Source organism: Nonomuraea sp. NPDC001831, assembly GCF_042892035.1.
Taxonomy (GTDB): Bacteria; Actinomycetota; Actinomycetes; order Streptosporangiales; family Streptosporangiaceae; genus Nonomuraea.
On the sequence record NZ_JBIATU010000002.1, the window covers coordinates 282477 to 340147 of the forward strand.

The 57671-nt window shown below is 70.9% G+C and carries 51 protein-coding genes (1 of these 51 only partly in view); 17 read left to right on the forward strand and 34 right to left on the reverse strand.

Going from position 1 to position 57671, the window contains the following annotated elements; translation table 11 throughout:
• Positions 1-670, reverse strand: the 5' portion of a protein-coding gene (locus ACFYYW_RS06895) for an ATP-binding cassette domain-containing protein (protein ID WP_352324279.1). The gene continues 227 nt to the left of window position 1, outside the view; only the first 670 of its 897 coding nucleotides appear in the window; the start codon lies at positions 668-670; its stop codon lies off the left edge, out of view.
• A gap of 127 nt (positions 671-797) precedes the next feature.
• On the opposite strand from ACFYYW_RS06895, the gene ACFYYW_RS06900 reads away from it, so the two are divergent.
• Entirely contained in the window at positions 798-1388 is a 591-nt protein-coding gene (locus tag ACFYYW_RS06900) for a cob(I)yrinic acid a,c-diamide adenosyltransferase (RefSeq protein ID WP_352324278.1), read from the forward strand.
• Here ACFYYW_RS06900 and ACFYYW_RS06905 read toward each other — a convergent pair.
• The 19 genes from ACFYYW_RS06905 to rpmE all read right to left on the reverse strand — a co-directional run bounded on the left by ACFYYW_RS06905 (position 1385) and on the right by rpmE (position 18384).
• Positions 1385-1765 (reverse strand): DUF2550 family protein, encoded by a 381-nt coding sequence (locus tag ACFYYW_RS06905; RefSeq protein ID WP_364389097.1) that lies wholly within the window; start codon positions 1763-1765, stop codon positions 1385-1387. The two genes, ACFYYW_RS06900 and ACFYYW_RS06905, sit on opposite strands and share 4 nt — an antisense overlap.
• 29 nt (positions 1766-1794) lie before the next feature.
• Positions 1795-2196, reverse strand: coding sequence for a F0F1 ATP synthase subunit epsilon (locus tag ACFYYW_RS06910; protein WP_080042501.1), 402 nt, complete (start codon positions 2194-2196; stop codon positions 1795-1797).
• A gap of 68 nt (positions 2197-2264) precedes the next feature.
• The gene (atpD, locus tag ACFYYW_RS06915) at positions 2265-3713 is read right to left on the reverse strand and encodes a F0F1 ATP synthase subunit beta (protein WP_352350006.1); all 1449 of its coding nucleotides are present in this window, start codon (positions 3711-3713) and stop codon (positions 2265-2267) included.
• Between the two features lies 1 nt (position 3714).
• A complete protein-coding gene (locus ACFYYW_RS06920; RefSeq protein WP_352320421.1) occupies positions 3715-4617 on the reverse strand; it encodes a F0F1 ATP synthase subunit gamma in 903 nt (300 codons plus the stop codon).
• Positions 4618-4620: 3 nt separating this feature from the next.
• Positions 4621-6270 carry a F0F1 ATP synthase subunit alpha gene (atpA, locus tag ACFYYW_RS06925; protein WP_352320419.1) on the reverse strand — a complete coding sequence of 550 codons (1650 nt, stop codon included), beginning with the start codon at positions 6268-6270 and terminating at the stop codon, positions 4621-4623.
• Positions 6271-6310: 40 nt separating this feature from the next.
• Entirely contained in the window at positions 6311-7120 is an 810-nt protein-coding gene (locus ACFYYW_RS06930) for a F0F1 ATP synthase subunit delta (RefSeq protein ID WP_352320417.1), read from the reverse strand.
• Positions 7120-7671 (reverse strand): F0F1 ATP synthase subunit B, encoded by a 552-nt coding sequence (locus ACFYYW_RS06935; protein ID WP_352320415.1) that lies wholly within the window; start codon positions 7669-7671, stop codon positions 7120-7122. Before ACFYYW_RS06935 ends, ACFYYW_RS06930 begins: the two co-directional genes overlap by 1 nt.
• A 32-nt stretch (positions 7672-7703) precedes the next feature.
• Entirely contained in the window at positions 7704-7934 is a 231-nt protein-coding gene (gene atpE, locus ACFYYW_RS06940; protein ID WP_138666586.1) for an ATP synthase F0 subunit C, read from the reverse strand.
• A gap of 69 nt (positions 7935-8003) precedes the next feature.
• The gene (atpB, locus tag ACFYYW_RS06945) at positions 8004-8801 is read right to left on the reverse strand and encodes a F0F1 ATP synthase subunit A (RefSeq protein WP_387645983.1); all 798 of its coding nucleotides are present in this window, start codon (positions 8799-8801) and stop codon (positions 8004-8006) included.
• A 67-nt stretch (positions 8802-8868) separates the two neighbouring features.
• On the reverse strand, positions 8869-9084 hold the full coding sequence (locus ACFYYW_RS06950) for an AtpZ/AtpI family protein (RefSeq protein WP_229824207.1): 216 nt from the start codon (positions 9082-9084) through the stop codon (positions 8869-8871).
• 65 nt (positions 9085-9149) lie between these two features.
• Positions 9150-9572, reverse strand: coding sequence for a hypothetical protein (locus ACFYYW_RS06955; RefSeq protein ID WP_352320410.1), 423 nt, complete (start codon positions 9570-9572; stop codon positions 9150-9152).
• A 131-nt stretch (positions 9573-9703) separates the two neighbouring features.
• Complete coding sequence (locus ACFYYW_RS06960; RefSeq protein ID WP_352320408.1) at positions 9704-10993, reverse strand: MraY family glycosyltransferase; 1290 nt, start codon at positions 10991-10993, stop codon at positions 9704-9706.
• A gap of 57 nt (positions 10994-11050) precedes the next feature.
• Positions 11051-12316 (reverse strand): serine hydroxymethyltransferase, encoded by a 1266-nt coding sequence (gene glyA, locus ACFYYW_RS06965; protein ID WP_387645987.1) that lies wholly within the window; start codon positions 12314-12316, stop codon positions 11051-11053.
• A 325-nt stretch (positions 12317-12641) separates the two neighbouring features.
• Entirely contained in the window at positions 12642-13016 is a 375-nt protein-coding gene (locus tag ACFYYW_RS06970; RefSeq protein ID WP_352320405.1) for a hypothetical protein, read from the reverse strand.
• Positions 13016-15430 (reverse strand): hypothetical protein, encoded by a 2415-nt coding sequence (locus ACFYYW_RS06975; protein ID WP_387645990.1) that lies wholly within the window; start codon positions 15428-15430, stop codon positions 13016-13018. Before ACFYYW_RS06975 ends, ACFYYW_RS06970 begins: the two co-directional genes overlap by 1 nt.
• 88 nt (positions 15431-15518) lie before the next feature.
• Entirely contained in the window at positions 15519-16166 is a 648-nt protein-coding gene (locus ACFYYW_RS06980) for an L-threonylcarbamoyladenylate synthase (protein WP_364389101.1), read from the reverse strand.
• Positions 16167-16176: 10 nt separating this feature from the next.
• A complete protein-coding gene (gene prmC / locus ACFYYW_RS06985; protein ID WP_352320399.1) occupies positions 16177-17031 on the reverse strand; it encodes a peptide chain release factor N(5)-glutamine methyltransferase in 855 nt (284 codons plus the stop codon).
• Complete coding sequence (prfA, locus tag ACFYYW_RS06990) at positions 17028-18080, reverse strand: peptide chain release factor 1 (protein WP_352320398.1); 1053 nt, start codon at positions 18078-18080, stop codon at positions 17028-17030. Before prfA ends, prmC begins: the two co-directional genes overlap by 4 nt.
• Before the next feature lie 85 nt (positions 18081-18165).
• Entirely contained in the window at positions 18166-18384 is a 219-nt protein-coding gene (gene rpmE, locus ACFYYW_RS06995) for a 50S ribosomal protein L31 (RefSeq protein ID WP_352320396.1), read from the reverse strand.
• 221 nt (positions 18385-18605) lie between these two features.
• Between rpmE and ACFYYW_RS07000 the strand changes: the two genes are divergently transcribed.
• The gene (locus tag ACFYYW_RS07000) at positions 18606-19676 is read left to right on the forward strand and encodes a hypothetical protein (protein WP_387645995.1); all 1071 of its coding nucleotides are present in this window, start codon (positions 18606-18608) and stop codon (positions 19674-19676) included.
• 40 nt (positions 19677-19716) lie between these two features.
• Here ACFYYW_RS07000 and ACFYYW_RS07005 read toward each other — a convergent pair whose 3' ends face one another.
• From ACFYYW_RS07005 to thrC, 5 genes are all read right to left on the reverse strand, one after another.
• Positions 19717-20352: a response regulator transcription factor gene (locus ACFYYW_RS07005; protein WP_352320392.1), complete on the reverse strand. Its 636-nt coding sequence runs from the start codon at positions 20350-20352 to the stop codon at positions 19717-19719.
• 10 nt (positions 20353-20362) lie between these two features.
• Complete coding sequence (locus tag ACFYYW_RS07010) at positions 20363-21628, reverse strand: sensor histidine kinase (protein WP_387645998.1); 1266 nt, start codon at positions 21626-21628, stop codon at positions 20363-20365.
• A gap of 141 nt (positions 21629-21769) precedes the next feature.
• Positions 21770-23782 (reverse strand): transcription termination factor Rho, encoded by a 2013-nt coding sequence (gene rho, locus ACFYYW_RS07015; RefSeq protein WP_387646000.1) that lies wholly within the window; start codon positions 23780-23782, stop codon positions 21770-21772.
• Between the two features lie 454 nt (positions 23783-24236).
• Positions 24237-25142, reverse strand: a complete 906-nt coding sequence (gene thrB, locus ACFYYW_RS07020; RefSeq protein ID WP_352320388.1) for a homoserine kinase — start codon at positions 25140-25142, stop codon at positions 24237-24239.
• A gap of 44 nt (positions 25143-25186) precedes the next feature.
• Entirely contained in the window at positions 25187-26245 is a 1059-nt protein-coding gene (thrC, locus tag ACFYYW_RS07025) for a threonine synthase (RefSeq protein WP_352320386.1), read from the reverse strand.
• Between the two features lie 248 nt (positions 26246-26493).
• Between thrC and ACFYYW_RS07030 the strand changes: the two genes are divergently transcribed.
• Complete coding sequence (locus ACFYYW_RS07030) at positions 26494-27882, forward strand: glycosyltransferase (RefSeq protein ID WP_387646003.1); 1389 nt, start codon at positions 26494-26496, stop codon at positions 27880-27882.
• 16 nt (positions 27883-27898) lie between these two features.
• Here ACFYYW_RS07030 and ACFYYW_RS07035 read toward each other — a convergent pair whose 3' ends face one another.
• Together ACFYYW_RS07035 and ACFYYW_RS07040 are read right to left on the reverse strand one after the other, a co-directional pair.
• Entirely contained in the window at positions 27899-29557 is a 1659-nt protein-coding gene (locus tag ACFYYW_RS07035) for a glycosyltransferase (RefSeq protein ID WP_387646005.1), read from the reverse strand.
• On the reverse strand, positions 29554-30624 hold the full coding sequence (locus ACFYYW_RS07040; RefSeq protein ID WP_387646007.1) for a family 2 glycosyl transferase: 1071 nt from the start codon (positions 30622-30624) through the stop codon (positions 29554-29556). Before ACFYYW_RS07040 ends, ACFYYW_RS07035 begins: the two co-directional genes overlap by 4 nt.
• A 236-nt stretch (positions 30625-30860) precedes the next feature.
• On the opposite strand from ACFYYW_RS07040, the gene ACFYYW_RS07045 reads away from it, so the two are divergent.
• From ACFYYW_RS07045 to ACFYYW_RS07060, 4 genes are read left to right on the forward strand one after another with little or no spacing between them, the layout of a single operon-like run.
• The gene (locus ACFYYW_RS07045; protein ID WP_352320379.1) at positions 30861-31298 is read left to right on the forward strand and encodes a hypothetical protein; all 438 of its coding nucleotides are present in this window, start codon (positions 30861-30863) and stop codon (positions 31296-31298) included.
• Entirely contained in the window at positions 31295-32791 is a 1497-nt protein-coding gene (locus ACFYYW_RS07050; RefSeq protein ID WP_387646010.1) for a glycosyltransferase, read from the forward strand. Before ACFYYW_RS07045 ends, ACFYYW_RS07050 begins: the two co-directional genes overlap by 4 nt.
• The gene (locus ACFYYW_RS07055; protein WP_387646013.1) at positions 32788-34836 is read left to right on the forward strand and encodes a glycosyltransferase; all 2049 of its coding nucleotides are present in this window, start codon (positions 32788-32790) and stop codon (positions 34834-34836) included. Before ACFYYW_RS07050 ends, ACFYYW_RS07055 begins: the two co-directional genes overlap by 4 nt.
• Positions 34833-36545 (forward strand): glycosyltransferase, encoded by a 1713-nt coding sequence (locus ACFYYW_RS07060; protein WP_387646016.1) that lies wholly within the window; start codon positions 34833-34835, stop codon positions 36543-36545. The genes ACFYYW_RS07055 and ACFYYW_RS07060 overlap by 4 nt, the downstream gene beginning before the upstream one ends.
• A 16-nt stretch (positions 36546-36561) precedes the next feature.
• Here ACFYYW_RS07060 and ACFYYW_RS07065 read toward each other — a convergent pair whose 3' ends face one another.
• The 4 genes from ACFYYW_RS07065 to ACFYYW_RS07080 all read right to left on the reverse strand — a co-directional run bounded on the left by ACFYYW_RS07065 (position 36562) and on the right by ACFYYW_RS07080 (position 41845).
• Positions 36562-37851 (reverse strand): homoserine dehydrogenase, encoded by a 1290-nt coding sequence (locus ACFYYW_RS07065; protein WP_352320372.1) that lies wholly within the window; start codon positions 37849-37851, stop codon positions 36562-36564.
• On the reverse strand, positions 37848-39188 hold the full coding sequence (lysA, locus tag ACFYYW_RS07070; RefSeq protein ID WP_387647279.1) for a diaminopimelate decarboxylase: 1341 nt from the start codon (positions 39186-39188) through the stop codon (positions 37848-37850). Before lysA ends, ACFYYW_RS07065 begins: the two co-directional genes overlap by 4 nt.
• 163 nt (positions 39189-39351) lie before the next feature.
• Positions 39352-39984: an anticodon-binding protein gene (locus ACFYYW_RS07075; RefSeq protein ID WP_387646018.1), complete on the reverse strand. Its 633-nt coding sequence runs from the start codon at positions 39982-39984 to the stop codon at positions 39352-39354.
• A 16-nt stretch (positions 39985-40000) separates the two neighbouring features.
• Positions 40001-41845, reverse strand: a complete 1845-nt coding sequence (locus ACFYYW_RS07080; RefSeq protein WP_387646021.1) for a hypothetical protein — start codon at positions 41843-41845, stop codon at positions 40001-40003.
• An 83-nt stretch (positions 41846-41928) separates the two neighbouring features.
• On the opposite strand from ACFYYW_RS07080, the gene ACFYYW_RS07085 reads away from it, so the two are divergent.
• Positions 41929-43551, forward strand: a complete 1623-nt coding sequence (locus tag ACFYYW_RS07085) for an asparagine synthetase B family protein (protein ID WP_387646024.1) — start codon at positions 41929-41931, stop codon at positions 43549-43551.
• Between the two features lie 264 nt (positions 43552-43815).
• Entirely contained in the window at positions 43816-45510 is a 1695-nt protein-coding gene (treS, locus tag ACFYYW_RS07090) for a maltose alpha-D-glucosyltransferase (protein ID WP_352320365.1), read from the forward strand.
• 18 nt (positions 45511-45528) lie between these two features.
• Here treS and ACFYYW_RS07095 read toward each other — a convergent pair whose 3' ends face one another.
• The 3 genes from ACFYYW_RS07095 to ACFYYW_RS07105 are packed head-to-tail and all read right to left on the reverse strand — an operon-like array spanning position 45529 to position 49027.
• Complete coding sequence (locus tag ACFYYW_RS07095) at positions 45529-47799, reverse strand: FtsX-like permease family protein (RefSeq protein ID WP_387646026.1); 2271 nt, start codon at positions 47797-47799, stop codon at positions 45529-45531.
• Entirely contained in the window at positions 47796-48524 is a 729-nt protein-coding gene (locus tag ACFYYW_RS07100) for an ABC transporter ATP-binding protein (RefSeq protein ID WP_352349946.1), read from the reverse strand. The genes ACFYYW_RS07095 and ACFYYW_RS07100 overlap by 4 nt, the downstream gene beginning before the upstream one ends.
• On the reverse strand, positions 48521-49027 hold the full coding sequence (locus ACFYYW_RS07105; protein ID WP_352320361.1) for a PadR family transcriptional regulator: 507 nt from the start codon (positions 49025-49027) through the stop codon (positions 48521-48523). The genes ACFYYW_RS07100 and ACFYYW_RS07105 overlap by 4 nt, the downstream gene beginning before the upstream one ends.
• A gap of 130 nt (positions 49028-49157) precedes the next feature.
• Here ACFYYW_RS07105 and ACFYYW_RS07110 point away from each other — a divergent pair, with 130 nt between their 5' ends.
• From ACFYYW_RS07110 to ACFYYW_RS07145, 8 genes are all read left to right on the forward strand, one after another.
• Entirely contained in the window at positions 49158-50405 is a 1248-nt protein-coding gene (locus tag ACFYYW_RS07110) for an ABC transporter substrate-binding protein (protein ID WP_358283388.1), read from the forward strand.
• 8 nt (positions 50406-50413) lie between these two features.
• Positions 50414-51742, forward strand: coding sequence for an ABC transporter substrate-binding protein (locus ACFYYW_RS07115; RefSeq protein WP_352320357.1), 1329 nt, complete (start codon positions 50414-50416; stop codon positions 51740-51742).
• 12 nt (positions 51743-51754) lie between these two features.
• A complete protein-coding gene (locus ACFYYW_RS07120) occupies positions 51755-53128 on the forward strand; it encodes an ABC transporter permease subunit (RefSeq protein ID WP_387646031.1) in 1374 nt (457 codons plus the stop codon).
• Positions 53125-54024: a carbohydrate ABC transporter permease gene (locus ACFYYW_RS07125; RefSeq protein WP_352320353.1), complete on the forward strand. Its 900-nt coding sequence runs from the start codon at positions 53125-53127 to the stop codon at positions 54022-54024. The genes ACFYYW_RS07120 and ACFYYW_RS07125 overlap by 4 nt, the downstream gene beginning before the upstream one ends.
• Before the next feature lie 82 nt (positions 54025-54106).
• Positions 54107-55480, forward strand: coding sequence for a M1 family metallopeptidase (locus tag ACFYYW_RS07130; protein ID WP_387646034.1), 1374 nt, complete (start codon positions 54107-54109; stop codon positions 55478-55480).
• Between the two features lie 69 nt (positions 55481-55549).
• On the forward strand, positions 55550-56227 hold the full coding sequence (locus ACFYYW_RS07135; protein ID WP_352320349.1) for a uracil-DNA glycosylase: 678 nt from the start codon (positions 55550-55552) through the stop codon (positions 56225-56227).
• 10 nt (positions 56228-56237) lie between these two features.
• Positions 56238-56567, forward strand: a complete 330-nt coding sequence (locus ACFYYW_RS07140) for a hypothetical protein (RefSeq protein WP_352320347.1) — start codon at positions 56238-56240, stop codon at positions 56565-56567.
• A 126-nt stretch (positions 56568-56693) separates the two neighbouring features.
• On the forward strand, positions 56694-56984 hold the full coding sequence (locus tag ACFYYW_RS07145) for an MTH1187 family thiamine-binding protein (RefSeq protein WP_352320345.1): 291 nt from the start codon (positions 56694-56696) through the stop codon (positions 56982-56984).
• The last annotated feature ends 687 nt before the right edge of the window (positions 56985-57671 follow it).

A 57671-nucleotide genomic window follows, 5' to 3' on the forward strand; every position in this document is an offset into this window, starting at 1 on the left:
GCAGCTCGGCCACCGTGCCCGTCGCGACCATCCGGCCGCCGGAGACGATGCCCACCGAGTCGCACAGCCGCTCCACCAGGTCGAGCTGGTGGCTGGAGAAGATCACTGGCACGCCGCTCCTGCAGCGTTCCTGGAGCGCGCCGGCCAGGGCGTCCACGGCGAGAGGGTCGAGCCCCGAGAACGGCTCGTCCAGGACCAGCGCCTCGGGGTCGTGCACCAGCGCCACGGCGAGCTGCACGCGCTGCTGGTTGCCCAGCGACAACGTCTGCACCGCGTCGCCCCTGCGCTCGGTCAGCCCCAGCCGCTCGATGAGCTCGTCGGCGGCCTTCTTCGCGGCCGCGGGGGCGAGCCCGTGCAGCCGGCCGAAGTACTCGATCTGCTCGCTGACCCGCATCTTCTGGTACAGCCCGCGCTCCTCGGGCATGTAACCGAACCGCGTGCGGTCGTCGTAGCCCAGCGCGCGGTCCCGCCAGCGCACCGATCCGGAGTCGGCCTGGAGCACGCCCATGACGATGCGCATCGTCGTCGTCTTGCCCGCACCGTTCGCGCCCACGAAGCCGTACATCTCGCCCGGACGTACCGTGAAGCTGATCCCGTCCAGGGCGACCTTGCCGCCGGGGTTGTCGGGACCGCCCGCGAAGCGCTTGCGCAGCTCGCTGATCTCGAGCATCAGGTCCTCTCTCTCGTCATGGGTAGATTGTGGCTTTGGCGGCGTTCGCCCTGGTAGTCGTGGAAATCATGCGCGCGACATGGAAAGCGCGTCCCGTTCGGATGACATTTGTCATTACGCTGGGCTCATGACGCGTGCCGACAAGGACAAGCCCGTCGTCCTCTCCCGCATCTACACCCGTACGGGCGACGACGGCACCACGAACCTGAGCGACATGAGCCGCGCGGCCAAGACCGACACCCGGCTGGCCGCCTACGCCGACGTCGAGGAGGCCAACGCCTGCCTGGGCCTGGCCCTGTCCCACGGCACCCTGTCCGCCGACCTCGTGGCGCTCCTCGTGCGCATCCAGAACGAGCTGTTCGACGTGGGGGCCGACCTGGCCACACCGGTGGTGGACGAGCCGGAGTTCCCGCCGCTGCGCGTGGAGCAGTCCTACATCGACCGGCTGGAGGAGCAGTGCGACCGGCTCAACGCCGAGCTCCAGCCGCTGCGCAGCTTCATCCTGCCCGGCGGCGACCCGGCCACGGCCGCGCTGCACCTGGCCCGGGTGACCGTACGCAGGGCCGAGCGCACCACGTGGGCGGCGCTGGAGGCCCACGACGACGTCAACCCGCTGACCGCCAAATACCTCAACAGGCTGTCCGACCTGCTCTTCATCGCCTGCCGGGTCGCCCACGGCGGCAACGAGATCCTCTGGAAGCCCGGCGGCACCCGCTAGGCGACGTCGAGGTACGCGCTGGGCGGCGCCGACTCCAGCCAGGCGAGGAAGCCGGTGAGGGCGTCGGCGCTCATCGCCAGCGACAACCCGCGCGTCGTGCCGCCGCAGTCGACGGCGTAGAGACCGCCGTCGATCTCACGCCGGGCGGAAACGACGAGGCCGCGCCTCGCGATCGCGTGGCGCGGCCTCAGTCGGACGCCCATGAGCGGAATCCAGTGGAGCTCACCGTCGGCGTAGCGGGCCACCCCGCTCTGCCACCCTCGGCTGCCCACTTTCAGCCGACAGGGTACGCTGCCGCGCGAACGGGCGAGCGTGACCCCTCGCAGGACCACGAGGACGACCAGCAGCAACAACAAAACCGAAACCGTCGCCACCATGGCCGCCCCCCTGAATCCCGTTGTATGTATTAAACCTCTTCGCCCGCCGCGCGCAGCCGGGCCCTGGCCCGCTTGGCCTCGATCGCCGCGTCGGCGTCCTCCTGGTTGGCCTCGATCGAGGCCTGAGCCCGGTCGAGAGCGTCTCGGGCGGCCGCGACGTCGACCTCGGAACCGAGCTCGGCGACCTCGGCGAGCACCGACACCTCATCATCGGCCACGGAGATGAACCCCCCGTGAACGGCCGCGACGAGCTCGGGCTCACCTTCCCGCTTGACGCGCAGCACGCCGCCCTCGACGAGGACGCCGAGCACGGGTGCGTGTTGCGGCATAATACCGATCTCGCCGTCAACGGTCTTGGCAATCACCATGTCGGCCTCGCCCGACCAGATCTCACGCTCGGGTGAGACAACCCCTACGCGTAGCTTCGCCACTTCAGCAGGTTCCTTTCCGATCAGGTAGCGGCACGGGTTCTCCCACCCGTGCCACTACCGTAGGGCGATCAGCGACGCTCGAGTTCCTTGGCCTTGGCCACGGCCTGGTCGATGCCGCCGACCATGAAGAACGCCTGCTCGGGCAGGTGGTCGTACTCGCCGGCGCACAGGCCCTTGAAGGAGGCGATCGTCTCGTCCAGCGGGACGTTCTCGCCCGGCTGGCCGGTGAACGCCTCGGCGGCGTACATCGGGTGCGACAGGAACCGCTCGATGCGGCGGGCCCGCTGCACGGTGACCTTGTCCTCTTCGGACAGCTCGTCGATACCGAGGATCGCGATGATGTCCTGGAGCTCGCGGTACTTCTGCAGGATCCGCTTGGTCTCCTGGGCCACCCGGTAGTGCTCCTCGCCCACGACCTGCGGGTCGAGGATCCGGGAGGTGGAGTCGAGCGGGTCCACCGCGGGGTAGATGCCCTTCTCCGAGATCGGCCGGGACAGCACGGTCTGCGCGTCGAGGTGCGCGAACGCGTTGTGCGGGGCCGGGTCGGTGATGTCGTCGGCGGGCACGTAGATCGCCTGCATGGAGGTGATCGAGTGACCGCGCGTCGAGGTGATGCGCTCCTGGAGCACACCCATCTCGTCGGCCAGCGTCGGCTGGTAACCCACCGCGGACGGCATGCGGCCGAGGAGGGTGGAGACCTCCGAGCCCGCCTGCGTGAAGCGGAAGATGTTGTCGATGAACAGCAGCACGTCCTGCTTCTGCACGTCGCGGAAGTACTCCGCCATCGTCAGCGCGGACAGGGCCACCCGCAGACGGGTGCCCGGCGGCTCGTCCATCTGGCCGAAGACGAGCGCGGTGTCCTTGAGGACGTCCGCCTCCTCCATCTCCAGCCAGAGGTCGTTGCCCTCACGGGTGCGCTCGCCGACGCCGGCGAACACCGAGGTGCCACCGAAGTTGCGGGCGACACGGCGGATCATCTCCTGGATGAGAACCGTCTTGCCCACACCGGCGCCACCGAACAGGCCGATCTTGCCACCCTGCACGTACGGGGTGAGCAGGTCGATGACCTTGATACCCGTGACCAGCATCTCGGTACGGGACTCGAGCTGGTCGAAGGGCGGGGACGGCCGGTGGATGCCCCACTTCTCGGTGACCTGGAGCGAAGCGGTCGGCACGTCGAGCGACTCGCCGAGCGCGTTCCACACGTGACCCTTGACGACGTCGCCGACGGGCACCGAGATCGGGTGGCCGGAGTCGGTGACGGCCGTACCGCGGACCAGGCCGTCGGTGGGCTGCATGGAGATGGCGCGGACCAGGTTGTCACCCAGGTGCTGGGCGACCTCCATGGTCAGGGTCTTGGTCTCGCCGCCGAGGGTCACCTCGACGTTGAGCGCGTTGTAGATGTCGGGCATCGCCTCGACGGGGAACTCCACGTCGACGACGGGCCCCTTGACGCTGGCCACACGACCGGCACCGGCCGACGTGGGCTCAACAGTCTCAACAGCCTCTGCAGTCATTTCACTCTTTCCCCGCTGCGGCGTCAGCCAGCGCGTTGGCGCCACCGACGATCTCGCTGATTTCCTGGGTGATCTCGGCCTGGCGAGCCTGGTTCATCTGCATGGTGAACACGCGGATCAGCTCGTTGGCGTTGTCCGTGGCGGACTTCATGGCGCGGCGGCGCGCGGCCTCCTCCGAAGCAGCCGACTGCAGCAGCGCCGTGAAGATGCGGGACTCCACATAGCGCGGCAGCAGCGTCTCGAGCACGTCGCCCGCGGTGGGCTCGAACTCGAAGTACGGCGGGATCGTCTCGGTGGCCGTCGCCTCGGTCTCCTCGACCTCCAGCGGCAGCACGCGCTTGACCACGACGTTCTGGGTCAGCATCGAGACGAACTCGGTCGAGACGATGTGGATCTCGTCGATCCCCGCCTCTTCCTTGAAGGAGTCGATCAGCGTCTGCGCGATCTCCTTGGCGTCGGCGTAGGCCGGCTTCCTGGAGAAGCCGACCCACTGGCCGCCCATCGTGCGGTTGCGGAAGCTGTGCCAGGTGACACCCTTCCGGCCGGTGACGAACGGCACCACCGTCAGGCCGCGGCTCTCCAGCAGCCCGCGCAGGGCCTCGGCCTCGCGCAGGACGTTGGCGTTGAAGCCGCCACAGAACCCGCTGTCGCTGGTGACGATGAGGACGCCCGCCTTGGCGGGGTTCTCCTTCGCCACGGTCAACGGATGGTCGACGCTGGCCGCGTTGCTGACGACGCCGGTGACGGCGCGAGTGATCTCACGCTCGTACGGCAGCGCCGCCTGCATCCGCATCTGCGCCTTCACGATCCGCGAGGAGGCGATGAGCTCCTGGGCGCGCGTGATCTTGGCGGTCGACTTGACCGACCTGATCCGCCGCCGCAGCAGCCTTAGCTGGGCACCCATGAGCTACTTCTCCGTCGCCGGACGGACGACCTTCTTGATCTTCTCCTGGCCGACCTCGTCGGCCTCGAGCGGCGCCACCGGCTCGTCCTTGACCAGGAGCTCGCCCGAAGAGGTGGTGAAGCCCTTCTTGAACTCCGTGACGGCGTCCTTGAGGCTGGTCACCGCGTCGTCGGACAGCTCGTTGGTCTCGCGGATGCTGTCGAAGATGCCCTTGTGGCTGCTCTGCAGGTAGTCGAGGAACTCCTGCTCGAAGCGGCGGATGTCCTCGATCGGAACCTCGTCGAGCTCACCCGTCGTGCCCGCCCACACCGACACGACCTGACGCTCCACGGAGAACGGCGAGTACTGCGGCTGGATGAGCAGCTCGGTCAGGCGCTGACCGCGCTCCAGCTGGGCGCGGGAGGCCGCGTCCAGGTCGGAGGCGAAGGCCGCGAAGGCCTCCAGGTCGCGGTACTGCGACAGCGACAGACGCAGCGTGCCGGCCACCTTGCGCATCGCCTTGATCTGCGCCGAGCCACCGACTCGGGAGACCGAGATACCGACGTTGATGGCGGGACGGATACCGGCGTTGAAGTAGTCGGTCTCCAGGAAGATCTGGCCGTCGGTGATGGAGATGACGTTGGTCGGGATGAACGCCGACACGTCGTTGCCCTTGGTCTCGATGATCGGAAGACCGGTCATCGAACCGCCGCCCATGTCGGCGGAGAGCTTGGCGCAGCGCTCCAGCAGACGGGAGTGGAGGTAGAAGACGTCACCGGGGAACGCCTCGCGGCCCGGCGGGCGGCGAAGCAGCAGCGAGACGGCGCGGTAGGCGTCGGCCTGCTTGGTGAGGTCGTCGAAGATGATGAGGACGTGCTTGCCCTGGTACATCCAGTGCTGGCCGATGGCCGAACCGGTGTAGGGGGCGATGTACTTGTAACCGGCCGGGTCGGAGGCCGGGGCGGCGACGATCGTGGTGTACTCCAGGGCGCCGGCCTCTTCGAGACGGGAGCGCACCTGGGCGATCGTCGAACCCTTCTGGCCGACCGCGACGTAGACGCAGCGCACCTGCTTCTCGGGGTCGCCCGAGAGCCAGTTGTCGCGCTGGTTGAGGATGGTGTCGACGGCCACGGCGGTCTTGCCGGTGCCACGGTCACCGATGATCAGCTGGCGCTGGCCGCGGCCGATCGGCGTCATGGCGTCGATCGCCTTGATGCCGGTCTGCAGCGGCTGCTTCACCGGCTGCCGCTGGACGACCGAGGGGGCCTGCAGTTCGAGGGCGCGCAGGCCCTCGGACTCGATCGCGCCCTTGCCGTCGAGGGGGTTGCCGAGCGGGTCGACCACACGGCCGAGGAAGTTGTCGCCGACCGGCACGGACAGGACCTCGCCCGTCCGGCGGACCGTCTGGCCTTCCTCGATCTTGCTGAAGTCGCCCAGGACCACGACGCCGATCTCTCGGGGGTCGAGGTTCAGGGCCAGGCCGCGCGTGCCGTCCTCGAACTCGAGCAGCTCGTTCGCCATCGCCGAGGGAAGGCCGGAGACATGGGCAATGCCGTCGCCGGCGTCGACGACGGTCCCGATCTCCTCGCGCGCGGCGCCTTCCGGTTCGTACGCCTGGACGAAGCGCTCAAGCGCGTCCCGGATCTCGTCCGGCCGGATCGTAAGCTCCGCCATCTCTACTCTGTCTCCCTATTCATTCGGCGCTCACTGCGCCTCAGCCGGCCAACCGGCGGCGGACTTCTTCAATTCGTCCCACGATCGTGGTGTCGATGATCTCGTCGCCGATGCGGACCGAGAACCCACCGAGCACTCGCTTGTCCACCTCGACGTTCAGGTGCACGTCGCGACCGTAGGAGGTGCGCAGCCAGTCGGCCAGTCGCTGCTTCTGCGCGTCGGACAGCTCGACCGCGCTGCGCACGACCGCCACCAGGCGCCGGCGCTGCTGGGCCACGAGCTGGCCGAACTCCTCCAAGCCCGTCTCCAGGCTACGCCCTCGCGGGTGCACCGCCAGCTGCGTGATCAGGCGCTGGCTGGTGGGGGCGACCTTGCCGCCGAGCAGGTCGCCCAGCAGCTGCCGCTTGCCCTCCGCGGGCGCGGCCGCGTCGGCGAGCGCGCGTCGGAGGTCGGGGTTGGCGGCGACGATGCGGCCGAAGCGGAAGAGCTCGTCCTCCACGTCGTCGAGCCTGGACTGGCCCTCCGCCTCGGCGGCCGCGGCGACGACGCCGAGCCGTTCGAGCGAGTCGGCCAGGTCACCGGCGCGCGACCACCGGACCGAGACCGCGGCCTCGGTCGTGGCGATGGCCGCCTCGGAGACCTTGCCGCCGAGCAGGGCGCGGATGGTGCCCGCCTTCTGCTCGGCGGGCCTGGCCGGGTCGGACAGCGCCCGGCGCAGGCCGTGCTCGCGGTCGAGCAGATCCGCGACGGCGAACAACTCGTCGGAGAGCGCGCCGAGGTCGGCGCTGCCCGCGACCGCGTTGAAGCGCTCCTCGACCTCTGCCAACGAGGTCCTGCTCAGACCTCTCATTAGCGCACCGCCTGCGCGTTGCTGCTCTCGAGCTCGTCGAGGAACCTGTCCACGATCCGGCTCTGGCGGACCTCGTCCTCGAGGGACTCGCCGACGATGCGGCCGGCCAGCTCGGTGGACAGACGGCCGATCTCCGTGCGGAGCTGCGCGAACGCGGCGGCGCGGTCGGCCTCGATCTGGGCGTGCGCGGCCTCGACGAGACGACGGGCCTCGGCCTGCGCCTCCTCGCGGAGCTCCGCCTTGATCTGCGCGGCCTGCTCGCGAGCCTCTTCGCGGAGCCGGCCGGCCTCGCGGCGGGCCTCCTCGAGCTGCTGCGCGTACTGCCGCTGGAGGTTCTGCGCCTCGGCCTGGGCCTCCTCAGCCCTCTTGATGCCACCCTCGATCGCGTCGGTCCGCTCGGCCAGAGTCTTCTGGATGCGCGGAACGAGAATCTTGCCGACGACGAGGAGGACGACGAGGAACGAGAAGATACCGACGACGAGCTCGAACGTGTGCGGAAGGAGCGGGTTCGCCCCTTCTTCCTGCGCGAGGAGCGTAGCTGCCTTAATCATGGGTGCAGCCTTTCGTCAGAATTCTTCTGGTCCTAGATGCCCTGGAAGATGAAGGGCGCGACCAGACCGATCAGGGCGAGGGCCTCGGTGAGGACGAAGCCGAGGAGCATGTTCTGGCGGATCAGGCCGTAAGCCTCGGGCTGACGCGCGATGGCCTGCACGCCCTGACCGAAGATGATGCCGACGCCGATGCCGGGGCCGATGGCGGCGAGACCGTAACCGATGGCGGTGACGTTGCCGGAGACCTCAGCGAGAACGCTCATTGCTATTTCCTTTACTGGACGGCCGGTGAAGGGAGTCCCACCGGTCATGGATATTCCGGTATGTGGTTCTCAGTGATCCGGGTGCAGCGCGCCGCCGATGTACATCGACGCCAGCATCGCGAACAGGAACGCCTGCAGGAACTGGATGAACATCTCGAACCCGGTCAGGAGGATCGTCATGAGCACGCCCACCACGCCGACGGGTGCGCCCAAGGGCGTCAGCTTCTCGAACAGGAACCAGAAGCCGACCATGCTGAAGAACGCGAGCAGCATGTGACCGGCGAACATGTTCGCGAACAGTCGGACCGCGTGCGTGAACGGCGCGATGATCATGTTCGACAGGAACTCGATCGGCGCCAGAAGGAAGTAGATGGGCTTGGGCAGGCCGGGCGGGAACATCATGTTCTTGAAGTAGCCGATGCCGCCCTGGTGCTTGATGCCCAGGTAGATCTTGATCGCGTAGATCGAGAGCGCGAGGACGGCCGGGAACGCGATGTGCGAGGCGACCGGGAACTGCGCGAGCGGGATCACCCCGAGGATGTTCCAGAACAGGACCAGGAAGAAGAGCGTGACCAGCAGGCCCATCCACCGATCGGCGTCCTTGCCGAGGAACGGCCGGGCGATCTGGTCGCGGACGAACATGTAGCCGTACTCGACGACGTTCTGGGTGCCCCTCGGCACGAGCTTCGGCTTGGCGAAGGCCACCCAGCACACGGCGATCACCACGAGCGCGCTGAGCATCGCCAGCAGCACCGGCTTGGTGAACCAGGTCACCCCGGGAATGATCGGCGTGAACGAATTGAACAGCTCATCGGGCGATGGCGCCCGGAAGTTGTCTTCGGGGGCGAGGACCGTCAGCGCAATCACGCGGCGTTCCCTTCAACGTCGTAGTGGATCACAAGGGTTTCCTCAGCGAGGCGATCGCTGCGTCGGGTTAGCGACCGAACTTCCGGTAGACCGCGTAGCCGCCGAGCACGACCCCAAGGACCACGCCTATGGGGAAGAACGCGGACATGTCGAGCCACCGGTCCAGCAACCACCCGAGACCGCCATAGACCGCCATCCCGGCGAGCAGATAGCTGGGGACTGACCACATGGCATCGGAGAAGTCGCGACCGTCGTGTTCCGGCCGGCGTTCCTGTGCGCTCATCGCGGCCCCGACGATAGCAGGCGAGTGGAGGACTAGTCATATCGGACCCCATCCCTTTACCTGCCTCATGAGTCGCCCTTTCCGGGGACCGAGGCTTCGGGGTCGACGTAGAGCATCTTGGTCTTCATGAACGCGCGGACCTCGAACCCGGTCCAGACGAGCGTGCATCCGACCACGGACCACGCGAAGGCCTGGGTGTTCCAGGCGGTGGTCTCACGGAAGGCGGTGAGCACCGCCATGATGGCGATGACCTTGACGAGGTAGCTGACCATGGCCGCGATCGCCATCATCTGCGGGGAGACGCGGGCGGCATAGGAGACCGCTACCACGCTGATGCTGAAGAAAACCCCGACGAGCAAGGTGCCGAGGGCCGCGCCGAGCGCTCCCTTGCCGCCCGCGAGGAGGAACGCCACGATGACCGCGACCACTCCGACCGCGAAGGTCGGAACAGCGGCGCTCTTGAGTACGCGCACGTCGTTGGCCTGCATCGGTGCTCCATCAGCATGTTGTCAAGCGAGCGTTTGCTACCTCCAGAACATGTGCGTCCGGAGGTCCCTGCTCGTGAAAGATATCACAAGCTCACGGAAGACCGCTTTTACCTGCCGTTTCTAGTTCCCGATCACGGACGGCTCGGAAATGCAGGAATGACCGGTTTGCCCTCGGCGCTCGCGCGTTCCTGCGCCGAAGGGCCGCCCTGCGGCGGCATCTGCCGCCTGACCTGGGTGTCCGGGCCGATCGGCGGCATCGGGCCGGTGGGCGGGCCGTCGTCGTCGGGCTGTTTGTCGCGCGTGGCGGCGTGCGCGCCGCCCCTCCCCCGCCACCGCGGCGCGGCCATCAGGACGAGCACCGCCAGCGCCAGCACGATCACCACGACGAACAACAGCACCGGCACGCCCTCGCGGGACATCGCCACCAGGCCGAAGGCGAACAGGAACGCCCACGCGTACATGATCAGCACCGAGCGGCGGTGCGAGTGGCCGATGTCCAGCAGCCGGTGGTGCAGGTGCCCGCGGTCGGGCGCGAACGGCGACATGCCGTGGGACGTGCGCCGGACCACGGCGGTGATCAGGTCGATCAGCGGCAGGACCAGCACCGCCGCCGGCAACATCAGCGGCAGCAGCACCGGGACCTTGTTCATGTCCTCGATGGCGGCCGGGTCGAGCGGCGTCACCGTGACGATCGAGGAGGCGAGCACCAGCCCGATCAGCATCGCCCCGGTGTCACCCATGAAGATCTTGGCCGGATGGAAGTTGTGCGGCAGGAAGCCCAGGCACGTGCCGATGAGCACGGCCGCGATGGCCGCCGTCGTGGTGATGTTCCCCACGCTCATGCTCTGGGCCAGCAGGATCGAGTACGCCCACGTGGCCATGGCGGCGATGCACACGATGCCGGCCGCGAGCCCGTCGAGCCCGTCGACGAAGTTCACGGCGTTGATGGTGACCACCACGATCATGATGGTGATGATCGTGCTCAGCGTGTAGTCGAGGCTCGTGGAGCCGCCCCAGTCCTTCGGCAGCGGGATGTAGAGCAGCCGCAGGTCGAAGTAGACCAGCACGCCCGCCGCCGCGATCTGCCCGCCGAGCTTGATGAAGGCGTCCATGCCCCACCAGTCGTCGAGGAAGCCGGTGAGCGTGATCAGGCCGCCGGCGACGATCAACGCGGTGACGGCTCTGCCGTCGTACCCCGACAGCGCCGCGCCCGTGTGTTTCAGCTGGCTGGCGACCAGCAGGCCGACCACCAGGCCGCCGTACATGGCCAGGCCGCCGAGCCTCGGAGTCGGCGTGGTGTGCACGTCGCGCTCGCGAACCTCGGGCATGGCGCCGATGCGGATGGCGAAGCGGCGCACCAGCGGGACCAGCAGATACGTCACCGCTGCCGAGATGAGCGCCATGAACAGGTATTCGCGCACGGACCTAGTTTCCCGGATGCTCCGGCCAGCTGTGACCGGAAACCGACACAGACCAGCTTAATATTCGCTGAGATATGGCTGATGGATGGCGAGAAGCGCCGCCACTCTTTCCCTGACCTCGGGCGCTGCGGCCGGGTCGCGCACGGACATCGACAGCAGACTTCCCAACTCCTTCATCTCGCGCGGGCCCATGCCCTGCGTGGTCACACAGGCCGTGCCCACCCGGATCCCGGAGGTGACGGCCGCCGGCTCCGGATCGTACGGGATGACGTTGCGGTTGAGGGTGATCCCGGCGGCCGCGCAGCGCCGTTCGGCCTCGGCGCCCGAGACGCCCAGCTCACGCAGGTCGATCAGGGCCAGGTGGGTGTCGGTGCCGCCGGTGACCGGACGCATGCCCTCCCCGTCCAGCGCGTCGGCGAGCGTGCGGGCGTTGGCGACGACGCGGCCCGCGTACTCGGCGAACTCCGGCCGCAGCGCCTCCCCGAACGCCACCGCCTTGGCCGCCACCGCGTGCATCAGCGGCCCGCCCTGCACGAACGGGAACACCGCCCGGTCGATCTTGGCGGCCAGCTCCTCCGTGCACAGGATCGCGCCGCCGCGCGGCCCGCGCAGCACCTTGTGCGTGGTCAGCGTCACGACGTCCGCGTACGGCACCGCCGACGGGATCACCCCGCCCGCCATCAGCCCGATCGGGTGCGCCACGTCGGCCAGCAACCACGCGCCCACCTCGTCGGCGATGCCGCGGAAGACCGAGAAGTCGATCAACCTGGGGTACGCCGTCGCGCCGCACACGATGACTTTCGGTCGGCGTCGCAGCGCCACGTCGCGCACCTCGTCGTAGTCGATGAGCTCGGTGTCGCGCCGCACGCCGTAGGAGGCGACGTCGAACCACCGTCCCGAGAAGTTCACCTTCGAGCCGTGCGTGAGATGGCCGCCGTGCGGGAGCGCCATGGCGAGCATGGTGTCGCCAGGCTGGAGCAGGGCGGCGTAGGCGGCCAGGTTGGCGCCGGCGCCGGAATGCGGCTGGACGTTGGCGTGCTCGGCCCCGAACAGCCTGCGCGCCCGCTCCACCGCCAGCCGTTCGGCCCGGTCGACGACCTCGCAACCACCGTAGTAGCGCCTGCCGGGGTAGCCCTCGGCGTACTTGTTGGTGAGGGTGGAGCCCAGGGCGGCCATGACCGCGGGGGAGGTGAAGTTCTCGCCGGCGATCAGCTGGATGCCGGTGCGTTCGCGTTCGAGCTCGTCGAGCAGCACCTGCGCCAGCTCCGGATCCTGCCGCCGCAACCGCCCGAAGTCGGGCCCGTAGAACGGCTCCCCACCCATTTCTCCACTGTACGACCGCATGTCCGTTTTGCCCAGATAGCTGGTCCCGCGACGGGCAGGGGGCCTTGAGGTCGTTTATCCGCGAAGACCGGAGAGGTGCGATTGCGCAACTCACGGACCGCGATGTTGCGCAGACCGCGAAGCACCGAGACGACGAAAACACCCGAACCACGGAAGCACCCGGAGAACGAAGCTCAAGGAGCGCGAAGCCCAAGGACCGGGAGCTCAAGGACCGCGAAGCACCGGAACCGCAATGCTCCGGGGACGGCGAAGCTTCAGGTAAGGCGAAGCGCCGGAATTACGAAGCTCCCGGGGAAGGCGGAGGTCAGGGGAAGGCGTGCGGTGCGCCGGTCTGGCTGGGGATCCATCTCGGGGTGTCGTCGGCCTCGTCGCTGATGGCGGTGAGCACGGCGTGACGGTAAAGAGCCAGCTTGGACCGCCATTCCCGGATGTCCTGCACATATCGATCGCCGACCGGCGCGTCCCAGGTCTGCGGGCTCTTGGCCAGCGCGTACGCCTTGTCGAGGGCCGTGCTGAGCTTCTCCAGCATGGGCATGACGGTGTTCCAGGCGGTGACGAGACGTTCGTAGTCGGGGTTGAACTCGTAGGCCAGCGGCTGGTTGTCCAGCGGGCCCGCGGCGGTGACGGGCGGCATCTCGTCCCTGCTCCTGGGCCTGGGGGCGGGCGGGTCGACGTACATCACGCGCTCCTTCCCGACGTCCCGGGATCGACCTCACCCGATGGACCGTCCGGCCTGATGTCCCTGAGCCCCCAGTCACCCTCGCCGTACTCACCGGGCGGAACCTCCATGGACGGCATGTCGAATGGCTGAACGTCGCGGACGTCGTCGATCAAAGTCCTGATCGCCTCCGGCCCGGCCGCGGAAACATCCACAGCCACAACCCCGTCCCCCTCGCTCACCCACTTCCCACCGGCACCCCCGCCATCCAAGCCCTGCGCCCCACCATCACCATGGCTGCCGACACCATGTCCCCCGCCACCGTGAACAGCCGCGCCCTGCCCCCCTGTGACGCCACCACCAGCGGATACGTCTCCTCCACCAGAAACGGCCGCCCCTCCCCCGGGCGCCGTAGGCGGAATCCGCACCCCACCAGAACCGTCACCCCGCCCCGCCACACCACCATCCGCACCCGCCCGACCAGCGTCCACCGCCCCACCATCAGCCCGCCCGCCATCGGCGCGCCCACCATCGCCATACCCGCCACCGGCGTCACGACCGCCGTTCACGGCACCGCCATCAGCCCGACCAGCGTCAGCCGCACCGCCACCGGTTCCTACACCGTCACGCCCACCACCCACGCCGCCATCGCCACGCCCGCCATGGGTGTTGCCGCCAGCGCCACTGCCGGCGTCACGGCTGCCGTTGGCGGTTCCCGCGTCAGCGCGGCTGCCGTTCGCGGCCTTGTCGTCGGCGCAGGCGGTGCCGTCACTGCGGCCGGTGTCCGTAGCGCCGCCGTCGGAACGGCCGTGGTCGTTCACGCCACCGCCGGAACCGTCACCGCGGCCCGTGTCCGTAGCGCCGCCGTCGGAACGGCCGTGGTCGTTCACGCCGCCGCTGGAGCCGTCGGCTCGGCCTGTGCCGGTGTCCGTGTGGCCGTTTGCGCCGTCGCCTCGGCCGTGGTCGCCGATGGGCTGGGTGCCGGTGGCGTCGGGGCGGGTTGGGGTGGAGGAGGTGCCGTCGGCGCGGGTGCCGTGGGCGTTGCCCGTGTCTCCTGGGATGCCCTGGTGGGCGCCTGTGTCGCCCGTGGTGCCGCGGTAGGTGTCTCCCGTGGTGCCCGAGTGGGTGGCCGCATCGCCTTGGGTGCCGTTGGGGGACGTGGTGTCCCCTGCGGTGCCGAAGTGGGCGCCCGTGCCTTGTGACGTGCCGTAGGGGTGGCCGGTGGCGGTTGGGGTGCCGTGGTGGTGGCCGGTGGCCGTTGTGGTGCCGTGCGGGTGGGCGGTGGTGCTGTCCGAGGTGGTCGCCGAGGGGTCGGTGCCGCCCTCTCCTGTCGGCACCGACAGCCCTTCGCCTCCGCCCCCCGTCGCCCCGGCGCCATCGGCGCGCACGGTCGGCATGTCGGCGGGTTGCGCGTTGTCGACGTTCTTGAGCAGGGATTCCAGCTGTTCGGCCGTGGGCGGGTCAATGGGGACCTGGAGGACCTTCACGCCGTCGACCACGACGACCTTGGGCTTGTGCGGATCGTCCGGCTGGTCGTTCGCGGGGACGTTGGCCGTGCTGGCGTCGGCCTCCGCTCCCCGGTCGCGTCTGCTGTCCTGGTCGGGCGCCTTGGGGTCGTCACCGGCCGGGGTGTCGCCAATTCGGTCGCCGATCCGGTCGCCGGTGCGGCCGTCTGCGCGGTCACCGGTCCGCTCACCGGTCCGGTCGCCGGTCCGGGTGTCGTTTCCGCTGGTCCCGGTGTCCTTGTCGGCGCCGTCGCACGCCTTGCCGTCCCCGTCGGCCCTGGCACCGTCGTCACCGGTCTTGCTGTCGGGTTCCTTCGGCGTCGGCGGGTCCGTCGGCTTGGGGTCGTGGTGCCTCGACGCAGGCGGATCCGTCGGCTTGGGGTCGTGGTCTTTCGGTGCGGGTGGGTCCGTGGGCTTGGTGTCGGGGGTTTTGGGGGGTGGGTCCGTGGGTTTCGGGTCGTGATCCTTCGGGGTCGGGGGATGCGTGGGCTTCGGGTCGGCGGGGTGTTCCGGAGTGGCGGGGTCGGTGTGCTTGGGCGGGTCGTCGGCGCGGGGGTTGCCGTACTTGTCGTCGCGGCTGCCCGGCGACTCCTTGGGCTCGTCGGCCGTGCCGCCGCCGCCCGTCTTCGCTGTGTCGCCCGTTTTCGCTGTGTCGCCCGTTTTCGCTGTATCGCCCGTTTTCGCTGTGTCGCCCAGTTTCCCGTCGGCGCGCTTCTCCAGGACGGCCAGCCGCGCGTTGACGTCCTTGACCATGTGATCGGCGGAGTCGGCCACCTGGACCGGACGGTGGGTGCTCCGCGTGGACAGCCCGGCACGGCTCAGCACCGCCCTGACCTGGTCCTCGGCCGTGCGCAGCGCCGAGGACGCGTGCTTGACCTCGGTCAGCAGGTCACGGACCAGCTGCGGATCCATGCCGTCGAACTTGCCCATGGGCCACTCCCGGACGTGTCGCCGTTCCGGGACTCACGGTAATCGCGGCCGCGGCGTCGCCGCAGCCGGGATGCAAAGACGGTATACGTCAGTCGTCGGTGGCGACGTAGCCGATGATGCCGCGCAGCTTCTCGACGGGGATTGCGCCGCGGCGCAACATCCGGGGCACCGCCGTGGTGAGGTCGAGGATGGTCGAGGGCGTGTTGTCGGTGGTCTTGCCGCCGTCGAGGTAGACCGCGACCGAATCGCCGAGCTGCTCCTGGGCCTCCTCCGCCGTCGTCGCCGCGGGGGCGCCGGAGCGGTTGGCGCTGGAGACGGCCATCGGGCCGGTCTCCTTGAGCAGGTCGAGGGCGACCGGGTGGAGCGGCATGCGGACGGCGACCGTGCCCTTGGTGTCGCCCAGGTCCCAGGAGAGGGCCCTGTTGGCCCTGCAGACCAGCGTGAGCGGCCCGGGCCAGAAGGCGTCGATGAGATCCTGCCCGTAGGGCCCGAGGTCGTCCACGAGCGCTGTGGCGGCTCTGACGGTGCCCACGAGCACGGGCGGCGGCATGTCGCGGCCGCGCCCCTTGGCGTCGAGCAGCGCGGTGACGGCCGGCGGCATGAACGCGTCGGCGCCGATGCCGTAGACGGTGTCGGTCGGCAGCACGACCAGCTCGCCGCGGCGCACGGCGGTGGCGGCCTCGATCAGGCCCTCGGCGCGCTGGTCGAGGTCGGAGCAGTCAAAGCGTCTTCCCACGGCGTGCATCCTAGTCCTGGCCGAGTCTGGCCGTGACGAAGCGGTCCCTTCGGGTGAGGTCCTGGCGCAGGCGTACGTCGCGCCAGCCGTTGTCCTCCGGGAAGGTCAGATAGACGGCCCTGCCCTGCTCGTCGGCGTGTTCGACGGCCACCCAGCCGCCGGGGCGCAGCAGCCGGCGGGCGGTGCGTTCGACCGCGCGCACCTCGCCGAGGCCGTCGTCGCCGGAGCCGTAAAGGGCCCTGGAGGGGTCGTAGTCGCGGACCTCGGGGTCGCGCGGGATGGCGCCGGGCGGGATGTACGGCGGGTTGGAGATCACCAGGTCGACCTTCCCGTTGAGCTCGGGAAGGGCTTCGGCGAGGTCTTCCGGGTGCAGGTGCGTACGCCCCTGGCCCAGCTCGGAGATGTTGCGCTTGGCCCAGGTGTAGGCCGCGGGGTCGACCTCGACGGCGTGCACCTCGGCGAGCGCGACCTCCTGGGCGATCGACAGCGCGATGGCCCCCGAGCCGGTGCCGAGGTCGACGACGAGCGGCGCCGTCACGTCCATGGCGCGCAGGGTCTCGATCGCCCACCCGGCCATGACCTCGGTCTCCGGCCGCGGCACGAACACGCCGGGGCCGACCGCGAGCTCCAGGTAGCGGAAGTACGCGTGGCCGGTGATGTGCTGCAGCGGCTCACGCGCCTCGCGCCGGGCGATGCCCTCCCAGAACAGCGCGTCGAAGTCGGAGTCCTTGACCGTGTGGAGCTCGCTCCTGCGCACGCCGTGGACGAACGCCGCGATCTCCTCCGCGTCGGTGCGCGGCGAAGGCACACCTGCCTCGGCCAGCCGGGCGGTGGCGAGAGCGATCTCGTCCAGCAGAAATGTCATGAGTGTTGTGCGAGCTTCTCCGCCATCTCGGCGTCGATGAGTGCCTGGGTGACGGCGTTGAGCTCGCCGTCGAGAACCTGGTCGAGGTTATACGCCTTGAAGCCTACGCGGTGGTCGGAAATCCGGTTCTCGGGAAAGTTGTACGTGCGGATGCGCTCGGAACGGTCGACCGTGCGGACCTGCGACTTGCGCTCGGCCTGCGCCGCGGCGTCGGCCTGCTCCTGGGCCACGGCCAGCAGCCGGGCACGCAGGATGCGCATCGCCGACTCCTTGTTCTGGAGCTGGCTCTTCTCGTTCTGGCAGGAGACGACCACGCCCGTGGGCAGGTGGGTGATGCGCACGGCCGAGTCGGTCGTGTTGACGCTCTGGCCACCGGGACCGCTGGAGCGGTAGACGTCGATGCGCAGGTCGTTGGGGTCGATCTGGACGTCGACCTCCTCCGCCTCCGGGTAGACCAGCACGCCCGCGGCGCTGGTGTGGATGCGGCCCTGGGACTCGGTGACGGGCACCCGCTGCACGCGGTGGACGCCGCCCTCGTACTTGAGCCTGGACCACACGCCCTCGTCGCCCTTGGCCTTGATGCCGACCGTGACGTCTTTGTAGCCGCCGAGGTCGGAGGGCTGGGTGTCGATGATCTCGGTCTTCCAGCCGAGGCGCTCGGCGTAGCGCAGGTACATCCGCAGCAGGTCGCCGGCGAACAGCGCGGACTCCTCGCCGCCCTCGCCCGCCTTGATCTCCATGATGATGTCTTTGTCATCGTTGGGGTCGCGCGGGATGAGCAGGTGCTTGAGCTTCTCCTCAAGCTGCGGGATGCGCTCCTCGATCTCGGCCGCCTCGGCCGCGAAGCCCTCGTCCTCGCCGGCCAGTTCCTTGGCCGCCGTCAGGTCCTCGCGGGCGGTGTCGAGCTCCCGGTAGGTGCTGACGATCGGGGTGAGCTGGCTGTAGCGCCGGCCGAGTGTGCGGGCCTTGTTCTGGTCGGCGTGCACGGCGGGGTCGGCAAGCTGCAGCTCCAGCTCGGAATACTCCTTGAGCAACTCGTCGAGGTTCACCGTGGGTCCTTCAGTGGTTTGAATGCCGTTTCACCAACAACGCCGACCCGGCGCACGTGGTGCGGCCGGGTCGGCGTCGGTGAAGCTACTTGCCCGTGGCCTTCTTGCCGAAGCGCTTCTCGAAGCGAGCCACCCGGCCGCCGGTGTCGAGGATCTTCTGCTTGCCCGTGTAGAACGGGTGGCAGGCCGAGCACACGTCGGCGTGGATGACGCCGTTCTTCGCGGTGCTGCGGGTGGTGAACGTGTTGCCGCAGGAGCAGGAGACCTGCGTCACGTGGTAATCGGGGTGGATGTCGGGCTTCATGGCTGTCCTTTCGGGCTGCGGCCGCCGGGTCGCCTTCACGCATGGCGTGAACCGGAACCGCAAAATGGTCAGCTACCAGTGTGCCAGATCGTGCAACCTGCCCAGGCCATGGGGCATTCCCGCGATCTTCATGACGCGGCCGCACGCGCCACACTAGGCTCCCTCGCACAAAACCATCACTTTTCCCACAAATGGGACTTAGCCAAAGGATCACCCAACTGATGAAGAGAAGGGTGCGGCTGCTCCTCGCGGCCGCCACGGGGGCCGCCGTTCTCCTCGGAGGCGCCGGTCTCTCGGCCACCGGCGCGTCGGCCTCGGCCCACGCGCTGGCGGACGACTTCGCGGGGGACGCGTCGGCGAGCGCGTACGTCCCGCTGGAGAAGGACGTCGACGCCACCGTCACGCTCAGGCTCAAGAACCCGGGCAACGTGACCAGCGTGACCGGCTCCATCGAGCCGCCCGGCAAGTCGGCCAGGACGGTGTCGTTCGACTTCACGCCGAGCACCTCCACCACCACCCCGACCCCCACCCCGTCCCCGGCGACCGAGAAGACGGTCACCGGCAAGTGGACGATCACCAAGGACGACCCGGCGGGCGACTGGAAGCTCACCGTCAACGTCGCCCGCAGCGGCTCGAGCTACTCCACCCCGTTCACCGTCAAGGTCTCCGGCAAGCAGGGCATCTCCGGCGCGAACGTCACGCCCGACCCCGTCCAGCTCGTCAAGGGCAGGGACACCAAGGTCACGGTCGAGGCGTCGGTGAAGGACGCGGGCACGGTCTCGGCCAAGCTCGTCAGCGACACCACCAGCGAGTACTACGACCTCGGTGCGCTGGCCCAGGAGTCGGACGGCTACTACCGCGGCGTCACGTACTTCACCGACGACACCACCGAGGGCGACTGGACCCTTGAGGTGTACGCCACCCGCGGCGGCCAGACGCTCAAGGGCGAGGCGTCGTTCTCGGTCGTCGCCCCGACCGGCGGCGCGTCCAAGAAGGCCAAGACCAGGGTGACGATCTCGGCGCCGAACAAGGTCACCAAGGGCCGCGCGTTCAAGGTCTACGGCAAGGTCTACCGCGGCGCCAAGGCGTACAAGAACAAGATCGTGGAGGTGTACTTCAAGACGAAGGGCACCAAGACGTACAAGTTCATGGGCTACGCCAAGGCCACCTCGGCCGGCAAGTACAGCAAGACCTTCAAGGCCAAGAAGGACGGCTACTTCCAGGTCAAGGTGCCCGGCACGAGCAAGACGCGCACCTCCCTGTCGCCGCAGGAGTTCGTGGACGTGAGGTAGCGGGTACGGCCCGCATCCCCAACCCCGGGTGCAGGCCGTATCAGCGACCCAGATACGTCAGGACGGCGAGAACCCGCCGATGGTCCTCGGGCGCGGGCCCGAGGGCCAGCTTGGCGAAGATGCCGGACACGTGTTTCTCCACCGCCCCTTCGGTGACGACCAGCCTGGAGGCGATCGCGGTGTTGGAGCGGCCCTCGGCCATCAGCGCCAGGACCTCGCGCTCCCGGGGGGAGAGCAGGTCGAGCGGCGCGCCCCTGCGCCTGCGGCTGAGCAGTTGCACGACGACCTCAGGATCGATCACCGTGCCGCCCGCCGCCACCTCGCGCACCGCCTCCATGAACTCGGCCACGTCGGCCACCCGCTCCTTCAGCAGGTAGCCGACGGCCTTGCCGATCAGCTCGCCCGCGTAGCGCTCCTCGACGTACTGGGACAGGACCAGGATCGGGAAGTCGGGCCTGGCCTCGCGCACCCGCAGCGCCGCCTTCAGCCCCTCGTCGGTGTGGGTGGGCGGCATGCGCACGTCGACGATCGCCAGGTCGGGCTCGTGTTCGTGGACGGCGGCCACCAGCGCGGGCCCGTCGGAGACCGCCGCGACGGTCTCGAAACCGCCGTCGGCGAGCAACCGCGCCAGCCCCTCGCGCAACAGTACGGAATCCTCGGCGATGACCACGCGCATGTGCACATGACTACCATTCGCAGGGCAGCTCCGCACGCACGATCGTCGGCCCCCCGACGGGGCTGTGCAGCACGAGCACGCCGTCGATGGTGGCCGCCCGGTCGGCCAGGCCCGACAGCCCGCCGTCCGGCGTGACGACGGCGCCGCCGATGCCGTTGTCCCACACGTCCACGACCACGCCGCGGTCGCCCTCGAACACCGCCACCGACGCCTCCGTCGCGCCCGAGTGCTTGGCGAGGTTGGTCAGGGCCTCGGCGACGATGAAGTACGCGATGCTCTCCACCGCGGCGGGCGGCCGTTCGGCCAGTTCGACGGAGACGTCCACGTGCACCGGGGCCCGCGCGGCCAGCCCGGACAGCGCCGCGTCGAGCCCGCGGTCGGTGAGGATGGCCGGGTGGATGCCGCGGGCCAGGTCGCGCAGCTCGGCGATGGCCGCCTTGGTGCCCGCGTGGGCCTGGACGATCAGCGTCCTGGCCTCCTCCGGCTCGGTGTCGAACTTGGCCTGCGCCCGTCCGAGGTCCACCGCCACCGACAGCAGCCGCTGCTGCGCGCCGTCGTGCAGGTCGCGCTCGATCCTGCGGCGTTCGGCCTCGGCGGCGTCGATCCCCCTGGCCCGGCTGGCCCGCAGCCGCTCCTCCTCGCTGCCGCCGAGCAGCACCGTGGCCAGGGTGCCGTGCAGCCAGGCCATGCCCCGTACGAGATAGGCCGTCACGACCAGCAGCGCCACTCCGGCCGCGCCCGCCACCAGCACGCCCGCCCAGTCGTCGATGATCAGGCCGGTGCGCCCGTCGCTCAGGACGTACAGGACGCGGGCCAGGGGCGCGAGGAGCAGCACCGCCGTCGCCGTCCACAGGGCGAGCGACAACGCGGACTCGACCAGGCCCAGCGGGAGGAGCATGAGGAGGTAGCCGAGGTCCTGCCAGGTGGCCTTGTCGCCCAGCAGCCAGGTGAGGTGCGCGAGCAGCCCGCCCTCGGGCCGGTTCCGGTACGGGTCGGCGATCCGCACCCCGAACGCCGCCCCCATCAGCCGCCGCTCCAGCATCGCCCCGCCGCGCCACATCAGCACGGTCGCCATCGTCAGCGGCAGCCCCACCCAGACGATCACCAGCGGCACCGCCACCGTCGTCGCCATGGCCACCACGACGAACCAGACCAGCCCGAACCCCGCGCTGACCAGCAGGTACGGAGCCGCCCGCCAGGTCATCGGGTCCACCAGCACCCCTAACGGCCCCTTCGGCCCGAACCGCACCCTGTCCTTCAGCCTCACCGATCGCATGCCCCCAGCCTGCCGGGCGCCGCGGACGGGGTGAATGGAGCAGACGTCCGATCCGCAGGTGGGGTTAACCCCACCCCGCGCCCTGACATGCGAAAGGGGCGGCGGGAGAACCTCCCCGCCGCCCCTCAAGGCGCGTGGCCGCTAGTCGCGGTCGTTGCTCACCGTGGTCTTCTGCACCTGCAGAAGGAACTCGGCGTTGGACTTGGTCTCCTTCATCTTCTCCAGGAGAAGCTCCAGAGCCTGCTGCATGTCCAGAGCGTGCAGCACCCGCCGCAGCTTCCAGACGATCTGCAGCTCCTCCTTGGCCATGAGGATCTCTTCCTTACGCGTGCCGGACGCGTCGACGTCGACCGCGGGGAAGATGCGCTTGTCGGCCAGGGAGCGGTTGAGCTTGAGCTCCATGTTGCCGGTGCCCTTGAACTCCTCGAAGATGACCTCGTCCATCTTGGACCCGGTCTCGACCAGGGCCGTGGCGAGGATCGTCAGCGAGCCGCCGTTCTCGATGTTGCGCGCGGCGCCGAAGAAGCGCTTCGGCGGGTAGAGCGCCGTGGAGTCGACACCACCCGACAGGATACGACCGGAGGCCGGGGCCGCCAGGTTGTAGGCGCGGCCGAGACGCGTGATCGAGTCGAGCAGGACGACCACGTCGTGGCCCAGCTCCACCAGGCGCTTGGCGCGCTCGATGGCCAGCTCGGCGACCGTGGTGTGGTCTTCGGCCGGACGGTCGAAGGTCGAGTGGATGACCTCGCCCTTGACCGACCGCTGCATGTCGGTGACCTCTTCGGGACGCTCGTCCACGAGCACGACCATCAGGTGGCACTCGGGGTTGTTGCGGGTGATCGCGTTGGCGATCGCCTGCAGCACCATCGTCTTGCCGGCCTTCGGCGGCGAGACGATCAGACCACGCTGGCCCTTGCCGATCGGCGAGACCAGGTCGATGATCCGCGTGGTGAGGATGTTGTGCTCGGTCTCCAGGCGCAGGCGCTCCTGCGGGTAGAGCGGCGTCAGCTTGTTGAAGTCGGGCCGGTTGCGGGCCTGCTCCGGGTCCATGCCGTTGACGGTGTCGAGGCGGACCAGGGCGTTGAACTTCTCGCGGCGCTCGCCGTCGCGCGGCTGGCGCACCGCGCCGGTGATGACGTCGCCCTTGCGCAGGCCGTTGCGGCGGATCTGGGCCAGCGAGACGTAGACGTCGTTGCTGCCCGGCAGGTAGCCGCTGGTCCTGACGAACGCGTAGTTGTCGAGGATGTCGAGGATGCCGGCGATCGGGATGAGCACGTCGTCGTCGCCGATGACGGGCTCGGTGCTGTCGAAGCGGTCACGGCCGCGGCCGCGGTTGCGCTCCCTGAAGCGGCCCCTGCGGCCACGCCCGCGCTCGTCGTCGTCGCCGCCGCGCTGGTCGCGCTGGTCGCCGCCGCGCTGGTCGCCGCCGCGCTGGTCACCCCGCTGGTCGCCACGCTGGTCGCCACGCTGGTCACCGCGCTGGTCGCCCCTGCCGCCGGCGTCCGTGGCGCGCTGGTCGCCGCGGCTGCTCTCGGCACGGCCGCCCTCACCGCGGTCGGCACGGTCGCCGCGCTCGCCGCGGTCGCTGCGCTCACCGCGCTCACCGCGGTCGCTGCGCTCGCCACGCTCACGGCGCTCGCCGCGGCTGCGCCGCTCGCGGCGGCTCTCGCGCTCGCCCCGCGTGTCGGCCTGACCGGCGTCCACGACCTGGGCCTGCTGCTCGACGGCCGGCTCGGCCGGCGCGGCCACGGGCTCGGGGGCCGCGGCCACCGGCTCGGCGGCCTGCGGTGCGGCCTCGTCGGCGGGCTTGGTGCGGGAACGTTCCCTGCGCGTACGGGTGGGCCGCTCGGCCACGGGAGGCGCGGCCTCCGTCAGGACGGGCGCCGCCTCGACCGCGGCCGCCGCCTGAGCGCCGTCTCCGGAAGCGCCACCCTGCTTCTCCTGGATGGCCGCGATGAGCTGGCTCTTCCGCATGCGCCCGGTGCCGCTGATGCCCAGCTCAGCGGCCATCTTCTGCAGCTCGGGCAGCACCTTGGCGGACAGGCCGGTGCCGGAGCGACGCGCACGAGGCTTGGCCGCGGCGCGGGTGGGGGTGTCGCCGGACGCGGGCTGAGCGCCTGGTGCGTCGGAGAGGAGTTCGGTGGTGTCGCTCAACTAAAAGGTCCTTCCCAGGGGTCGGGCGCCGGTTTTGTTCTGCCGGGCGTCCCGGAGGTGCTTGCGACCCGGCGGGACAGACCGGGTCGGGGTGCACGTTGCGATCTTCGGCTGTCGCGGACGGCCGCCACTCTTGGGGAGGGGTTCGTCCAGGCCGCCACAGGACCGTGGCGCGTGGCTGACACCCCCCAGATTGCTGTCGCCAACCAGATGTCGATGTGCGTCGAACGCGCAGGTCCCCGTCGTCGCCGCCTCACGTTGGGCCAACCGGGTGTGGGCCAACCGGAGGCAACGGATTCCGGGGAGACAGCCGCGCTGCTCACGCCTCGCGACGTGAAGCATGATGCAGCGATGTATGGCTGACAAGCACGCACCCACCAAGGGGGCATCTGGTGCGGCTATCAGCCTAACATCACCAGCGCACACGGCTATTCCCTGAAGGTCTAAAGAGGCATCAGCGTGTCTCGGGGAACTGAACGTTCGCACCAACCGGGTCGACGTCCATTTGCTGGATGTGCCAGTCATTACCCACTTCTGGCGCGATCAAATCCTGCGTATCCGGTGACGAAAACGCAAGAACCGTGGGACCCGCCCCCGAAACGACCGCGGGCACGCCGACTGCACGCAGACGTTCTACCAGACGCGCGCTCGCCGGCATGGCAGGCGCGCGATAGGGCTGGTGGAGACGGTCTTCGGTGGCGGCGAGCAGCAGCTCTGGTTCCGGCCGCGAGGTCAGCGCGGCGATCAGCAACGCGGCCCTGCCGGCGTTGAAGGAGGCGTCCTTGTGGGGCACGTCCTTCGGCAACAGCCCCCGAGCGGTCTCCGTGGCCAGCCGCGTCGAAGGAACGACGGCGACCGGGCGGACCCTCTCGTCGGGGGCCAGCTTCACCATACGCGGTACTCCCGCGTGGTCGGTCCAGGCCACCGTCAGGCCCCCGGCCAGGCACGGAGCGACGTTGTCCGGGTGGCCCTCCATCTCGGTGGCCAGCGCGAAGACCTCGTCGTCGGACAGGCCGCCGTCGCTCAGCGCGCGGGCGGCCAGGATGCCGGCGCAGACGGCGGCCGAGGACGAGCCCAGGCCGCGGGCGTGCGGGATGCGGTTGACGCAGCGCAGGTCGATGCCCGCGGGCTGCGGCGCCCCCATGCGGGCGTACGCCTCGCGCATCGCCCGGACGACGAGGTGTCCCTCGCCGAGGTCGACCTCGCCCGCGCCTTCGCCCTCCACGCTCACGCGCACGCCGGGCTCGGCGGTGAGCGTGGCCTCCACGTCGTCGTAGAGGGTGAGCGCCAGGCCGAGCGCGTCGAAGCCCGGCCCCAGGTTGGCCGACGTGGCCGGCACGCGGATTCGCACCGTCGTCATCAGTTCACTGTTCCCTTGTCATTCGCTCACTGCCCGTGCGCCTCTCAGGCGAGGTTGAGCGCCGCGGCGGCGGCGTGCACGTCGATCGGGATGACCACCGGGGCGGGCGCGCCCGAGATGGCCCAGTCGGGGTCCTTCAGGCCGTTGCCGGTGACGGTGCAGACGATGCGCTGCCCGGCCGCCACGAGCCCCTGGGAATGCGCCTGGAGCAGCCCCGCGACGCTCGCCGCCGAGGCCAGCTCCACGAACACGCCCTCCTCCTGGGCCAGCAGCTTGTACGCCGCCGCGATCTGCCGGTCGGTCACCGCCTGGATGACGCCGCCGGACTCGTCGCGGGCCGCGGTGGCCAGGCCCCAGGACGCCGGGTTGCCGATGCGGATGGCGGTGGCGATCGTGTGCGGGTGGGTCACCGGGGCGCCCTCGACGATCGGCGCGGCGCCGCTGGCCTGGAAGCCGAACATGCGCGGACGCTTCGTCGAGACGCCGTCGTCGGCGTACTCCTGGTAGCCCATCCAGTAGGCCGAGATGTTGCCCGCGTTGCCCACCGGGATGCAGTGGATGTCGGGGGCGTCGCCGAGCGCGTCGACGATCTCGAACGCCGCCGTCTTCTGGCCCTGCAGCCGGAACGGGTTGACCGAGTTCACCAGCGCGATCGGGTAGCTGGAGGACAGCTTGCGGGTCATCTCCAGGCAGTCGTCGAACGACCCCTCGACCTGCAGCAGCGTGGCCCCGTGGACGAGCGCCTGGGCCAGCTTGCCCATCGCGATCTTGCCCTTCGGCACCAGCACGGCGCAGGTCAGCCCCGCGCGTACGGCGTAGGCCGCCGCGGAGGCCGAGGTGTTGCCGGTGGAGGCGCAGATGACCGCCTTGGCGCCCTCTTCGACCGCCTTGCTGATGGCCATGGTCATGCCACGGTCCTTGAAGCTGCCGGTCGGGTTCGCGCCCTCGACCTTGAGAAAGACCTCGCATCCCGTCAGCGCCGACACGCGGTGCGCCGGGACGAGCGGGGTGCCGCCTTCGAGGAGCGTGACGACGGGCGTCTTCGTGGTGACCGGAAGACGCTCTCGGTACTCCTCGATGAGGCCACGCCACGACCTGCCCATGATGACTCCCTACCTGCGGTGTTGGCCACCGAGTGTACGGGGTGCGCGACGCGGACGCGGAGCCGAGTCCATTGGGTGGACAGGTACGTGGACAGGTCGTTGGACAGCGCCACTATTCAGGAAATTCTCAGCATCTCCCGATAAGGTCTCGGCAGGGGGTCACCATGAACGCGCGTCCTGCTTTGAGGCAGAACGACTATTCACCAGTAGTGCCGCCGGAACTCGGGGGCTGGTCGCCGGGGTTGTCCGTGAGCGTGGTGATACCGGCGCACGGCGGGCAGGACAAGCTGGACCTGACGCTGGCCGCGCTGGCCGCGCAGACGTACCCGGACCATCTCATGGAGGTCCTGGTCGTCGACGACGGCAGTGCGCCGCCCATCCGGCTGCCGGAGATCCGGCCGGTAAACACCAGGATCGTCCCGGTACGCGACGGCTGGGGGATCTCCAACGCGGTCAACACCGGCGCCAAGGCCGCCGACGGGGAGATCATCCAGCGGCTGGACGCCGACATGGTCGCCTGCCGCGAGCACATCGAGGCCCTGGCCCGCTGGCATCACGTGACCGACTACCTGGTCACGATCGGGATGAAGAAGTTCGTCGAGGCGCCGCCGGTCACCCCGCGGCAGGTCTACGGCGCCGGGCGCCTGGACGAGGTGTTCGACCTGGCCGGGGCCGTGTCGAGCTCGACCGAGGCGACGATCGAGAAGACCGACGGGCTGCGCAGCAGCCGCAATCCGTACCACGTGTGCACCGGGCCGACCTTCGCCCTGCCCCGCGAGGTCTTCGACGCCGTGGGCGGGCTCGACCCGACCGTGGTGCGCGGCGAGGACACCGAGTTCTCCTACCGGCTGGCCATGCACGGCGTGGTGTTCGTGCCCGACCCGGCCGCCCAGGCGGTGCACCTCGGACTGCCGGCGCAGCACCGCGACCGGGAGCGGGCCGTGCGGGCGGTGGAGCCGTACCTGGCGCACCGGATCCCGCTCCGCCGGGACCTGCGCAAGGACCGCGGGCGGCGGTGGCTGGTGCCGTACGTGGAGATCGTGCTGGACGTCACCGACACCTCCGAGTCTGTGGTGCGGCGCGCGGTGACGGCGGCCCTGGACGGCAAGCTCCAGGACGTCGTGCTGACACTGGTGGGCCCGTGGTCGCGGCTGGACGACGGGCGGCGCGCGGTGCTGTCGGACCCCTGCTTCGAGCTGCGGCTCATGCGCGACCTGTTCGCGCACGACGAACGCATCCGGCTCATCGACGAGGCCGCCCCCACGCCCGCGCCCACGCCGTTCCGCTACCGGGGCCCGGTGGACGTGCCGCTGCACCGGGCGACGCTGGAACGCATGGTCGAGTCGGTGCAGAAGGACCTGACCGGGGTGCTCGTCGTCGACCTGCCCGACGGGCGCACGGCCCGGCTCGAACGCACCTCGGCGCTGGGCCGGGCGCTGCTGCTGGCCGGCCCCGGCGCCGACCTCGACGACGTCATCGACACCACCCACGGCGTACGGCACGAGCCGCCGGACCGCTACTGGCCCGCGCCGCCGCAGCCGGAGCCGGTCACCATCCCCGCCACGGTCGCGGTGCCGGCCGAGTCCGCCGACAACACCCTGTTCAGGCGGCTGAAGTCGGCCCTGCGCCCGAACTGACCACCGCGCGACGCGGTCAGCCGCGCAGACGGCGGCCCAGCGCCCGTTTCATCGTGGCCGACAGCAGGGTGCGCAGGCTCTGCTGGGCGCGGTTCGCCGCGGCGAGCTGGCGGCGCAGGGTGCTCACGTCGCGCCGCAGCTCGACGGCCGTCCTGCGCCACCGGGTGGCCTCGTCCCGCCACTTGGTCACCTGGGCGCGCAGGCGGTCGGCCTCCGCCGCCAGCCGCTCGGTCTCGGCCTGGGCCTCCAGCCGCGCCCGGTACGCCCCGCGCCGCCCGATCAGCGGCGCCGCCTCCGTGGTGAACCCGTAGGTCTCCCCCTCGACCCAGGACACGCCGGACACGGCGTCCACCACGTCGTCGAGGTCGCCGGGCTCACCGTGCTCACCGGGGTGGTCGGCGGCCACCATGCGGGCCCTGGCGAAGGCCGAGCAACGTTCCAGGCGGGCCGCCACGACACCCTGCGACGACTCCCGCAGCAGCACGGCGACCAGGCCGAGGCCCTCGTCGCGGGCCAGGTCGAGCAGGCGGGCGAGGGTGTCCTCGCCGGGGATCCAGCCGGGCGGCAGGCGCAGCACGAACGGCGTGGCCGGGTCCACCTCCTCGGCCGTGGCCAGGCGCACCCGTCCTTCGTGCAGGTAGTGGCCGTGGACCAGGGCCAGGTCGAGGGCGGGGTCCTTGAGCGGGGAGCGGTGCTCGCGCTCCAGGTCGTCCCAGGGGCCGAGCAGGAGCACCGACAGGTCGGGAACGGTCCCGGCGAGCAGGGCGTCGACCGTCGCGCGCACGCTGTCGTAGCCGGCCGTGCCGTCCACGACGGCGGTGACGTACGGGATCTTCCACTGGCGGGACGGATGGGAGCGCAACCACCGGTACGCCGGGATGCGGTCGGCCACGAACGCGTGGCTCACCCGGTCGATGGACTCCTTGTCGCGCATGCGCATGGTCGGGCCCAGATGGTAGGCGCGGGCGCGCGGCTCGGGCACGAACACCGCGCCCGCCTGGCCCAGCCGGTAGCCCATCTCGGTGTCCTGGCCGAGGATCAGCTCGTCGTCCATGGGGCCGGCGGCCTCGATCAGGCGGGCGCCGACCGAGGTCGCGCCGCCGACGTGCAGGCTGAAGGGACGCTGGGGGTTGGCTGTGAGGCCGTCGGTGCGTTCGACGAGGTCGACGATCCAGGTGTGCGGCTCGGCGGGCTCGAAGTGCTCCTCCAGGTCGGCGGGCAGCTCGGCGGGCAGCTCGGCGTCGGTGAACCTGATGTAGCCGGTCACGACCAGGTAGGGGGCCGTGTGGTGCCAGCGCATGTGGGCCTCGATCGCGCCCGGGGTGAGGACGACGTCGGAGTCGAGCCAGTGGATCACGTCGCCGGTGGCCTCGGCCAGGCCGGCGTTGCGGGCGTTGGCGCGGCCGGGCCGGTCGCAGACGATCAGGCGGGTGCCCTCGGGGCGGACGGCGGGCAGCCGCAGGGGCGGCAGGCTGCCGTTGTCCACGACGATGACCTCGGTGAGGGCGGCCGGGTAGGTCTGGCGGGCGAGGCCGGCCAGCACCAGGTCCAGCTTGTGCTGGCCGCCGTAGGCCGGGATGATCACGCTGACGGTGAGCGACGGGGTGAGGTCCTCGCCGGGCCGCAGCACGCGATAGTCGTTGCCGCGCACCGGCGGCTTCTGGCCGTTGTTCATGCGGCTTCCATCAGCAGGCTCGGCCGGAAGCCGTGCCATTGGTTCGTGGCGATCCGGACGAAATGGGCCAGGGGCAGCTGCCAGGTGTGCTCCTCGGTGAGACCCCTGCGCAGGACGTAGCCGAGGCCGTGCGTGCGATAGGTGCGCGCGCCGATCTTTTGCGCCGCTTTCAGGAACTCCAGATCGACCGCACGCGGGAGCGCAGGAAACCCTCCAATTTCCCGAAATTTCGCGCTTTGGAGCAAAATTGTGCCTCCAGCTACGTGATCCGCCCAAACCTCGCTAGGGTACGCCGCTCCGCTCGCGAACGTCGTCCGCCGGATCGTGGCGCGCAACGGCTCCAGGTAGAAGAACTCGGCCGTCGTGCCCACCACGTCGGCCCCCGCGTACGAGCGGGCCATGAGCAGGTCGGACAGGTGGCAGGGGCCGTACCAGTCGTCGTCGTCCCACTTGGCGAGGTAGTCGCCCGAGGCCAGGGCGGCGGCCCGGTTCAGCACCTCGCCGAACGGCACCGTCCGGTCCGCCTCGACCCACCTGACGGGCAGCGAGCACGCCTCGACGGCCGCGCGTACCTGCTCGAACGCCACCCCGTGCAGCCCGAGCAGGACCTCGGCCTCGACGCCCCGCTGCCGCTCCATCTGCGCCAGCGCCGCGCCGACCAGGGCGGGCCGCTTGGTCGACATGACGATGCTGACCGTCGCGCGAGGGGGCCGGTGGACCAGCCGCCGCAGCCGTACGCTGTGCTCCTCGCGCCGCAGGTCGGCCAGGGAGCGCGCGGTGCCGTCGGCGGGCTCGGCGAGCCAGTCGCGGTCGGTGAGCAGCGCGGCCAGGTCGCCCGGCACCCAGGCGGGGGCGTCCTGGGCGGTCAGCGGGATCCCGGCGCCGGCCAGCTCGGTCAGGCCGTCGAGCGGCACCGGCGCGGCGGGCCAGTCGATCTCCAGCCCGCGCCGGGGACGCAGCTCGGGCACGTCGGGCGGCCCGCCGTCCACCTGCCATCCGTCCGCCCAGTGCAGCCGGGCGAACCCCTTGCCCGGCGTACGCGTGAAGCCGCAGGGGGTGACGGACATGGACGATGCTCCTCGACCGGACGGGACTGGATCGGCGCCTACCTTACGCCCGTTTTTACACGTCAGTAGACAGACAGGCAGGTATCGCATGGCGGGCGGCACGGGTCCCGAGGCGGCGGTTCCCAGTTTTCCTCCAGGAACTTATGGCACGGTAGTGGTCAGGTTTTATTAGGGTGGCAAATATCCCGCCCATCCTCCTATGCCCGACTAGTCGTGACTATGAAAGGTTTGCGCGGATGCTCTCGCCCCGCCGACTGGCAGCGGCCGCCGCACTTCTCTCAGTCGTGGCCGCCGGGGTGCTCACCCTCCTCGTCCTGGCCGGCCTGCTCACCCTCGGCGCGGCGGCGGCCGTCGCGGCGTTCGCGGTCACGCTGGCCGCCCTCGCCCTGCTGCTGCTCACCGTCCGCCGCGTGGACGGCAAGGCACACCGGATCGACCTGCGCATGAAGAAGCACGAGGCCGAGCTCGCCCGTGCGACGACCGCGGTCAAGAACCTCGAATCCCGGCTGGAGCTGCTGGTCCAGGCGGTCGAGGAGTCGGCCGCGCGGCGGGCCGACGACATCGGGGCGATCCTCGCCTCGCTCGGCGAGGACCGCGTGAACGCCATGACCAGGGCCCGGGAGGTCGAAGAGCTGCGCGAGGAGGTTCGCGCGCTGGCCAAGGGCCTGGCATGACCCGCGTCCGGCACAACGACTACGGGGTGCTGCGCCCGCCCGCGATCGGGGACTGGACGCCCGAGCTGCGCGTGTCCGTGGTCATCCCGGCCTACGACTGCCAGGAGGCGCTGGAGCGCACGGCGTCCGCGCTGGCCGCGCAGACCTACCCGGCCGAACTCGTCGAGATCGTGGTCGCCGACGACGGCAGCACGCCGCCGGTCGAGCTGCCGGGGGCCCGCGTCGTACGGGTGACCGGCGGCTGGGGACGCGGCGCGGCCCGGCAGACCGGGCAGCTGGCCGCCACCGGCGAGGTGATCCACTGGCTGGACTCCGACATGATCCTGGCCCCCGACCACCTTGAGGCGCACATGCGCTGGCACCACCTGCTCGACCACGCGGTGGTGATCGGCGACATCCGGTTCGTGACGGCCCCCGGCGAGGAGGGCACGCAACCGGAGTACACGCGCAGGACCCTGGAGTCGACCCGGATGCTGAAGGACGCGGGGACGAGCGCGTACCTGCTGCACACGGGGGCCTCCACGTCGGTGCGCGCCGAGTTGCTGCGCGCGGCCGGCGGCGTGGACGCCTCGCTCAACATGGCCGAGGACACCGAGCTGGGCTACCGGCTGGCCCAGGCCGGCGCGGTGTTCGTGCCCGATCCGCAGGCCAGGGCGTGGCACGTCGGGCCGTCCACGGTGATGTTGCGGGAGAAGGAGGTGCACCGGCACAACTGGTCCTTCCTGGGCGATCTCGTGCCGGATCTGCGCTGGCTGCGCGGCCATCCCCGGCGTCACTGGCGGGTGCCGTACGTGCGGGTCGTGGTGCGCGCGACCACGTACGAGGAGACCCGGGCGAGCGTGGACGCGGCGCTGGCGGGCACGCTGCCCGACGCCGCGGTCACCGTCGTCGGCCCCTGGGGCCGGCTGACCGGCGAGCGCCGGTCCAGCCTCGACGACCCGCTGCTGGACCTGCGGCTGCTGCACAACCTGTACGCCCACGAGCCGCGCGTCACGTTCGCGGAAAGCGAACCGGTCAGCGCGGCCCCCACCCCGTTCCTGCTGCGGCTGCCCCCCGGATGGGTCCTCGGGGCCGACACCCTGGCCGGGCTCGTGCGACTGGCCGACGAGGACGTGCTGGGCCTGCTCTGCGTCGCCCTGGCCGAGGACGCGGACGGGGTCGTGGCCGCCCGGCTGGAGCGCACGGCCGCCTTCGCCCGCGCCGCACGCTTCGACGGCCCCGCCGACGACCTGGTGGACGAGCTGTTCGGCGTCCTGTGGGTCGAGGGCGGCGAGCACGGCTTCGGCACCGCCGCGGAGCCGCCGCCGCTGGGCGGCGACGCGGCCAAGTGGCGTGCGCTGGCGGCCCGGCGGCTGGCGGAGTCCAAGGAGCTGCGGGCCCAGGTCGAGCGGCTCTCCGCCGAGGTCGAGCGCCTGTCCCGCGCGCAGGACGAGGAGGACCCCGCTCCCGGGCCGCTGAGCTCCCTGATCCGGCACCTGCGGAGCGCCGGGTGAGCGCAGAGCGGCGGACGGTCACCGCGCTGCTGGCCGAGCTGCCGGACGCCCGCGTGTTCCTGGCCGGCATCGAGGGCCACACGTTCCCGGTCGACGGCGAGGGCGGCGAGGGCCGCGCCGGGCTGCCCGCCGGCGCCGTGGACCTGGACCGGGACCTGCTGGAGCCGCCCGCCGAGCCGGAGTCGGCCGACCACGTCCTCGTGCTCGCCAGGACGCCCGCCGACCTGCGCAGGGTGGCGACCCTGCACAAGCTGCTCCCGCTGGCCGGGCGGGTGGTGGTGTGCGTGCTCGACGCCCCCGCCTCGCACCCGGCCCCGGTGCCCACGCCGACCCCCGCCCACCGCTGGCGCTCGCTGACCGACCTGCGGGTCTACCAGCCCAGGAGCCGGGTGTGGGTGGTGGACGCCCGCTTCTCGGCCGCGACGCCCGCCGGCCGTACCGTGACGGCCACCGCCCGCGCCTTCGCCGGTCACCGCCTGGACGTGATCGCCGCGCCCGCCGCCGGCATCGCCGGGATCGGCTCGGCCGACTGGCGTCCCGGCGACCCGAACGCCACGCCCGCCGAGGTGAGCGGCCCGGTCCCCGAACGCGTCGGCGCCCCCGGCAGCGACGTCGTGCTGCGCACGCTGGGCGACGTCGCCCTGCGCGGCCTGCCCGGCGACGCCCTGCGCCCGCCGGGCGACAGCCGGGTCCCGGACGCGCCCCCCGCCCCGACGCCGGGCGGGTCCGCCGAGCCCGGCGGGATCGGCTGGGCCGGCGATCAGGCGCCCGTCGAGCGGCCCACGATCGTCGCGGCGAGCTGGGAGAGCATCGGGCGTCCCGGCGGGGCGGGGTCGCCGCTGGCCGATCCCGACGTGCTCGGCGAGCCGTCGATGGTCCCGCCCGTGGACGAGCGCCTGGTGAACCCCCAGGGGTTCGTGACCACGCCGTCCCGGGGCATGGCCGCGCTGGCCGAGCGCGACGGCCGCTGGTCGGTGCTGCTCGACGGCAAGGTCGTGACGACGTTCGCCGAGTCGGGCGGGGTCACCGACGCCGACGTGGCCAGGCTCCGGCAGATCCGCGGCGTCGAGGTGAGCTGGCAACATCCGCACAGCGGCCCGCTGGCGGCCGTGCGGGTGCTGGCGGGGCTGGCCGCCGCCGGGGTGCCGCTGGTCACCGGGGCCGTGCCGCGCTGGGCGGGCGCTCTCGGCGACGAGCTGGTCGCGCTGCTGCCCGCCGCCCCCGACCTGTCCGACGAGCTGCGGCGCGAGGAGCACAGCATCCGGCTGCGCCGGGCCGCCCTGCGCACCCACGGCGTGGCGGCGCGGTGGGAGCAGCTCGGCGCGCCCGCCCCCGCTCCCCCGCTCACCTCCGTCCTGCTGGCCACCCGGCGCGCCGAGATGGTGCCGTTCGCCCTGCGCCAGATCGCCCGCCAGCGCGACGCGCAGCTTGAGGTGGTGCTCGCGCTGCACGGCGTCCCCCGGGAGCACCCCGACGTCGCCGCCGCCCTGGCCGCCTTCGCCGGCCCGCTGACCGTGTACGAGGCCGACCCCGCGGCCGTCTTCGGCGAGGTGCTGAACGAGGCCGCCGCCAGGGCCTCCGGCTCGTTCCTGCTCAAGATGGACGACGACGACTGGTACGGCCCCGACTTCCTGGCCGACCTGCTGCTCGCCCACGCCTACTCGGGGGCGCAGGTGGTCGGCACGGTGCCCGAGTTCGTCTACCTGGCCTCGATCGACGTCACCGTGCACCGCAGCCAGGTCACCGAGCAGATCACCAGCTTCGTGGCGGGCGGCACGATCCTGGTGGAACGGTCGGCGTTCCAGGCCGTGGGCGGCTTCCGGCCGCTGCGCCGCTCGGTGGACACCCAGTTCCAGGAGGCCCTCCAGGCGGCGGGCGGCCAGATCTACCGCACCCACGGCCTGGGCTACATCCTGCGCCGCGGCCCGGCCGCCGCCCACACCTGGCAGGAGCCGATCGGCACGTTCCTGCGCCGCAACCGGCGCCAGTGGCGCGGGTTCCGCCCGAACGCCCTGATGGAGCTGGAGGGGAGCAGCCGCCCATGACCGTCCCGCGCATCCGTGGCAACGACTTCGGCGTCCTCGACCCGCCCGAGCTGGGGGCCTGGGAGCCGGAGCTCGCCGTCACGGTCGTCATCCCGGCGCACGACCGCCAGGAGACCCTGGACCTGACGCTCGCCGCCCTGTCCGCGCAGAGCTACCCGGCGCACCTGCTCGACGTGATCGTGGTGGACGACGGCAGCGCCACCCCCATCCGCCTGCCCGGCCTCGCCCCCGGCGGCACCAAGCTGATCTCCAGCCCTCCTGGCGGCTGGGGGCGCGCCTGGGCCGTGCAGGCGGGCCTGGACGCCGCCGCCGGCGACGTCGTCCTCGTGCTGGACGCCGACATGGTCCCGCACCGGCGGCACGTCGAGGCCCAGCTCCGGTGGCACCACCTGGCCCCGTACGTGGTGGTGCTCGGCTGGATCGACTTCACCTCGGCCGGCGAGCCGCCCACGCCGGAGCAGGTCGTCCGGGCCCTTAACGCGGGCGCCGAGGACGACCTGTTCCCCCTGTCGCCGCACCGGCACGACTGGGCCGAGAAGATCATCCACGATCACGACGGCCTGCGCACGGCGTCCGGCGCGACGGCCGCCCGCGTGCACGTGGGGGCCACGGCGTCGTACCCGGCGGCGCTGCTGCGCTCGATCGGCGGCCTGGACACCTCGCTGGTGCTGGCCGAGGACACCGAGCTGGGGTACCGGCTCGTGCAGGCGGGGGCGGTGTTCGTCCCGGACCCGCAGGCGCGGGCCTGGCACGTCGGCCTGCCGACCGCGATGCGCGACGTCGCGGCGTTGAAGCGGTACAACGACCCGTACGTGGCCGACCGGGTTCCCTACCGGCGGTATCTGCGTACGGATCCGGGGCGGCAGTGGCTGGTGCCGTACGTGGAGGCGGTGGTGGCGGCGGACGGCTACGAGGACACCCGCGCCACCGCCGACGCCCTGCTCGCCTCCTCCATCCCCGACGTGCGCCTCACCCTCACGGGCCCCTGGACCGCACTGCCCACCGGACGCCGCTCGCCCCTGCGCGACCCCGACCTGGACCTGCGCCTGCTCAAGGCCACCTTCGAGCACGACCCGCGGGTCCGCCTGGCCAGCGAACCGCCTCCTGGGCCGCCTTTTGGGCCGCCTTTTGGGCCGCCCGCCGGCACGACGGCCCCCTTCCGCCTGACCGTGCCGCCCGGCTGGACCCTCTCCCCCGGCACGCTCGAACGCCTGATCGCCCACCTGGACGAGCACGACCTCGGCAGCCTGTGCCTGGCCCTGGACGAGACCCCGCAGGGCGTGGTCGCCGCCCGCCTCGACCGTACGGCCGCCCTGTCCAGAGCCGCCCTGGTCGCCGCCCCCGGCGACCACCCGGACGACCTGATCGACGCCCTGTACGGCCTGGAATGGGCGGACGGCGCGTCGTGGGGCCTGCGCCGCCGCCCCGACGTCTACCCGCCGCGCAGGCCGCCGGTCGCGGAGCTCGCCCTGCTCACCGCCCGCCACGAGAAGGACCTGGCCCTCCACCGCAAGCGCGTCGCCGCCCTGCGCGCCGAGCTCGCCCAGCTGCGCCGGGAGGCCGCCAAGAACGGCAGGGACGCCTCCCGCTGGCGGGAGAAGGCCGAGAGCTGGCGGCGGGAGGCGGTGCGCCTGGCCCGCGAACAGGACCGCACGGTCCTGAAACGCGCCGTCCGCCGCGTCCGCGACCTGGCCTTCCCCGCCCACTGACCGGGCGGGGCGGGCGTCAGTCGTCGCCCTCCACGCGCATCACGCCGGCGACCGCGCGGACGATGTCGAGCTCGCGCAGCCCCTCCATGGTCGCCGTGAGGGCCGCGTCGGTGGCGCGGTGGCTGACGATGACGAGCTGGGCGTCGTCGCCGTGCCCCTCCTGGCGGACGGTCTGGATGGACACGTCGTGCTTGGCGAACAGGTCGGCCACCCGCGCCAGCACGCCCGGCTTGTCGGCCACGTCGAGCGCCACGTGGCAGCGCGTCACCGTGTCGCCCATCGGGTGGACGGCCAGGTCGGCGTAGGTGGACTCCTCGGGCCCGTGGGTGCCGGCCAGCCGGTTGCGGCCGACGGCCACGAGGTCGCCGAGCACGGCCGAGGCCGTCGGCGCGCCGCCGGCGCCCTTGCCGTAGAACATGAGCTGCCCGGCCGACTCGGCCTCCACGAACACCGCGTTGTACGCCTCGCGCACCCCGGCGAGCGGGTGGGTGCGCGGGATCATCGCCGGGTGCACCCGCACGCCGAACGAACGGCCGTCGTCGGAGCGCTGGCAGATGGCCAGCAGCTTGATGACGTAGCCCATGGCCTTGGCGGAGGCGACGTCGGTCGCGGTGATCTCGGTGATGCCCTCGCGGTGCACCTTGTCGGCGGTGACCCGGCTGTGGAAGGCCAGGCCGGCCAGGATCGCGGCCTTGGCGGCGGCGTCGAAGCCCTCGACGTCGGCCGTCGGGTCGGCCTCGGCGTAGCCGAGCGTCTGGGCCTCCTCCAGGGCGTCGGTGAAGGACGCGCCCGTGCTGTCCATCTTGTCGAGGATGTAGTTGGTGGTGCCGTTGACGATGCCGAGCACGCGCTTGACGTGGTCACCGGCCAGCGACTCGCGCAGCGGGCGCAGCAGCGGGATCGCGCCGGCGACGCTGGCCTCGAAGTAGAGGTCGCCGCCGCCCCGGCGGGCCGCCTCGTGCAGGGCCGAGCCGTCCTCGGCCAGCAGGGCCTTGTTGGCGGTGACGACCGACTTGCCGCGTTCGAGGGCCGCCACGATGAGCGTGCGGGCCGGCTCGATGCCGCCGATCACCTCGACGACGATGTCGATGTCGTCGCGGGTGACCAGGGACTCGGCGTCGGTGGTCAGCAGCGCCGGGTCGACCTCGATGTCGCGCTTGCGCCCGAGCCTGCGCACGGCCACGCCGGCCAGCTCCAGCGGGGCGCCGATGCGCGCGGCCAGGTCGTCGGCCTGCTCGTGCAGGAGCCTGATGACCTGCGAGCCGACGACGCCGCAGCCCAGCAGAGCCACTTTCAGCGGTTTCACAGCTGCCCCCTCAACAGGTCGTCCTCGGTCTCGCCCGCCACGATCACCCGGGCCGCGCCGTCGGCGACGGCGACCACGGCGGGCCTGGGCAGGTAGTTGTAGTTGCTGGCCAGCGAGCGGCAGTAGGCGCCGGTCGCGGCCACGGCGACCAGGTCGCCGGGCGCCAGGTCGGCGGGCAGGTGGCAGTCGCGCACCAGGATGTCGCCGCTCTCGCAGTGCTTGCCGACCAGGCGGCTGAGCATGGGCGCGGCGTCGCTGGCGCGGCTCACCAGGGCGGCGGTGTACTCGGCGCCGTAGAGGGCGGTGCGCACGTTGTCGCTCATGCCGCCGTCGACGCTGACGTACGTGCGCAGCCCCTCGACGTCCTTGACCGTGCCGACCTCGTAGAGGGTGATGCCGCCCGGGCCCACGATGGTGCGGCCCGGCTCGACGGTCAGGCGCGGCACCGGCAGGCCGGCGTCGGCGCAGACCTTGGTGACGATCTCGCGCAGGCCGTCGGCCAGCTCCTTGATGTCGGGGGCCTCGTCGCCCTCGACGTAGGCGATGCCGTAGCCGCCGCCGAGGTCGAGCTCGGGCAGGACGACGCCGTGCTCGTCCTTGATCTGCACCAGCAGCGTGGCCAGCCGTCGCGCGGCCACCTCGAAGCCGGCGGTGTCGACGATCTGCGACCCGATGTGGGAGTGGAGGCCGACCAGGTCGAGCTGCGGCAGCGCGAGGATGCGGCGCACGGCCTCGGCGGCGGCGCCGGTGTTGAGCGACAGGCCGAACTTCTGGTCGTCGTGGGCCGTGGCGATGAACTCGTGGGTGTGGGCCTCGACCCCGGTGGTCACCCGGATCATCACCTTGGGCCGCTTGCCGAGCTGCTCGGCGAGGTAGCCCAGGCGGGCGATCTCCTCGTAGGAGTCGACCACGATGTGCCCGACGCCGCACTCGAGGGCGCGGGTCAGCTCGGCCTTGGACTTGTTGTTGCCGTGGAGGGTGATGCGCTCGGGCGGGAAGCCGACGCTGAGCGCCACCGCCAGCTCGCCGCCGCTGGCGACGTCGAGCCCGAGGCCCTCGTCGGCCAGCCAGCGCACGATCTCCTTGCACAGGAACGCCTTGCCCGCGTAGTGGACGTCCGAGCCCTGGAAGGCCGTGGCGTAGTCGCGCATGCGTGAGCGTACGTCGGCCTCGTCGAGGACGTAGAGCGGCGTGCCGAACTCGCGGGCCAGGTCGCGCACGTCGACGCCGCCGACCGTGAGCGTGCCGTCGGTCCGGGTCGACGTTCGGGGCCAGATCGCGGGGTCGATCCGGTTGAGGTCGGCGGGCGCCATCGGCGGGCGCTCGTGGGGCAGCATCTCGGCGTGCCGGTCCCCGGCTGGATGGACGAAGCTCACCCGATCGAGGCTATCGGAACCGCCGCCCCTCCCAGGACCGCTGCCCACGTATCGAGACGCGATCAAGGTCAACAAGCAACATTTTCACGATTTTTCGCGCTTTAGCCGGATATTTTACGATCCATCACAATCTTTCCGGCCCAACCAGTACCCCCCGGACGGCCTCCGCCAGCCGCAACCGCGCCGTGTGCACCGGCCGGACCGGCTCGTCCCCCATCGGGACGGCGGGGGCGTGCTCGTGGGCGTCGTGGTAGGCCAGCGCCAGCCGGACGGAGAAGGCGTCCCAGCCGGGGTCGCGGCTGACGGCGCGTCCGGGCAGCTCGGCCAGCACCCGCAGCACCCGGCGGTCGTGGGGGCCGTCGAGCAGCTCGGGCCGGAAGCCGGTGAGCGGCACCCCCAGCTCCCCGGCCCACCGCCGCACCGCGCAGGCGCGGGCTCGGGCGTACCGGACGACGAAGCCGGGGTTGTCCCACGTGCGCGGGAAGTCGGGCCAGCCGGGCTCGGGCAGGACGGGCGGGTCCAGGGACTCGACCAGCCGTCCCGGCACGTCCACGACGATGCGCAGGAAGCCGTTCGGCCGCGCCCGCGCCTCGGCCACCCCGTCGACCGCCCGCACCCGCGCGGCCAGCTCGTCCGGCGGGACGCGGCGGCGCAGCGCGGCGGCCGACACGTAGACGGCCTCGCGCTCCCAGGTGCCCTCGGGCGCCGGCGGCTCCCCCAGCACCTCCTCCAGCGACTGGGCGAGCAGGTCGGTCATCGACTCAGCGTAGGCGTCAGATCAACGCGTGCGGCTCCGCGGAGCCGTACTCGACCAGGTGGGCCGCGCCGAGCAGCCAGCGGTCCTCGTCGCGCACCCGCACGTAGCCGAACCGGTCGGCGGAGAACACCTTGACGCCGTCGGTGCGGCACTGGCGCATCATGACCTCGTCCCAGCCCTCGGTGAGGTCGGCGAAGCCCACCTCGCGCAGGGCGTTCCTGCGGGCGAGCAGGGTGGCCCCGGCGATCTCGGGGAGGTAGGAGTACTCGGCCTCGGGCTGCTTGAGCAGGGTCGCCTGGGGCTTGCGCAGGTGGGCGTAGAAGGCGGCCTTTCCGACGATGTCGGCCGTGCTGAACAGGAAGGCCCGCCGCAGGTCGGACAGGTAGTGCGGGCCGTAGACGTCGCGCGGGTCCATGACCGCGACCAGGTCGGCCTCGCACAGGTCGAGGCCCTTGGCCAGCATCGCGCCCTCGCTCATGGCCGGGTGGGGCCGCCGGTACAGCACCTCGGCGTCGGTCAGCACGTCGCGGGCGCGCAGCTCGGCCTCGGGCGGCCCGATGACGATCACCTGGGCCACGCCGGACTGCCTGGCCACCTGGGCCAGCGCGTGCTCCATGCGCGACGGGTCGAGGATCGGCAGCAGCACGGAGGTGTCGAGGGTGGCGCGGGCGCTGGGCAGGCCGATGGCCTCCAGCAGCTCGTCCACGCGCTCGGTCATCGTCCCCGTGTCGTAGGCCCGGCGCAGCGCCACGTGCGCCCGCCGCGAGTCCGGCTCGGTGCCGATCGGCGTGCCGCAGGCGGCGATCTCGGCCAGCCGCCACTGCGGCGTGCCCGGCGGGCAGTCGGCCGCGGCCGGCCAGCGGTAGGAGGTGAGCACGTCGGGATAGGCCAGGTGCGGCGGCAGGAGCTGGTCGAGCGTGAGCACCCGGTCGACCCGTCCGCCGGCCAGCGGCAGCGGGTTGTGCACCCGGGGCTGCACGCCGAAGTGCAGGCGCGGCCACGGGACCGTGGTGTCGGCGGTGAAGCGGTGCTCGAACAGCTCGGCCGCGGCGGCGTAGTCGGCCACGTCGCCCTGGGTGTGCCAGAAGACGGTGCGGATGCCGCGCTCGGCGCACCAGGCCAGCAGCGCCCGCAGCCCCTCGCCCGGCTCGCCGGTCAGCTCCTCCAGCCACGGCCCCTGCGTGACGGACTCCACCACGAGCAGGTGGGGCACCTCCAGCGGCAGCACGCGGGCGAAGTCGCGCGGCGTGAACCCGGTCGTCTGCCGCCACTCGTAGCGCAGCAGCGCCTCGACGTGCGGATCGGCGACGACGGCGGCGGTCAGGTGCGGCCGGGTGTTGGGCCCGGTGGGAATCCGGTACGGCTTGAGCTTGAACGACGCCCCACCCAGCGTCCTGGTCGTGCTGGTGGCCTGGAACGACGCCCCCGGACGCGCCTCCTTGGCCCCCTGGACGGCCGCCGGCCGGCGCTTGGGCGCGCTGGGCCGCTTGACCGGCCTGGCCGCGCCCCTGAGCCCCTTGGCCAGGCGCATCGGGTTGTTCTTGCCGCTCTTGATGGCGTCGCCGAGCCGGTTCCAGCGGGCGACCTTGATCGAGGACAGCTTCCAGTTGGCGACTTCGGCCTGGAAGCGCTGCTCGGCCAGCTCCTTGCGCAGCCGGTCGGCCGCGGCCCGCTCGGCCTCCAGCCGCTCCTCGGTCTCGCTCAGCTGCTCGGCCAGCTTCCTGGCCTCCTCGGCGCTCTGCTCGGCGGCCGCCAGCCTGGACTGCGCGGCGTCCAGCAGCCTGGCCAGTTCGGCCGCGCGCTCGGCCTGCGCGACAGCATCCCGCAACGCCCGACGCGTGCTCTCCAGCTCGGTAGACAACCGGACCTCCGCTCTCTTAGCCCGGCAAAGGATACTCTTTTGCAGGAAGCGTCTCGAAGGGATGAGATCCGGTGCAGTTCAACGTGCGACCCTACGTATGCGGCGCTCTCGGCCGGATCGACACCTCCATACTGGGCAAACTCACCGCCGCGGGCCCCAAGGTGCGGCCCGCGCTCCAGACGGACGAGGCCGCGCTGTTCAGCTCCGCGCCGCTGCCGCCGTACCACCGGGCGGGCGGCGCGTTCGCGTTCTCGTGGGGCGAGCGCAAGCCGGCCGCCGCCGAGGACTGGATGACGGTCGCGGAGACGTATGAGACGCCCGGGCTGATCGGCGACGGCGCGCGGGTGACGCTGCACGCGGGCGCGCTCGGCCTGGTCGACGTCTACTACGTGCGCGAGGGCGACGCGGTCTACTTCTCCTCGCTGATCCAGCCGCTGCTCAGCCTGGTGCCCATCGAGATCGATTGGGCCGCATGGGCCTCGATCATCCAGGTGACGTTCCCGCTGGGCGAGGCGACCCCGTACCGGGAGGTCAGGCGGCTGCCGGGGTCGAGCGCGCTGGTGTTCGAGCACGGCCGGCTGGCCACCGAGCGCCGGTTGCCGCGCTGGCTGCGCACGGAGCCGTACGAGGCGTGGACCAGCCCCGAGGAGATCGTGGAGCTGCTGCACCACGTCTACGAGGACTACGACGGCCGCAGGCTGCTCGTGCCGGTCAGCGGCGGCTACGACTCGCGCCTGCTGGCCAGCGTGGCCGTGGCCCGCGGCGCCGACGTCGAGTCGTGGACCACCAGCCCCGACGACGGCACCGACACCGACATCGCCTTCGCCAGGGCGATCACCCGCGAGCTGGGCATCCCGCACCGGGTCGTCACCCAGGACGCCGCCGCCTACCCCGCCGACGCCGCCGAGGTGGCCCGCCGGCTGGAGTACCTGACGCCGCACCACGCCTGGTACGCGCCGTTCGCCAAGGAGGTGCACGGCTCGGGCCGCATCCTGGTCGACGGCCTGGCCGGTGGCCCGCTGCTGAAGAACTTCATGGTCAGCGGCGCCGCGCTGGAGGCCAGGACGCAGGCCGAGCGGTCGGCGGCGCTGCTGGGCTCGCTGTCGCTGGGCGCGCCCACGCAGCCGTTCCTGTCCAAGGCGGCCGCGCAGTGGATGGAGGAGACCGTGCGCGAGCAGTTCGCGGCGGCCACCTCGATGCTCCACGGCCACCGGGCCGAGCTGCCGCTGTCGGTGCTGCACACCAGGACCGTGCGCGGCATCGCGCGTTCGGCGGTCAACCTGGTGGGGCCGGAGGCGTCGTTCGCGGCGCCGTTCATCCATCCCGCCTTCTTCGACGCCGCGCTCAGCGTCGGCGTCGCGCGCAAGGACAAGGGCCGCTTCTACCGCGAGGTGCTGCACGCGGCCAACCCGAGGGTGGCCGCGCTGCCCTCCACGAACGTGGTCAAGCAGCCGCTCCAGCGGGTGCCCCTGCGTTCCACGGCCGCGCCGGCGCGGGCCTATTCCCACGCCATGCTGGAAGTCGTGGCCCGCCGCGTGCCCGCGATGCTCTCCGACGAGCTGCACGAGGTGATCGCCGGCGGACCGGACGCGCTGACCCGGTTCAACGGCTGGAACGACCGTTTCTGGGTGCGCGGACTGGTGCTTTTCGGACTCTGGCTGAACGACTTCGAGAACGACCTGCCGGACGTCACCGCACCTTTTTAGTGAACTCTGGGTAACAGGGCGATTACATACGGATCTCGCGGGTATTACACGTCGCACAGCAGAAGCGGGTTCCGGAAAGCCACCGGGCTGGTAGTGTTCGGCCCGTAAGCGCCGCAACAAACGGGCACCAGATCACAAATCCGGTCTCGTTCGAGGGCATGGAGTTCGCAGGGATGACGACTCCACGCGGCGCGGTCACCAGCTAAGAACGCCGGGGTAACCGGTGACTTCGTCCTGCCCACATCTCTTCCTGTGAGCGACATCATGATCAACGCATCCCCATCACCTGAGTCGATCTCTGAGGCTTTCGTCTCGGAAGATCCGCGATGGTACAAGCGGGCGGTGTTCTACGAGGTTCTCGTCCGGGGGTTCAAGGACTCCAACGGTGACGGCACGGGCGACCTGCGCGGTCTCATCGAGAAGCTCGGGTACCTGGAATGGCTCGGCGTCGACTGCCTCTGGCTGCTGCCGCTGTACGAGTCCCCGCTGCGCGATGGCGGTTATGACATCTCGGACTATATGAAGATCCTTCCGGACTTTGGTGACCTGGGGGACTTCGTCCAGTTGATCGAGGCCGCGCACGAGCGGGGCCTGCGGATCATCACCGACCTGGTCATGAACCACACCAGCGACAGGCACCCGTGGTTCCAGGCCTCCAGGCACGACCCGGAGGGGCCCTACGGGGACTTCTACGTCTGGTCCGACGAGCCCACCGGCTATCCGGACGCGCCGATCATCTTCATCGGCGCCGAGGAGTCCAACTGGACGTACGACCCCGTGCGCAAGCAGTACTACTGGCACCGTTTCTTCCACCACCAGCCGGACCTGAACTATGACAACCCGGCGGTGCAGGAGGCCATGCTGGAGGTGCTGCGGTTCTGGCTCGACCTGGGGATCGACGGCTTCCGCCTCGACGCGGTGCCGTACCTGTTCGAGCGTGAGGGCACGGCGTGCTCCGGGCTGCCCGAGACGCACGCGTACCTGAAGAAGATCCGCGCGGAGGTCGACCGGCTCTACCCCGACCGGGTGCTGCTGGCCGAGGCCAACGGCTGGCCCGAGGACGTCGTGGAGTACTTCGGCGACCCCACCACCGGCGGCGACGAGTGCCACATGGCCTTCCACTTCCCGCTGATGCCACGCATCTACATGGCGGTGAAGAAGGAGACCCGCGAGCCGATCTCCGAGATCATGTCCCGCACCCCCAAGCTGCCCGACACGGCACAGTGGGGCATCTTCCTGCGCAACCACGACGAGCTCACGCTCGAGACGGTGACCGAGGAAGAGCGCGACTACATGCACAAGGAGTACGCCAAGGACCCGCGCATGCGCGCCTACCTCGGCATCCGGCGTCGCCTGGCGCCCCTGCTGGACAACAACCGGGACCTGATCGAGCTGTTCACGGCGCTGTTGTTGTCGCTGCCGGGCTCGCCGGTCATGTACTACGGCGACGAGATCGGCATGGGCGACAACATCTGGCTGGAGGACCGCGACTCGGTCCGCACGCCGATGCAGTGGAGCCCCGACCGCAACGCCGGGTTCTCCTCGGCCGACCCGGGCCGCCTCTACCTGCCGGCCGTCATGGACCCGATCTACGGCTTCCAGGCGGTCAACGTGGAGGCCCAGCAGCGCCACGCGGGCTCCCTGCTGCACTTCACCCGCAGCATGCTGGAGATCCGCAAGAACCACCCGGTGTTCGGCCTCGGCGCCTACACCGAAATGTGGTCCTCCAACCCGTGCGTGCTCACGTACGTGCGCGAGGACCGCGACGACGTGATGCTCTGCGTCAACAACCTGTCGAAGTTCCCGCAGCCCGTCGAGCTGGACCTGCGCAGGTTCGAGGGCATGGTGCCGGTCGAGGCCCGCGGCGGGGTGCGCTTCCCGAAGATCGGTGAGCTGCCCTACCTGCTGACCCTGCCGGGCCACGGCTTCTACTGGTTCGCGCTGAAGGCCGGGGACTGAGCACAGCCCCCGGGCGGATCAGCGTGACGTGACGGGCACCTGGGCACGGGCCGCGCGGCGGGCGGGAATGAGCGCCACCGCGAGGGCCGTGCCCACTGCCGTCACCACGGCCACCGCCAGCGTCACCGGCGAGGGCGCGCGGCCGATGCCCGCGCCCACGCCGCTCGTGTGACCCTGCAGATCGATCAACCCCACCACCACGGACGCCCCCACCGCCGTGCCGGCGCCGACGCCGAGCACGACCAGCAGGCCGGTGCCGGTCACCAGCGTGGCCATGACCTGGCGTGGCGTCAGCCCCATGGCCTTGAGCACGGCCAGGTCGAAGGCGTGGTCGCGCAGGCCGATCGCGCTCGCGGTGAGCAGGTTGGCCAGGCCGATCAGGGCCAGCACGGCGATCAGCGCCACGATCACCACTCTGATGATCGACAGCCGGTCGGCCGGGTTGACCGCGGCCTGCACGTCGAGGTTCTCCCCCGACTCGGCCAGCAGCCTGGCGCGCACCTCCGCCTTGTCGGCGCCCGGCCGCAGGGCCAGCGCGTAGTACTGGGGCGGCACGGAGTCCTTGGCGGCCAGGCTGTCCAGGCCCACCGAGAGCACCTCGCCGTCCAGGTCGGGCTCGACGGTACGGCCCACGATCCGGACGATCAGCGGCGAGCCGCCCACGGTCAGCCGCACCCGGTCGCCGATCCTGACCCCCAGCAGGTCGAGCAGCCCCTGCCCGGCGACCGCCTCGCCGCGCTCGGCGTAGCCCCTGCCCTCCATCACGGGGAACGGGTAGGGGTCGGTCGAGCTGCCGACCGCCCGCACCCGGACCGACCGGGCCTCGCCCGGGGCCAGGGCGTTGACGTCGCTGCCCGGGTAGACGGCGCGCACGTCGCGGTCGCGTTCGGCGATGCGCTGGGCCTCGGCCGACTCCATCTGCTTGCCGGGGCGGACGTACAGGCCGGCGTGCTGGCCGACCTGTTCGGGGTGGCTGAGGAAGTTGTCGAGGGTGGCCCAGACGCCGAGGCCGATCGTGATCATCATCATCGGCACGGCCAGGCCGAACGCCGTCAGGAACGCCGGCACGCGCCTGGTGAAGGCGTCGCGGGTGCCCAGGATCAGGGCGGGCGGGAGGCGTACGAGCAGGCCGAGCCGGGCCAGCCGGGACAGGTGGCCGCGCGGCGGCGAGGCCGGCACGGCGGGGATCGGCGGCGTGCGCGCGCCCCGCCAGGCGGGCACCCCCACCGCCCCCAGGACGACCAGCGCCGTGCCCGCCACGATGGCCAGCACCGGCACCGGCGCGGCCGAGTACGTGCCGAGCACCACCGCCGTAGCCCCCCAGCCCGCCAGCGCGCCGAGACCGACGCCGAGCAGGCCGAGCGCGCCGTGCTCGACCAGGAGCAGCAGGGCGACCTGGCCGCCGGTGAAGCCCATCGACTTGAGCGTGGCCAGGTCGCGGAGCTGACCGAGCACCCGGCCGCCGGCGGCGTTGGCCAGGGCGAGCGCCGCGGCGACCATGCCCACCACGCCGAACAGCGCGAGCAGCGTGCCGAGCAGCCGGTTGTCCAGCTCCATCGCGGCTCTGACCTCGCGCCAGGTGTAGACGCGCTGGAGCTTGTCCTCCAGCATCACCACGACGCGCTGGGCCACGACCTGGCTGGCGTCGGGGTCGGACAGGCGCAGCCCGGTGACCCATTCGCTGCGGCCCAGCATGGGCTCGACGCGGTCGAGCGTGGCGGGCAGCACCCAGGCCAGGCCGGGCGTCCATTCGGGGTAGAAGCCCTGGTCGGCGGAGTCGGCGATGCCGCGCACGTACAGCGTGTGGCGTTCGCCGTTGAGCGCGATGACGGTGAACGGCGAGCCGATCGCCAGGCCCAGCGACCTGGCGAAGGAGTGTTCGACGACCACGCCGTCGGGCTGCGAGCCGTCGAGCCACCTGCCCTCGGCCAGCACGGGATGGGCCACCCGGGGCGGCGAGGCGGGCATCGCGCGCAGCGACGCGGGCTCCTTCTTGCCCTCCTGCGCCACGGTGACGGGCGCCGAGCGGTAGGGGCCCGCGGTGCCGGTGACGCCGTCGATGCCGCCCAGGGCGACGTCGGGGTCGTCGTCGGTGTAGACCCAGACGTGGGCGCCGTCGGTCTGGGCCGACAGGCTGCGCCACGGGTTGGTGCCGTCCTCCAGGAGGGTCGCCGCGGTGATCAGGGCGGCCACGATCCCGGCCACGACCAGCACGGTGAGCACCGCCTGGCCCTTCCTGGCCCGCAGGTCGGCCTTGATCCACCGGCTTCCGGCCAGGGTGGTGCTCATCGGAGGTCGATCACCTCGCCGGCGGTGCGGGTGCGGCGGCGGGCGATGCGGCCGTCGTCGACGATCTCGCCGTCGAACAGCGACACCAGCCGGTCGGCCAGGCCCGCCACCCGGGCGTCGTGGGTGACCATGACGATCGTCTGCCCCTCTTTGTGCACGTCGCTGAGCAGGCGCAGCACGTCGCGCGTGTTGCGGCTGTCGAGGTTGCCGGTGGGCTCGTCGGCCAGCAGCAGGCTGGGCTTGTTGGCCAGGGCCCTGGCCAACGCGACGCGCTGCTGCTCGCCGCCGGAGAGCTGGGCGGGCGAGGCCCCGGCGCGGTCGGCCAGGTTGAGCGCGCCGAGCAGGCTCTCGCGCCGCTCGCGCGCCACCTTGGGCGAGGCCCCGGCCAGCAGCGCGGGCAGCTCGACGTTGTCGCCGACGGTCATGTTGGCGACCAGGTTGAAGAACTGGAAGACGAAGCCGACCTTCTTGCGCCGCAGCAGCGCCCAGGCGCTCTCGGAGAGGGTGTCGACCCGCTGCCCGTCGAGCCAGATCTCGCCGCTGGTGCGCGCGTCGAGGCCGCCGAGCATGTGCACGAGCGTGGACTTGCCCGAGCCGGACGGCCCCATCACCGCGACGAACTCGCCCGGCTCGACCTGGAGGTCCACCCCGCGCACGGCCGGCACCGGCACTGCGCCATCTTGGTAGATTTTGACCAGATTGACCGTTTTTAGGACCGAGCTCATGCCAGATCCTCCTGGCATCGCTCCAGCCAGTCAAGATCGGCCTGAAGGTGCAGCATGGCCCCTTCGATCAGCAGCAGGGCCACCCGGTCGGCGGGCGCCGTACGGGAGAGCAGGTCGTTGAGGTCGCCCATGAGCGACAGGTAGTGGCGGCGCTGGCGGTTGATCAGCGCCATCCGGTCGGCGATGCCGGTGAGCGGCGCGAGCACGAGCTTCATGAAGAACTCGTCGCGCACCCGAGGCCCCTCGGTGGGCTCGTCGACCCAGATGGTGAGCAGGTCGCGGCCCTTGGCGGTCAGGTAGTAGACCTTCTTGTTCGGCCGGTTGGACTGCTCGACGTCGACGGCCCGGACCAGCCCGTCCTTCTCCAGCCGGCCGAGCGTCACGTATATCTGCCCGATGTTCGGGGAGGGGTAGGCGCTGCCGAACGTCTGTTCAAGGGCCTGTTTGAGCTCGTAGCCGTGGGCCGGTTCCTTGGCCAGGAGCGCCAGCAGGTGAAGCCGCACGCCTCACCTCCCCGCTTTGTGTTACGTGAGCGTTACGTAGGTATCCGTTGACCATCAGATTACAGGTGTGCATAACATGAATGCATCTACCTAACACGTATGTAACCCCGCTGATTGTGGAGGAAACAGAGTGCTGCGCCCGCTTTCGTTCGCTCTGGTCGTCGTGCTGGCGGCCGGATGCACGGTGGCGGGCGACGAGGGCGGCGGCGAGAAGGGGACGGGCGGCACAGGCCCGATCACCTTCGCCACCGGACGCGACACCACGGCGTACCTGCAACCCTTGCTGGACCGCTGGAACCAGGCCCACCCGGCCGAGAAGGTGACGCTGCTGGAGCTGCCCGAGGCCGCCGACGAGCAACGCGCCCAGATGGTGGCCAACCTCCAGGCCCAGAGCAACCGCTACGACGTGCTGGGGCTCGACGTGGTGTGGACCGCCGAGTTCGCGGAGAACGGCTGGATCATCCCCCTGGAGCGCGGGTTGTTCCCGCTCGACAGGTTCCTGCCGCCCGTCGTGGACACGGCCGTCTACAAGGGCAAGCTCTGGGCCGTCCCGTACACCAGCAACGCGGGACTGCTCTATTACCGGACCGATCTCATCAAGAAGCCGCCGCAGACCTGGGCGGAACTTCGCGATAAAGCGCGAGAAGTAACGAAAAAGCGGGATATCGGAGGCTATGCGGCCCAACTCCTGGCCTACGAAGGCTTGACCGTGAACTTCTCCGAGGCAGTGCAGTCGGCGGGCGGGCAGATTCTCAACCACGACGGCACGGAAGTGACCCTCGATCCGGCCAAGGGGAAGATCGCCCTCGACTTCCTGATGCAAGGGCTGCGGGAACGCTGGATCACCGGCGACTCGCTGACCTTCAAGGAGGAGGAGACCCGGCTGGCCTTCCAGGACGGGAAGCTGGCCTTCGCCCGCAACTGGCCGCACGCCTACGGCCCGGCCAGGGCCAAGCTGGGCGACCGCTTCGCGGTGACCCGGCTGCCCGGACTCAACGGCCAGGGATCCAGCTCCCTCGGCGGGATCAACCTGGCCGTCAGCGCCTACTCCAAGCACCAGCAGACCGCACAGCAGTTCATCCGCTACTTCACCAGCCTGGAGAACGAACGCCGCGTCCTCACCGAGGGCTCCTTCCCGCCCGTGTGGACCGAGCTGTACGACGACCCGGCCCTGATCAAGCGGTTCCCGTACCTGCCCGTGCTCAAGGAGAGCATCCTCGCCGCCAAACCGCGGCCGGTGAGCGCCAACTACAACCAGGTGAGCCTGGTGATCGCCAGCTCGGTCGCCAAGGCCCTGGCCGACCCCGAGAACGAGTCCGCCGACGACGTCGCGGCCTCCATGAAGTCAGAACTCGAAGAGATCATCAGAACCCAGTGAGGCAAGCCATGCGTAAAGCCAGAGCAGCAGTAGTCCTGGCAGGGCTCGCGGTAGCCGTCGCCGCCTGCGGCAACGCCCCGACGACGACGACCCCCACCGCCTCGGAGTCGGCGCCGGCCAGTTCCGCCGCCGGCGCCAAGACGCTCGAAGGCGTCAAGCTGGAGGTCGCGGCCAAGTGGACCGGCGCGGAGCAGAAGAACTTCGAGCAGGTGCTCAAGGCCTTCTCCGACAAGACCGGCGCCACCGTCACCTACGCCTCCACGGGTGAGGACACCGGCGCCTACCTCGGCCCGCGCATCCAGGGCAAGAACCCGCCGGACGTCGCCATCCTGCCGCAGCCGGGTCTGGTGCAGCAGTACGCCAAGCAGGACGCGCTCAAGCCGCTGTCCGCCGAGGTCACCCAGGAGATCGACACCAACTACACGCCGTACTGGAAGGAGCTCGGCTCCGCGGACGGCAAGGTGTACGGCGTGCTGATCAAGGCGGCGCACAAGTCGCTGGTCTGGTACCGCTCCGAGGCGTTCGAGGAGGCCGGCGTCCAGGTGCCGACGACCTGGGACGAGCTGATCAAGGCCGGCCAGACCATCGCCGACTCCGGTACCCCGCCCTTCTCCCTCTGCGGCGCCTCCGGCTGGACGCTGACCGACCTGTTCGAGAACGTCTACCTGTCCAGCGCCGGCCCGGAGAACTACGACAAGCTCTCCAAGCACGAGATCCCCTGGACCGACGCCAGCGTCGCCACCGCCCTGGAGAAGATCGCGCAGATCGCGGGCAAGAAGGAGTTCGTGCTCGACGGCGCCTCCGGCGCGCTGCAGACCGACTTCCCGACCTGCGTGACCAAGGTCTACGGCAACAAGAAGGCCGCCATGGTCATCGAGGCCGACTTCGTGGCCACCCAGGCCACCCAGGACGGCGCCAAGGTCGGCGAGGGCGCCAAGTACTTCCCGTTCCCGAAGGCCGGCGACACCGCTCCGGTCGTGCTCGGCGGCGACGTGGCGGTGGTCATGAAGGACTCCCCCGGCGCGATGGCCCTGGTGCAGTTCCTGGCCTCCAAGGAGGGCGGCGAGATCTGGGCCAAGCTCCCCGGCTACCTGTCGCCCAACAAGAACGTCTCCCCCGACAACTACCCCGACGAGCTGACCAAGCAGCTCGGCCAGACGATCGTCTCCGCCGGCGACGCCGTCCGCTACGACATGTCGGACCTGGCCCCGAGCGCCTTCGGCGGCACCGACGGCAAGGGCGAGTGGAAGGTCCTCCAGGACTTCCTGCGCAACCCGAGCGACGTCAAGGGCGCCCAGGCGGCGCTCGAGGCCGAGGCCAAGAAGGCCTGGAAGTAAAGAGGTAAGGCCGTGACCGAACGGTTGGACGGCCCGGCGGCCCCGCCCGCGAAGATCGCGGGCGGGCCTTCCGCAGGACCGGCTGAAACCCCCCGTACGAGACGACGCCTCGGCCCATCGCCGGCGGTCGCCATCGCCTTCCTCCTGCCGGCGGCCCTGCTGCTCGGCGTCTGGGTGGTCTACCCCATCGTCTACTCCATCTTCCGCAGCCTGTTCGACGCCTCGGGCAGCGGGTTCGTGGGGCTGGGCAACTACGTCACGATCTTCAGCGACCAGGGCATGCTGGTCACGATCCGCAACAACCTCATCTGGGTGGTCGTGGCGCCGATCGTCGTCACCACGATCGGCCTGATCTTCGCGGTGCTGACCGAGCGCATCAAGTGGGCGACGGCGTTCAAGCTGATCGTGTTCATGCCGATGGCGGTCTCGCTGATGGCCGCGGGCGTCATCTTCCGCCTGGTGTACGAGGAGAGCCCCGACAAGGGCCTGGCCAACGCCGTGCTCACCACCGTGCACGACACGTTCTCCTCCTCCAAGGGCTATCCCGAGGCCCGGCCGCGCGGCGGCGACGACTCTCCGGTGACCGAGCAGAACGGCGCGGTCGTCACCAAGGAGCCCGCCCAGGCGGGCCGGCCGGTGCTGATCCCGATCGTCGGCGTCAAGCCGCAGACCATGCCGTCCAACGCCCAGCCCGCCCGCGCCCCCTCGGGCGACGGCCTGGCCGGGACCGTCTGGTTCGACTTCACCCAGGGCGGCGGCGGCCAGAGCGGCGCGGTCGACCCGACGGAGAAGGGCCTGCCCGGCATCACCGTCGAGGCGGTCCAGAACGGCAAGGTGGCGGGCACCGCCACCACCGCCGACGACGGCACGTTCCGCTTCGAGGGCCTGCCCGCGGGCTCCTACGTCGTACGGCTGCCGGAGTCGAACTTCAAGGCCAGCTACGGCGGCCTGACCTGGCTCGGCCAGACGCTCATCACGCCGGCGATCATCGGCGCGTTCGTCTGGGTGTGGGCCGGGTTCGCGATGGTGCTGATCGCCGCCGGCCTCGCCGCCATCCCGCGGGACGCCCTGGAGGCCGCCCGCATCGACGGCGCGACCGAGTGGCAGGTGTTCCGGCGGATCACCGTGCCGCTGCTGTCGCCGGTGCTGCTCGTCGTCTTCGTGACGATGATCATCAATACGCTGAAGGTCTTCGACCTGGTCTACATCATCGCGCCGGCCTCGGTTCAGCCGCAGTCGAACGTGGTCGCGCTGGAGATGTGGCGCGTGTCGTTCGGCGGCGGGAACAACCAGGGGCTCGGCAGCGCACTCGCGGTGTTCCTGCTCATCCTGGTCCTCCCCTTCATGATCATGAACATCCGCCGGTTCAGAAGGGAAGACACATGACGACCGCGACCGTGAACGCGCCTCACGGACTGGAGTCGGGCGCGCCGCGCAGGGGCGTGGCGAGCAGGATCGTGGACCGACTCGGCGGCGGGGCCGTCCAGGTGATCATGATCGTGCTCGGCCTGTTCTGGCTGGTGCCGACGCTCGGCCTGCTGGTCGTCTCCCTGCGCACGGTGAAGGTGAACAACGCCGAGGGCTGGTGGACGATCTTCACCAAGCCCGCCGAGCTGACCCTGGCCAACTACAAGAACCTGCTGGCCAGCGGCTTCACCTCGTCGTTCTGGAACACGGTGGCCATCACCGTGCCGACCACGATCCTGGTGATCGGCATCGCCGCCATGGCGGCGTACGCGTTCGCGTGGATGGAGTTCCGCGGCCGGGACACGGCGTTCCTGGTCGTGGTGGGCCTGCTGATCGTGCCGATCCAGATCGCGCTGATCCCCGTCGCCGCCTTCTACGGCGGCATCGGGATCTTCGGCACGATCCCCGGCGTGGTGCTGTTCCACACGGCGTTCGGCCTGCCGTTCGCCATCTTCCTGCTGCGCAACTTCTTCGTCGGCATCCCGGCCTCGCTGCTGGAGGCGGCCAGGATGGACGGCGCACCCGAGTGGAAGATCTTCGCCCAGGTCGTGTTCCCGCTGGGCAAGCCGGCCATCGCCTCGCTGGGGATCTTCCAGTTCCTGTGGGTGTGGAACGACATGCTCATCGCGCTCGTGTTCGCCAACACCGACAACCAGCCGATGACCAAGGCCCTGCAGTCCCAGATGCGGCAGTTCGGATCGAACGTCGACATCCTCTCCTCCGGGGCGTTCCTGTCACTGATCATCCCGCTGGTGCTGTTCTTCGCCTTCCAGCGGTACTTCGTCCAGGGCATGATGGCCGGTTCCGTCAAGTAGGCCATTCCCGGCGGGCGCCCGCCTCCCGAGGGGGGCAGGCGGGCGCCCGTAACACGTCCTTACGGACCTCCGATGATTGTTCATGAAGCGTCTTCTCGCCCTCGCCGCAGCAGCCTTCATCTCCCTCCCCCTCACCCCCGCCGCCGCGCTCGGCGGCACCCCGGGCGCGCCCGGGGCGGGCGACCCGTACTTCCCCGGTCAGGGGAACGGCGGCTACGACGCCGGCCACTACGACCTCGCCCTCGACTACGAGCCCTCCTCCAACGTCCTGACCGGCCTCGCCCCCCTCACCGCCCGCGCCACCCAGACGCTCAGCCGCTTCGACCTCGACCTGTCCGGCTCGCTGTCCGTACGCTCGGTCACCGTGGACGGCCGGCCCGCCGCCTTCACCCGCAGCGGCGACGAACTGGTCGTCACCCCTGCCGCCGGGCTCGCCTCCGGGCAGGGCTTCTCCGTCGCCGTCCGGTACGACGGCAGGCCCACCCACGTCCTCGACCCCGACGGCTCCAGGGACGGCTGGATCAGGACCAGCGACGGCGTCTTCAACGCCAACGAGCCGCAGGGCGCGATGACCTGGTACCCCGGCAACCACCACCTGTCGGACAAGGCGACGTACCGGTTCACGGTCACCGTGCCGAGCACCAGCGTCGCGGTGGCCAACGGCGACCTGGTGTCCAGGACGTCGGCCGGCGGCCGCACCACCTACGTGTGGGACGCCCGCGAGCCCATGGCCAGTTACCTGACCACGGTGTCGATCGGCAGGTTCCAGCTCACCGACACCAGGTCCGGCGGCTACCGGGTGATCACGGCCGTGGACCCCAAGTTCGCCGGCAAGGCGACGGACTTCGCCGCCCGCCACGCCCCCGTCCTGGATTACTTCAGCTCGCTCTTCGGCCCGTACCCCTTCTCCTCCACGGGCGGGATCGTGGACCACGAGCCGAACGTCGGCTACGCCCTGGAGACCCAGACCCGGCCCATCTACCCCGCGGTGCCCGGCGAGTCGCTGCTCGCGCACGAGCTGGCCCACCAGTGGTTCGGCGACTCGGTGACGCCGACCTTATGGCGGGACATCTGGCTGAACGAGGGCTTCGCGACGTACGCCGAATGGCTCTGGCTGGAGAAGACCGGCAGCCGTACCGTCCAGGCGTCCTTCGACGGCGTCTACGCCAGGCCCGCGGACGACGAGTTCTGGCAGACGCCCACCGCCGACCCCGGCGGCGCCGCCGCGCTCTTCCACGACCCCGTCTACGACCGCGGCGCGGCCACCTTGCACGTCCTGCGCCGCACCGTCGGCGACAGCGCGTTCTTCACGATCCTGCGCACCTGGGCGAACGACCACAAGTACGGCAACGCCGACACCGCCGCCTTCGTCGCCCTGTCCGAACGCGTGTCCGGCAGGCAGCTCGACGCCCTCTTCGACGCCTGGCTCTTCCAGCCCGGCAAGCCGTCGTTGTGATCATTCCGGTACGGCCTGCGTGTCCGTTCGGGCGGCAAGCCGTACCAGACCTAGATAAGCTTCACGGCCATGGCCGGTCGTCCTTTGCATGAAGTCGTCGAAGCCGGATGGGCTCAGGCTCTTGAGCCCGTATCCGAGCAGATCTCCTTGATGGGTGAGTTCCTGCGCAACGAGATCGCCGAGGGCAGGCAGTACCTGCCCGCGGGCCCCAACGTGCTACGCGCGTTCAACCAGCCCTTCGACGACGTCAGGGTGCTGATCGTGGGCCAGGACCCCTACCCCACGCCCGGCCACCCCGTCGGGTTGTCGTTCTCGGTGGCGCCCGAGGTGCGGCCGATACCCGGGAGCCTGCTCAACATCTACAAGGAGATGGAGTCCGACCTCGGCCTCCCCCGCCCCGCCAACGGCGACCTGACCCCGTGGGCCGAGCAGGGCGTGCTGCTGCTCAACAGGGTCCTGACCGTCATGCCCGGCAAGCCCGCCTCCCACCGGGGCAAGGGCTGGGAGCAGGTCACCGAGCAGGCCATCCGCGCCCTCGTGGCCCGCGACAAGCCGATGGTCGCCATCCTGTGGGGCCGCGACGCCCGCAACCTCGCGCCCATGCTCGGCAGCGTGCCGCGCATCGAGTCGGCGCACCCGTCCCCGCTGTCGGCGCGCAGCGGCTTCTTCGGCTCGCGGCCGTTCAGCCGCGCCAATGAGCTGCTCACCCAGCAAGGCGCCGCACCTGTCGAGTGGAAGCTGCCCTAGCATCGTCGCCATGAGTGATGAACCGAAATACCTGCGCCTTACGGTCGAGCTGACCGTCGAGGTGCTCGACGTGAACGCGCTGCAGGCGGCGGCGCTGGCCGAGATCCGGCATCCCGACGCCGACCTCAGCGACGAGGAGCGCTCCGAGCAGGCCGACCTCGTCAACTCCGACGAGACCGGCGCCTCGGCGCTGCAGTGGCTGATCGAGCCGGACCACGTGCTGCAGCTCGTGGACCACATCACCGAGATCGAGCCGCGCGAGGCCGTTCTCGGGGTGGAGCCGTCCGAGGGGCCGAGCGAGGACGAGGACGAAGACCACCACGACCACGACCACGCGTGACCTCTCGCACGTGACGTGACGTGACGTACGGCGATCAGCCACGACGCCCCACCCGCGTCGTGGCTCTTCGCCCCGGATACGATCGTCCCGTCCGGCCTCTTTCCGTTCTCCGAGGGATCTGTCGCCATGATCGTGGCTTTCTCCATCACCCCGCTGGGCGTCGGCGAAGGGGTCGCCGAACCGGTCGCCCGGGCCGTCAAGGTGGTCCGCGAGAGCGGCCTGCCCAACCGCACGGACGCGATGTTCACCACGATCGAGGGCGAGTGGGACGAGGTCATGGACGTCGTCAGGCGCGCGGTCGACGCCGTCTCGGAGGTCGCCCCGAGAGTCAGCCTGGTCCTCAAGGCCGACCTGCGTCCGGGCGTGACGGACGGCATGACCACCAAACTCCAAAGCCTCGAACGCCACCTCCCCTGACCCACTCCCCCGCCCCTGCCCCGGAGCCCCGACACAGGCACGTACCGCGGAGCCCCGCAGCGGGCATGCGCGCGGCTCCACGACGTTCAGGGTGGCGACGGCGGCGCGTGGCGAAGATCCCCCGCAACGGGCACGTGGCACGTGGCGCGCAGCCCCTGCGGCCGGCCCACAGTGAAGCCCTCGTAGGTGACGCGCAGCCGGGAGTCCCGTAGCGGGCACGTGGCGCGTGGCGCGTAGCCCCTGCGGCCGGCCCACAGTGAAGCCCTCGTAGGTGACGCGCAGCGGGGAGTCCCGTAGCGGGCACGTGGCACCTGCCACACGGCGGACACAGGGCTCGGGCCCCGACGCGGGCGCAGAGCGCGAAGCCCCCGGCGCCCGCTCGTGATGCGAACCCCCGGGCCCATGCGTAGCGCGCACCCCGGGCACGTGCGTAGCGCGCACCCCGGGCCCGTGCGTAGCGCGCACCCCCGGGCCCATGCGAACGCGCACCCCCGGGCCCATGCGTAATGGGAAGCCCCCGGGGCCCGTGCGTAATGGGAAGCCCCCGGGGCCCCTGCGTAATGAGAAGCCCCCCCGAGGCGCGCGCGTAGCGCGAAGCCCCCGTAGCGGACGCATCGGACCAAGTCCCAGATCGGGCACGTGTGCTGACGTCCTGCCTCAACGTGCCACAACGCGGCCTCCTAGGGA

Coding starts and splice junctions, on each gene's coding strand:
- atpA (WP_352320419.1), bottom strand. CDS start 6,270: ATGGCGGAGCTTACGATCCGGCCGGACGAGATCCGGGACGCGCTTGAG.
- ACFYYW_RS07140 (WP_352320347.1), top strand. CDS start 56,238: ATGAGTGATGAACCGAAATACCTGCGCCTTACGGTCGAGCTGACCGTC.
- ACFYYW_RS07045 (WP_352320379.1), top strand. CDS start 30,861: ATGCTCTCGCCCCGCCGACTGGCAGCGGCCGCCGCACTTCTCTCAGTC.
- treS (WP_352320365.1), top strand. CDS start 43,816: ATGATCAACGCATCCCCATCACCTGAGTCGATCTCTGAGGCTTTCGTC.
- ACFYYW_RS07000 (WP_387645995.1), top strand. CDS start 18,606: ATGAAGAGAAGGGTGCGGCTGCTCCTCGCGGCCGCCACGGGGGCCGCC.
- thrC (WP_352320386.1), bottom strand. CDS start 26,245: ATGGGCAGGTCGTGGCGTGGCCTCATCGAGGAGTACCGAGAGCGTCTT.
- ACFYYW_RS07075 (WP_387646018.1), bottom strand. CDS start 39,984: ATGACCGACCTGCTCGCCCAGTCGCTGGAGGAGGTGCTGGGGGAGCCG.
- ACFYYW_RS06935 (WP_352320415.1), bottom strand. CDS start 7,671: ATGATTAAGGCAGCTACGCTCCTCGCGCAGGAAGAAGGGGCGAACCCG.
- ACFYYW_RS07050 (WP_387646010.1), top strand. CDS start 31,295: ATGACCCGCGTCCGGCACAACGACTACGGGGTGCTGCGCCCGCCCGCG.
- ACFYYW_RS07145 (WP_352320345.1), top strand. CDS start 56,694: ATGATCGTGGCTTTCTCCATCACCCCGCTGGGCGTCGGCGAAGGGGTC.
- rpmE (WP_352320396.1), bottom strand. CDS start 18,384: ATGAAGCCCGACATCCACCCCGATTACCACGTGACGCAGGTCTCCTGC.
- ACFYYW_RS06905 (WP_364389097.1), bottom strand. CDS start 1,765: ATGGTGGCGACGGTTTCGGTTTTGTTGTTGCTGCTGGTCGTCCTCGTG.
- ACFYYW_RS06955 (WP_352320410.1), bottom strand. CDS start 9,572: ATGCAGGCCAACGACGTGCGCGTACTCAAGAGCGCCGCTGTTCCGACC.
- atpD (WP_352350006.1), bottom strand. CDS start 3,713: ATGACTGCAGAGGCTGTTGAGACTGTTGAGCCCACGTCGGCCGGTGCC.
- ACFYYW_RS07100 (WP_352349946.1), bottom strand. CDS start 48,524: ATGAGCTCGGTCCTAAAAACGGTCAATCTGGTCAAAATCTACCAAGAT.
- ACFYYW_RS06900 (WP_352324278.1), top strand. CDS start 798: ATGACGCGTGCCGACAAGGACAAGCCCGTCGTCCTCTCCCGCATCTAC.
- ACFYYW_RS07005 (WP_352320392.1), bottom strand. CDS start 20,352: ATGCGCGTGGTCATCGCCGAGGATTCCGTACTGTTGCGCGAGGGGCTG.
- ACFYYW_RS06950 (WP_229824207.1), bottom strand. CDS start 9,084: ATGAGCGCACAGGAACGCCGGCCGGAACACGACGGTCGCGACTTCTCC.
- glyA (WP_387645987.1), bottom strand. CDS start 12,316: ATGGGTGGGGAGCCGTTCTACGGGCCCGACTTCGGGCGGTTGCGGCGG.
- ACFYYW_RS07010 (WP_387645998.1), bottom strand. CDS start 21,628: ATGCGATCGGTGAGGCTGAAGGACAGGGTGCGGTTCGGGCCGAAGGGG.
- ACFYYW_RS07035 (WP_387646005.1), bottom strand. CDS start 29,557: ATGAACAACGGCCAGAAGCCGCCGGTGCGCGGCAACGACTATCGCGTG.
- prmC (WP_352320399.1), bottom strand. CDS start 17,031: ATGACATTTCTGCTGGACGAGATCGCTCTCGCCACCGCCCGGCTGGCC.
- atpE (WP_138666586.1), bottom strand. CDS start 7,934: ATGAGCGTTCTCGCTGAGGTCTCCGGCAACGTCACCGCCATCGGTTAC.
- lysA (WP_387647279.1), bottom strand. CDS start 39,188: ATGCTGCCCCACGAGCGCCCGCCGATGGCGCCCGCCGACCTCAACCGG.
- ACFYYW_RS06975 (WP_387645990.1), bottom strand. CDS start 15,430: ATGGGCAAGTTCGACGGCATGGATCCGCAGCTGGTCCGTGACCTGCTG.
- ACFYYW_RS07135 (WP_352320349.1), top strand. CDS start 55,550: ATGGCCGGTCGTCCTTTGCATGAAGTCGTCGAAGCCGGATGGGCTCAG.
- ACFYYW_RS06920 (WP_352320421.1), bottom strand. CDS start 4,617: ATGGGTGCCCAGCTAAGGCTGCTGCGGCGGCGGATCAGGTCGGTCAAG.
- ACFYYW_RS07095 (WP_387646026.1), bottom strand. CDS start 47,799: ATGAGCACCACCCTGGCCGGAAGCCGGTGGATCAAGGCCGACCTGCGG.
- ACFYYW_RS07130 (WP_387646034.1), top strand. CDS start 54,107: ATGAAGCGTCTTCTCGCCCTCGCCGCAGCAGCCTTCATCTCCCTCCCC.
- ACFYYW_RS07060 (WP_387646016.1), top strand. CDS start 34,833: ATGACCGTCCCGCGCATCCGTGGCAACGACTTCGGCGTCCTCGACCCG.
- ACFYYW_RS06970 (WP_352320405.1), bottom strand. CDS start 13,016: ATGTACGTCGACCCGCCCGCCCCCAGGCCCAGGAGCAGGGACGAGATG.
- ACFYYW_RS06930 (WP_352320417.1), bottom strand. CDS start 7,120: ATGAGAGGTCTGAGCAGGACCTCGTTGGCAGAGGTCGAGGAGCGCTTC.
- ACFYYW_RS07115 (WP_352320357.1), top strand. CDS start 50,414: ATGCGTAAAGCCAGAGCAGCAGTAGTCCTGGCAGGGCTCGCGGTAGCC.
- ACFYYW_RS07125 (WP_352320353.1), top strand. CDS start 53,125: ATGACGACCGCGACCGTGAACGCGCCTCACGGACTGGAGTCGGGCGCG.
- ACFYYW_RS07040 (WP_387646007.1), bottom strand. CDS start 30,624: ATGTCCGTCACCCCCTGCGGCTTCACGCGTACGCCGGGCAAGGGGTTC.
- thrB (WP_352320388.1), bottom strand. CDS start 25,142: ATGACGACGGTGCGAATCCGCGTGCCGGCCACGTCGGCCAACCTGGGG.